Source organism: Nonomuraea sp. NPDC050227 (assembly GCF_044459705.1).
Classification (GTDB): domain Bacteria; phylum Actinomycetota; class Actinomycetes; order Streptosporangiales; family Streptosporangiaceae; genus Nonomuraea.
The window spans coordinates 225038-281876 of the sequence record NZ_JBITJF010000006.1; the positions used below are offsets into that span (position 1 = coordinate 225038).

Here is a 56839-nt window from a genome sequence, read left to right on the forward strand (position 1 = left end):
GATGGACGAGTGGGTGGAGTTCTACCGCAAGGTGATGGGCTTCACGAACATGGCCGAGTTCGTCGGCGACGACATCGCGACCGAGTACTCGGCGCTGATGTCCAAGGTCGTGGCCGACGGCACCCGGAAGGTCAAGTTCCCGCTGAACGAGCCGGCGATCAGCCGCAAGAAGTCGCAGATCGACGAGTACCTGGAGTTCTACGGCGGGCCGGGCGTGCAGCACATCGCCCTGGCCACCAACGACATCCTCACCACCGTCGACCACATGCGCGCGGCGGGCGTGCAGTTCCTCGACACGCCGGACTCCTACTACGACGACCCCGAGCTGCGCGAGCGCATCGGGCAGGTCAGGGCGCCGATCGAGGAGCTGAAGAAGCGCAAGATCCTGGTCGACCGCGACGAGGACGGCTACCTGCTGCAGATCTTCACGCAGCCGGTCCAGGACCGTCCCACGGTCTTCTTCGAGCTGATCGAGCGGCACGGGTCGCTCGGCTTCGGCAAGGGCAACTTCAAGGCCCTGTTCGAGGCGATCGAGCGCGAGCAGGAACGCAGGGGCAACCTTTAGTTTGTCCCGACTTAGTGGGGGTGATCTGGATTTTATGGGACCACCACCACATTCTGGGCTGATGAGGCGCCGGCGGCGGGGAGCCGCCGGCGCCTCCGGCTCTTCCCCCTCCACGGTGACGAGTCGTCGGGACCGCGTGACCCTGCGTAAGATTCAGGTCACGGGCTGAAGGGGGCTGGTTCACCTATGCGGATCAGAAGACGCGGCGCGGCCGTGCTGGTGGCGCTGATCAGCGTGCTCGCGTGCGCGCCCACCGACGAGCCGCCGCCCCGCTCGGCCGCCGGCCGCCACACGGGCGCGCCGGGCATCGGCGACCCCGACTTCCCGCAGGACGGCAACGGCGGCTACGACGTCGCCCACTACTCGCTGACCGTCGACTACACCCCGGCGACCAAGCGGCTCACCGGCCTGACCAAGATCCGCGCCAAGGCCACCCAGGACCTGTCGAGCTTCAACCTCGACCTCACCGGCCTCGACGTCGCCAAGGTCAGCGTCGACGGCTCGCCCGCGCGTTTCTCCCGCAAGAACGGCGAGCTGACCGTGACCCCGGCCGCGCGGCTCGACGCCGGCTCGCCGTTCACCGCCGAGATCTCCTACTCCGGCAGCCCCACGCCCGCCAAGGACACCGCCAACCTGGGCACGTACGGGTTCATCCCCACCGCCGACGGCGCGTTCGTGGCCTCCGAGCCCAACGGCTCCAAGACCTGGTTCCCCAGCAACGACCACCCGGCCGACAAGGCCACATTCGACTTCACGGTCACCGTGCCCGCCGGCCTGACCGTCGTGGCCAACGGCGAGCAGAGCGCGTCCCCGTCCACCGCGGGCGGCCGCACCACCTACCGGTGGAGCGAGCGGCACCCGATGGCCACCTACCTCGCCACGGCCACGATCGGCAAGTTCGAGGTGCGTCAGGGCCGTTCGCCGGGCGGCATCCCGACGTACGCGGCCGTCGATCCGAAGTTCAAGACCGGCCTCGACCGCGTCTACAACGTCTCGGGCGAGATCACCGACTACTGGAGCACGGTCTTCGGCGCCTACCCGTTCTCCTCGACCGGCGCCATCGTCGACGACTACTCGGCCGGCTACGCCCTGGAGAACCAGACCAAGCCCCTCTACGGCGGCTTCGACCCCGACGAGGGCATCATCGCCCACGAGCTGGCCCACCAGTGGTTCGGCGACAGCCTGACCATCAAGCGGTGGAAGGACCTGTGGCTCAACGAGGGCTTCGCGACGTACGCCGAGTGGCTGTGGTCGGAGCACCGGGGCAAGAAGACCGCCGACACCATCTTCAAGGACTTCTACAACCGCGGCGTCAAAGACCCGATGTGGTCCTACCCGCCGGGCCGGGCCAAGCCCGGTGACCTGTTCAACGAGTCGGTCTACACCCGCGGCGGCATGGCGCTGCACGCCCTGCGCAAAGCGGTCGGCGACCCGACGTTCTTCAAGCTGCTCAAGACCTGGACCGCCGAACACCGCTACGGCAACGTCACCACGCGGCAGTTCGTCGACCTGTCCGAGCGGCTGTCCGGCAAGGACCTCGACCCGCTCTTCGACGCGTGGCTCTTCCAGCCGCGCCGCCCCACCCTCGCCTGACCTGCGCCGAAACGCTTTCCTTCGCCCGGTCCAAGTACAGGTGTAAGGGCGAACGACGAAGGGAGCGAGGCCAGTGCGCCTCAACGAGGACCCGGCGGCCTTCGAGGCCTTCTACCGCCGCCATGTCGACGTCGTCATGCGGTTCGTGGTCCGGCGGGTGAGCGATCCCCACCTGGCCGCCGACCTGACGGCCGACGTCTTCCTGGCGGCCCTCGACTCGGCCCACACCTACGTGCCGGGCCGGGGCAGCCAGACCGCGTGGTTGTACGGCGTGGCCCGCAACGTGGTGTCGGCCCAGCTGCGCAGGTCGGCCCGGGAAGCGCGGGCGGCCGGCCGGATCGCGGGGCGGCGGCTGATGGACGACGACGACCTCGTCCGGATGGAGGAGCGGATCGACGCCGAGCGCGGGATGCGCGGCGCCCTGGAGGCCATGGCGGGCCTGCCGGAGGGCGAACGCGCGGTGCTGGAGCTCGTGGCGATCGACCAGCTCACCGTCTCCGAGGCGGCCGCCGCCCTCGGCATCAGGCAGGTGACCGCGCGGGTCCGCCTGCACCGGGCCAGACGCGCCCTGGAGAACGTCGCTTCGCCGTCGGCCGTGTACGTGGAGGGACAGGCATGAACACTTTCGAGGAGCGGTTGCTCGGCGCGCTCAAGGCGGAGATGGCGGCCGGGACGCGGCCCGTCACGGCTCCGGTCGTCCGGCGGCCCCGGCGCAGGGCCATGGGGCTCGCCGCCGCGGCTGCGGGGGTCGCCGTGGTCGCCGCGGTGACGGCCACCGGCCTGTTCGGCGCGGGGCCCGCGTACGCGGTGACCGGGACGGCCGACGGCGGGGTCGCGGTGGAGATCAACGCCTTCCGGGACCCCGGCGGGCTGGCGGCCGAGCTGGCGGCGGCGGGGGTCAAGGCGGTGGTGGACTACCTGCCGTACGGCCAGACCTGCAAGGAGCCGCGGGGGCGTCAGGGGGGCGGCGAGGGGCGCTTCGAGGCGAGCATCGGCAGGAGCGGGGACGGGATCTCCTTCCGGATCGCGAAGGGCCAGGTCCCGGCGGGGCGGACCCTGGTGCTGGCGGTCACCCTGGACAGGAGCGGGCCCGAGGCTCCTCCGGTGTCCACCTCGCTGCAGGTCGTCCAGGGGGCGGTGGCCCGGTGCGAACCGGTCGCGATGCCCGTCCCGCCGCCGGGTGACCAGAACGACGACCGTTCCGGCACCCGTACGGAAACGGGCGACGACGAGGGCTCCGGCGTGCACACCCAGCAGGGCTGATCTCCGACTCGGGCCGACCTCCGACAAGGGCGGCCCGGACAGGAACCCGGGCGGGTCGCGGCCTGCGCACCCTCGGCTCGCACCCGCCCGGCGCCCATCCCGCGAGTCGCGGGGGTCAGTCGCGGGTGGAGGGCCAGTAGGCGTCGCCGGCCAGGAGGAGGGCGGCGGCGCCTACCAGGCCGGCCTCCTGTCCGAGGGCGGCGGGCACGACCTTGAGGCGGCGGGCGAAACCCATGCGGGCGTGGTTCCGCAGCGCCTCCTCCAGGGGGCCGAACAGCGGTTCGCCGGCCTGCGACAGTCCGCCGCCGATCGTGACCAGGTCCAGGTCGCACAGGTGGGTGGCGGAGGCGATCGCGATCCCGAGCGCCCGTCCGGCCCGCCGCATCGCCAGCACCGCCACGGGGTCCCCGGCGAGCGCGTCGGCCGCCAGCGCCCGCCCGGTGACCGCCCGATCCTCCAGGTACGCCTCCCCACCGTCGGACGCCTTCACGGGCTCGGAGACGGCGGCAGGGGTCCAACCCTGGGTGAGAGCCCAGGTGGTGAGGGCGGGGCCGCGGGCGATCGCTTCCAGGCAGCCGTGGCCGCCGCAGCCGCAGCGGGGGCCGCCGTCCGGTTCGACCACGACGTGACCGATGTGGCCGGCGTTGCCCGTGCCGCCGTTGACCAGGCGTCCGCCCAGGATCAGGCCGCCGCCGACGCCGGTGGAGACCACCATGCCCAGCATGTCGGCGCTGCCCTGGCCGGCGCCCTGCCAGTGTTCGGCGATGGCCAGGCAGATGGCGTCGTTGTGGAGGCGTACCGGTAATCCGGGGAACCGGCCGGCCAGCCGGGCGCGCAGCGGGAAGCCGCGCCAGCCGGGGATGTTGAGCGGCGAGACCTCGCCGTCGGGCCAGGTCATCGGCCCGCCGCAGCCCACGCCCACCCCTTCGGCACGCGCCGACAGGGGGTCGATGAGGGTGGTGAGGGTGTGCCAGAGCGTCTCGGCGTCGGCGTTCTGGGGGGTGGCGGCGCGCCGGGAGGTGATCACGGCGCCGTCCGGGGCCACCAGCCCGGCGGCCATCTTGGTGCCGCCGACGTCGATCGCCAGGATCACGACAGCATCACGACAGCTCCGGCTCCGCGGCGCTGGAGAAGACCAGCACGGACGCCGTGAGCCCGTGCACGTGGTTGTGCCCGCCGACCGGCCCGACCTCGCCCGCGGCGAAGAAGCCCGCGACGCCGATCGGTCCCAGCGTGTCGCGCAGGGCGACCGGGTCGTGGTCGGCGGTGCCGAACATCGCCGAGCCCCGGCCGTTGCACGAGAACAGCAACGCGCCGTCGACCTTGCCGAGCTCCTCGCGGTGGGCGTCGAGCAGGTCGTACAGGTCCTCGTCGGCGGTGGCCGCGTCCCTGACCTGGAAGCGCACGGTACGGCCGATCTCCACGATGTCCCCGATGGCCACGGCCTCGCGTTCGGGGTCGATGCCGATGACGCCCCGGATGAGGAAGTCGCCGCGTTCGTGACGTTCGGCGTACTCGTCCATGGCCACGCCGATCTGCAGGCCGGCGGCGACCAGTTCGCGGTCGTCCTCGTCCAGCTCGCTGACGATGTCCTCCAGCCGGGCCAGCGCGGGCTGACCGGCCAGTTCGAGCAGCAGGTTCTCCTCCGAGGCCGTGACCACCATGCTGGGGCCGATCGGGCGGCAGCCCTGGCTGACCACCGTACTGATCTTGATGGGCCCGCTGAGCAGGACGCCGATCGCGCCCTCGGTGTAGATCTTGCCGTCCGCGAACAGCCGTACGGACCCCCTGCCCTGCAGCCCGTTGGCCAGGCCGCCGATCAGCGGCAGGTCGCCGAGCACGTCGACCGAACGCTCCACGAACGCGTCGGTCGGGAAGGTGTACGGGTCGGCCAGCAGGATCGCCACGTGGTCGTCGCCTGTGCGCTCGGGCAGCCCGACGACCACGAACCGGTCCTCGGCCGCCAGCGTCTCCAGGGCGAACGTGGTCAGCCTGGCCCCCTCCAGGGTGGCCGCCCACGCGCTCACCGCGGGCGTCAGCTCGACCCCCTGCCCGTCGCCGATCACACCGGTGGCGCTGCATCCGATCACGTGCGCCTCGGGCGCCAGCTTCATCGCGGCCTGGCCTGCTCTGGCGACGTCCTCGGGGTCCTCGCCGCAGATGAAGAAGCAGACCAGGTCGGCTTGGCCGCTGAGCCTCGACAGTGCCTGACCGACGGCGCTCTCCGCGGCCTCCACCAGGTCGGAACCCACGGCGAGGCCGTCGGCGAAGCGGCTTGTCATCAAGGCCACGCGTCTCGCCTCCCTCGACATGTGCATGTTCCCTAGGGCCGATTCTCCCCACTAAAGGGGGAAGCACGCGTACGAACCGTCACGCAATAGGTCAAGATCCGAAATCTCCGCCAGATGCGAAACTCTCTGCCGCATTTCTCGCGGGGGACGTAGTCTCGATCCCGTGCATCAGCCACGTATTCTCCGCGAGTTGCGGGAGAGCGGCCACGTTCATCGCAGCGTCAAGGCCGAGGTCCGGGAAAACCTGCTGGCCAGGCTGCGGGCCGGCGAGCCCCGGTTCCCCGGCATAGTGGGCTTCGACGACTCCGTCCTGCCACACCTGGAGCGGGCGCTGCTCGCCGGGCACGACCTGGTCCTGCTCGGTGAGCGAGGGCAGGGCAAGACGCGGCTCATCCGCACGATCACCGGCCTGCTCGACGAGTGGACCCCGGTGGTCGAGGGCTGCGAGATCAACGACCATCCGTACGCACCCGCCTGCACGCGCTGCAAGACCCTGGCGCGCGAGCTGGGCGACGAGCTGCCGGTGGCGTGGAAGCACCGCGACGAGCGTTACGGCGAGAAGCTCGCCACTCCCGACACCTCCGTCGGCGACCTCATCGGCGACGTCGACCCCATCAAGATCGCAGAGGGGCGCACCCTCGGCGACCCCGAGACCGTCCACTACGGCCTGGTCCCACGCACCAACCGCGGCGTGTTCTCCGTCAACGAGCTGCCCGACCTGGCCGAGCGCATCCAGGTCTCGCTGCTCAACGTGCTGGAGGAACGTGACATCCAGGTGCGCGGCTACAACCTGCGCCTGCCCCTCGACATCCTGCTCATCGCCAGCGCCAACCCCGAGGACTACACCAACAGGGGCCGCATCATCACGCCGCTGAAGGACCGCTTCGGCGCCGAGATCCGCACCCACTACCCGCTCACGGTCGAGGACGAGCTCACCCTCATCCGCCAGGAGTCGGTGCCCGACATCGGGGCCGACGTGCCGGAGCACCTGATCGAGGTGATCGCCAGGTTCACCCGGCTGGTCCGCGAGTCCACGGCCGTCGACGCCCGTTCCGGCGTGTCGGCGCGCTTCTCGATCGCCGCCGCCGAGACCGCCGCGGCCTCCGCCGTGCGCAGGTCCGCGATCAAGGGCGAGGATCAGGCCGTCACGCGCGTCTGCGACCTGGCCTGCGTCGTCCACAGCCTGCGCGGCAAGGTGGAGTTCGAGGTCAGCGAGGAGGGCAGGGAGACCGAGATCCTGGCCCACCTGCTGCGCCGGGCCACGGCCGAGACGTTCAGGAACAGGCTGGGCGGCATGGACCTGGCCCCGGTGACCGACAAGTTCGCCGAGGGCAACCAGGTGGAGTCCGGCGACATGGTGGCCGCGGCCGAGCTGCTGCACCGGATCGGTCCGGTCAGCGGCCTGGCCAAGATCATGTCGAGGCTCGGCATGGGCGCCGGCGAGGAGTCCCCCGGGCACGCCGCGGCGGCCCTGGAGTTCGCGCTGGAAGGTCTCTACCTGATGCGGCGGCTGTCAAAGGAAGACCTCGACGGGGTCACGATCTACAGGACGTGAACAATCGGGCGGTTTCCCGCGTCGTAGTGTTTGGTTGATCACGACTCCGGGGGGAACCGCCCATGCGCCTGCTCATCCATGCCACCGCCGTCGGCCTCGTCCTGGGCGGCCTCGCGCTTCCCGCGCAGGCGGCCCCCGCCGGGGCAGCCGCCAAGACCGCCTACGGCTACGCCTGGGCCGACGGCAAGGGCAGCCTGCGGATCGTGCCCATGAAGCCCGCCAAGGTGCGGCGCGGCGGCAACGTGCTCTACAAGCTGACCGCGATCCCGGGGGCAGAAGAGCTCAAGCTCGACTACACCCGCGCCGCCTACAGCCGGGTGACGACGGCCTGCGACCTGAAGGAGACCGAGGGCCGGGTCGCGCTGGACCGCGACGGCCTGGGCCGGACGTCGTGCAAGCCCGCCCAGCTCACCGTCGGGCTCCGGGAGGGCGCGGTCCCGCTGCGCGTCGAGTACGAGGGCGGCAAGGCCGTGAAGGCCCAGGAGTTCCTGCTGAACGCCTGGCCGGAGCCGGTCACCGCGCGCGGCTCGGTCAAGCGCGTCGACGACGCGACGGTCCTGTTCAGCACCGGCGGCAAGCAGCTCAAGCTGGGCTACACGTACCTGACGTCCTTCTACCGGGCCACCGCCCGCTGCGGCGACCGCTGGGTGTCCGGGAAGCCGGCCGGCGTCGACAAGCGCGGGCTCGGCACGCTGCCCTGCGAGTCGGCCGATCTGACCAAGGCGCTCAAGGGGGCCGGGCGCGCGGTGCAGGTGCAGGTGAGTTATACGCCCGACGCGAACAGCGCGGTCGAGGTGTGGGAAGTGGCCAGGCGTCCGTAGACGGGCGGGGGCGGGTTGGGGTTAGCGTGGAAGCGTGATGGCCTTCCGCTACGGCGAATACCACGACGGCCCCGACCCCCTGGCCCCTCCTTACGACGTACGCGCGGCCCTCGACGAGATGGGCGACGCGATCCTGTCCGGCTCGACGCCGGTCCACGCGCTGCGCGACCTGCTCAAGCGCGGGCTGCCCGGCAGCCAGGACCGGCGGGGCCTCGACGACATGCTCAAGGAGGTCCGCAGGCGGCGCAGGGACCTGCGCGAGCGCGGGCGGCTCGACGGCACCCTCGAACGCGCGCGGGCGCTGCTGGACAAGGCGATCGGGCAGGAGCGGGCCGAGCTGTTCCCCGACCCGTCCGACGACGCGCGGCTGCGCGAGGCCGGGCTCGACGGGCTGCCGGAGGACACCGCGAGCGCCATCCAGGAGCTGAGCACGTACGAGTGGCGTTCGGCGGCGGCCCGCCAGACGTTCGAGGAGCTGCGCGACCTGCTGCGGCGCGAGGTGCTCGACAGCCAGTTCAGAGGGCTCCGCGACGCGCTGGCCAACCCCGACCCCGAGGCCATGGCCCGCGTCCGGCAGATGATGTCCGATCTGAACGACATGCTGGACAGGGACACCCGGGGCGAGCACACCCAAGAAGACTTTGACGCCTTTATGGCGAAATATGGCGATTTGTTCCCAGAAACGCCCCGGAACCTTGAGGAGCTCGTCGACATCCTGGCCCGGCGGGCCGCCGCCACCCAGCGCATGCTGGCCTCGATGACCCCGCGCCAGCGCGAGGAGCTGTCCAGCCTCATCAACCAGACCCTCGACCAGGCCGGCCTGTCCGACCAGATGCGCCGCCTCGGCGAGGCCCTGCACGCCCGCCGTCCCGACCTGGCCTGGAACGCCCCCGAGCGCCTGACCGGCGAGGAGCCCCTGGCCATGGGCGACGCCGTCACCGCCCTGGAGGAGCTGGCCGACCTCACCCAGCTGGAGACCGCCCTGCGCCAGGACTACCCGGGCGCGCGGCTCGACGACATCGACGAGGCCGCCGTACGCCGCGCGCTGGGCCGGGCGGCGGTCGACGACCTGGAGGCGCTCAAGCGCATCGAACGCGAGCTGGAGGAGCAGGGCTACCTGCTGCGCCGCCGCGGCAAGCTGGAGCTGACCCCAAAGGCGGTCCGGCGGCTCGGCGAGACCGCGCTGCGGCGCGTGTTCTCCTCCCTCGACGCGGGCCGGCGCGGCGACCACGACCAGCACGACGCGGGCTCGGCCGGCGAGCTCACCGGCTCCACCCGTCCGTGGCGCTTCGGCGACGAGCAGCCGATCGACGTCGTCCGTACGCTGGTCAACGGTGTGCGCAGCGGCGGCGTGGCGACCACCCCGCAGGACGGGCGGGCCCGGGTGCGGCTGTCCGTCGACGACTTCGAGGTCTCCGAGACCGAACGCCGCAGCGCGGCGGCGGTGTGCCTGCTGGTCGACCTGTCGTACTCGATGGCCCTGCGCGGCACGTGGGCCGCGGCCAAGCAGACGGCGCTGGCCCTCCAGGCGCTGGTGGCCTCCAAGTTCCCGCAGGACGCCGTGCAGATCATCGGCTTCTCCAACTACGCCAGGGTCCTGCAGCCCGACGAGCTGGCCGGCCTCGACTGGGACATGGTCCAGGGCACCAACCTCCACCACGCCCTCCTGATCGCCGGCCGCCACCTCGACCGCCACCCCGACTTCGAGCCGGTGGTGCTGGTGGTCACCGACGGCGAGCCGACCGCCCACCTCATGCGCAACGGCAGGTCGGCCTTCGAGTGGCCGCCGTCGCACGAGACGCTGGAGCTGACGCTGGCCGAGGTGGACAAGATGACGCGACGGCGGGCGACGATCAACGTCTTCATGCTGGCGGCCGACGACCGGCTGAAGGAGTTCGTGGACGAGGTGGCCCGCAGGAACGGCGGCCGGGTGTTCTCACCGAGCGCCGACCGGCTCGGCGAATACGTCGTCAGCGACTTCCTCCGCCTCCGCCGCTCCCGCTGATTCGTGCAAAATGCGGCTGAACAACGTCAAACAGAAGGGGCTCCGGCCGACGACATCGACCGCAGATGTTCGCGCGCGGTACGCACCTCCGGAATACGGTCCCACTTGGCGGTCGCGGCGATGATTTGTTCCACCCGATTATTCACGCGCGCGCTGCCGACGAACGGCAGCGCGCGGGTGAGAATCTGCATGTGATGCACGGCGAGCGCCGGTTTGCCCGCGCGTACCGCTGTCTGCGTCTGCCTTCCGAGATATTGGGCGCGGAAAAGAGGAGACCATTGCGCCATGGCCTCCGCCGCCTCCCGCAGGAGCCGATCCGCCTGGTTGTAGTGGCCCAGCCTGCTCAGACCGATCGCCACGTCCCCGCCGAGAGCAGCCTCGGCGAACGGGCTCAGACCGGACGTGCCCAAGGCGCGATCGAGGGCTTCGCGGGCCTCCCGCTGGTTGCCGTTGATACAGGCCAGGGCACGGCCGAGCCGCATGTGCAGACTCGACAGGCGGCTCGGCGGGAGGTCTGGAATGCGCAGGCCCCGCTGGGCATGCCGGGCCGCGCGCAGCGGATCGCTGCGATAGAGGCTGACCCGGCTCAGGGCGTCGTACGCCCGAGCCCGCGCTGACGGATCCTCGGCCTGGTGGGCGAGGTCGAGGGCGATCGTGCTCGCACGTTCTGACTGGGCGAGCCGGCCGGCGTCGTACAGCGCGATGCCTGCCTGGTACATCAGGTCGGACGCCACACCTTGGAGCTCGTGGCCCGCGGAGCCGATCTGCAGGTGGGCGACGCGCTTCACGTGCCCGAGGGCGCGGGCCGCGAGAGGCAGCCCGCCGAGTTCGTAGCGCCCGCGCGCCAGGCTGTCTGACAGGGCACGCACGTAGTCGGGGTCGAGGTAGGGATCGGAGTCGGCGGCGGACGCGACGAACACGACCGATGCGGCTGCCGACAAGAACTCCCGGCGTTCCACAGGCTCCTCCACGGAGGGTGTAAACCGTACCTCCCACCCCACACGCGCGAGCAGTTCCTTCGCCCGCGCCAGACCTGTGTCGGCGACACCGTTGCAGACGCGCGAGATCCACGCCTGCGACACTCCCAGCTCGCGGCCGAGCTGCTGCTGGGTCCAGCCGCGCTGTTTCATGATCGCCGTAAGGGCTTCGGGCAGTGACCGAACGTCCACCAGCCGAGCGTATAGCGGAGAGGTATTGGCCCGTAGGGCCTTATTCCTCTGAGGAATACCCCGCCTGGTCTGCCGAAAAACGACGGGGAAACATGGTCGTGCACCCCAGGGAGACACAGCTGAACGGCGACGACCAATGATACGCAAGCTCTTGGAACGGATGCCCGAAAAGCCGGGCGACGGAGACGTCCCCATCAATGACAGGACAGCAGGCAGGTACATCATCGCCTTGCACGAACTCCGTCGATTGCTGACTAAACGGGGAGTTCGCACTCTGGCCATCGACGAGCGATACAGGCTCACTCTCAAGGCTGCGGGCCGAGGTTGCGGCAGCCGGTTGGAACGGCACCCGCCCGAACTCGTGGTCTACGCCGACAAAGGCGGGCGCGTCGCGACCGTCCGCATGGCCCCTCGGACAGGGAAGTACGTGCTGGAGCTGGACGTGGGCGGCCTTCCGCTCCCCAACGGACCTCTCCCGCGCCTGGCCGCACTGCCGGAGGAGGCCGCCGAGCTGATCCTCGGACACATCGCGGGCCCGTCATGAACCTTGCGGACCTCCACCGCCGATACGGGCACGATTGGCACATCGTGCCCCTGCCCTACGGCGCCGCCGCCTGGAGACGGCAACCGCCCACCCTTGAGCAGTTCAGGCAAGGGCTGCTGCACTCGCTCGTCGGCGTGGACCATGACCACTTGGGCGGCCAACTCGCCCGTCAGGCGGAGCTCCAGACGCAACGCCCGGGGCCTCTTCCGTCGAGCACGCTCCCTCGTCCAGCGGGAGTCGCCGACGACCGGCTGTGAGTCGTCAGATGGCCGCGAGGAGGGTCGACAGCCTTCCCGCGGATGGGCGGAGGGAGGTGCCGCAGGCGTCTCGGGCGACGGCAAGAGAAGCCGGTCTAGGAGGCGGCAGGAACACCTTCTCCAACGCATGACCGGGAAGGAGGCAGGTGACCTCCGGGGGGCCGGGGCGGGAGCCCCCGGCCAGGGGGTTCGGGGGAGCTTGGCTCCCCCGAGGAAGCAGGACCTGGAGCCCTCCGGCGCGCAGCGCCCCCAGGGCGGAGGCCCTTGCCTTTGGGGTTTGTCAGGCTTCGATCAGGCGGGCGTAGAAGTCGAGGGCCACGTCGAACCCGTCGCGGCAGTTGCGGTGCGACCGGTAACAGGGCCGCCAGGCCGAGCTGGCCCCCACCCCCGCCCGCGCGTCCACCAGAGCCGACGGCACGCGTTCCGGCCGGGGCAGCAGCCCGTGGCCCAGGTAGCGGACGCCGGTCAGCTCGGTGTGCGCGCCCGCCCCGCCGGAGACGAAGCGGCCGAGCCGCCACCCGCTCTCCTCGTCCCACACCAGCGCGTGGCCGTCGGTCAGCTTGACCGTGGCGTGCCGCGGATCGCAGGGCCCCTCCCACCAGTCGGCCACCTCGGCTCCGAGCAGGTCGACGACGCGCTCCACATAGCCCGCCGGCTGCTGCAGCCACTCGTCGGTGTACGGCTCGACATGCCTGATGGCCACGGACGGCACCCCCTTGTGCCCTGAAGGTAAGAAAAAAGCGACGGTGACCAACCATACCCGTGGCGAACTTATTCCGTTGCACGTCCGTCTAGTCATTACGGACGATATTTACGTCGGACACGGGGAAGGAGGAGAGCCCATGATTGCCACGATCCTGCTGATCACCCTGATGGCCGTAGCGGTGGCCGCCACGGAGCTCATCATGCGTTGCTCCTCGCAGGTTAAAGAGAGTGTCGAGCCGCCGACCGAGATCGTCGGGGACTAGTCTCAGGCGCATGTCCCTGCTTCTCTGGCTGCACATCGGCTTCGCCATCTTCACGATCGGCCCGCTGACCGCCGCGACGATGGCGGCTCCGCGGGCCATCCGCACCAACAACGTGCCCGTCCTGCGGAACATCCAGCGCACCACGAGGATCTACAGCCTGGCCAGCCTGGGTGTGCTGGTGTTCGGCGTGGCCCTGGGCGTCGTCGTCGGGAACGGCGTGCTCGGTCTGTGGTACATGACGGCGTCGATGACGCTGTTCATCGTGGCGATCGTGTTGCTGGTCATCATCGACCGCGACCTGCGCACCGCCCTCCGCGCGCTCGAAAGCGAGAACGCGGAGGACGACGCGAAGGTGCAGACCGGACGGGTCGCGGCGATCAGCGGCCTGCTGGCCGTGATCTGGCTGGTGATCCTCTTCCTGATGGTCGTCCCGACGCCTTGATGGTCGTCCCGACGCCTTAGCCGAGGGCCTGGGTGAGGTCGGCGAGCAGGTCGTCGACCGTCTCGATGCCGACCGACAGGCGCACCAGGTCGCTCGGCACCTCCAGGGGCGAGCCCGCCGCGGAGGCGTGCGTCATGCGGCCCGGGTGCTCGATGAGCGACTCGACGCCGCCCAGCGACTCGCCGAGCGTGAACAGCTTGGCCCGGTTGCACACCTCCACGGCCTCGGCCTCGCCGCCCGCCACGCGGAAGGACACCATGCCGCCGAAGCGCCGCATCTGCTTGGCGGCGACCTCGTGGCCGGCGTGCTCGGCCAGGCCCGGGTAGAGCACCTGGGTCACGCGCGGGTGCGCGAGCAGCAGGTCGACGACGCGTTCGGCGTTGTCGCAGTGGCGGTCCATGCGCACGCCGAGGGTCTTGAGCCCGCGCAGCGTCAGCCAGGCGTCGAACGGGCCGGCCACCGCGCCCATCGCGTTCTGGTGGTAGGTCAGCTCGTCGCCGAGGCCCTTGTCCCGCGCGATCAGCGCGCCGCCGACCACGTCGGAGTGGCCGCCGACGTACTTGGTGGTGGAGTGGACGACCACGTCGGCCCCGAGCGCCAGGGGCTGCTGCAGGTACGGCGAGGCGAAGGTGTTGTCCACGACCAGCAGCGCGCCGTTCTCGTGGGCCAGCTGCGCCAGGGCGGCGATGTCGGCGATGCCGAGCAGCGGGTTGGTGGGCGTCTCGACCCACACGATCTTCGTCTTCTGCGTCATGGCCGACGCCACCGCGTCGAGGTCGTGCAGCGGGACCGGGTCGTAGTGCAGGCCCCAGCGCTCGTGCACCTTGGAGAACAGCCGGTACGTGCCCCCGTACGCGTCGTTGGGGATGATCACGTGATCCTGCGGCCGGCACACCGTGCGCAGCAGGGTGTCCTCGGCGGCCAGGCCCGAGGCGAACGCCAGCCCGCGCGCGCCGCCCTCCACGGCGGCCAGCGCCTCTTCCAGCGCCGTCCTCGTGGGGTTGGCGGAGCGGCTGTACTCATATCCCGAACGCAGGCCGCCCACGCCGTCCTGCTTGTAAGTGGACGTGGCGTAGATCGGCGGCACGACCGCGCCGGTCAGCGGGTCGGGCTCCTGACCTGCGTGGATCGCCAGGGTCTCAAAACCGTTGGTCATAGGCCCCACGTTAACGGAAAGCGGCCCGCGATCCGTTCCCCAGCGGATCGCGGGCCGGTGGCGGGGCCCGTCCCCCGACGGCGCCCGCCCGGACCCGCGCGGCCATGCCCGCGCGGGCCACGTTCTCGAGGGCTCAGGCCGCCCGGGCCTCGCGGGCCGTCGCGGCCGTCACGGCCGGGGCGCTGAGCCGGACGACCTCCACGTCGATGTGGCGGCCGCTGGCGCCCTCCGCCTCCTCACCGTTGATGCGCGAGAGCAGCACGGGGTCGGCCAGCGCGAGCAGCGCCGTGACGACCAGTCCCAACCCCAGCAGAACGAACCCGATGACAACCATGTCCTGTCCCCCTTCCGACGTGTTCCAGCATCGCCGAGGGACCGTCGCCGCCGCCTCCGCTGAAGGGCTGGTCCGGCGGCGACCGGGTCGGCCGATCGGTTGATACGAGTTGTCCGACTTCCGGCCTACTCTCGTGACGTGGGGGATTCGAAAGGCATCGTGTACTGGGTCCGGCGGCTGAGCGAGATCGCGATGCTCGGCTGGCTCGGCCTGATGCTGATGCTCGACCTGGCCATCGCCGTCAGCACCGGGGGGCTGCAATGGTTCGTGCCGTTCTGCGGCGCGGCCGGGATCGCGGCGGTCGTCCTGCGCCGCCGCCACCGGCTTGAGGGCTTCTGCGCGCTGCTGGGGCTGTCCTTCGCCGCGTCGGTGGTCATCGGGTCGGTCGGCGCGCTGGGCGCGCCCGGCATGGCCGAGACGGGGTCGCTGCTGATCCTCCTCATCGGCGTGCTGCGGCACGTGGAGCCGGTACGGCGGGCGGCGGTGCTGTCGCTCGTGGGACTGGGCGTGCTGATGGCCGAGTCGGCCAGGCGCGACTACCCCACGGCGGGGCTGGCGTTCGCGTTCCTGCTGTTCGCGGGGTGGTCGATGGCCGCGGGCATCGGCGGCTACCTGCGGTTCCAGCAGGAGCGCCGGACCGAGGCGGTGCACTCCGTACGCCGGGCCGAACGTCTCGAACTGGCCAGGGAGCTGCACGACCTGGTCGCCCACCACATCACCGGCATCGTCGTCCAGGCCCAGGCCGCGCGTACGGTCGCCGAGCACAAGCCCGAGGCCGTGCTGCCCGCGCTCGACGCGATCGCCTCGGCCGGGTCGGAGGCGCTGACCTCGATGCGGCGCATGGTCACCGTCCTGCGCACCGAGGACGAGGCCGACCGCAGGCCCGGCACGACGCTGGCCGACCTGCGGCTGCTGACCGAGCGGTTCTCGGTCGAGGGGCCGAAGGTGGCGTTCGAGATCGGGTCGGGCATCGACGACCGGACGCTGCCGCCCGAGGTGATGACGACGCTGCACCGGGTCCTGCTGGAGTCGCTCACCAACGTGCGCAAGCACGCCACCCGGGCCGCGTGGGTGGAGGCCGACCTGCGGCGGTACGAGCGGGTGGTCGTGCTGCGGGTGCGGAACTTCGGCTCGGTCGCGTCAGACCCGCGGGTGTCCCGGCTGGGCGGCGGGTTCGGGCTGGTCGGCATGGCCGAGCGGGTGGAGGCTCTGGGCGGCAGGCTCTACGCGGGCCCGTCCCCCGAGGGCCCCTGGGAAGTGATCGCCGAGTTCCCGCTCCCCTGACCCGCCCGACCGTCCGACCGCGACCTCTCTGGATGCCCACTGCCCTGACCCGGACGACCGGCCGACCGCGACCTCGCCGGGTTCCCACTGGCCCGAGACCTCAGGATCCCGCTCCCCCGCCGCGAAGGACCCGGCGAACTCCGGCTGGCCCAGGGCGGCGCGCAGGCGGGCGGTGATCCGGTCCACGTCATGGCGTTCGCCGGCGGGAAGGGGCGCGCCGACGGCCCGCCGGAGCGCCGCGGCCCGTCCCAGCTTCCGCGCCGCCTCCGCCAGGTGCTCGCGGCCCGCGATCGACAACGCGCCCGCCAGCCCCTCCAGGGCCAGCGCGACGGCCCGCGGGTCGCCCGTCGCGCGGGCGTGCGCGTACCCCTCGCGCTGGCGCGCCAGCGCCGTCTCGGCGTCGCCGCGCTGCTCGGCCACGAACCCCCACTCGGCCATGACGAACGCCGTCCCGGGCGTCCCCCGCACCTGCCGCAGCCAGTCGAGCGCGGACAGCAGGTACGACTCCGCCTCCTCGTACCGCCCCTGCCTGCGGGCGCTCATGGCCAGTCCGAGCAGCGCGTTCTCCTCCGCCGACCGGTACGACTGCGCCACCGCCAGCCGCCTGGCCCGCCCGTGGTAGTCGTCGGACCGCTCGTAGTCGCCCGTGAGCAGCGCGAGCCGGCCGAGCGCGGCCAGCTTGAACGACACGTCGAACCCCAGCCCCTCGGCCAGCCGCAGCGCCTCGTGCCGCAGCCGGGCCGCCCCCTCGTAGTCGCCGCGGATCTCGGCCAGCCGGTCGAGGACGTCCATGGCCTCGACCTGCCCCCATTCGTCCCCCAGCTCGCGGAAGAGGGCCAGGCCGCGCTCGCCGTCGCGTTCCATCGCCGCGAGGTCGCCGCGGCCCACCGCGAGCTTGGCCCGCAGGCACAGCGCCGCCGCCACCCCCCACCGGTCCCCCAGCTCCTCGTACGCCGCCAGCGCCCGTCCCACCGCGTCCCGGTGCGCCGCGTGGTCGCCGTACGCCCAGCGGACGAAGCTGAGGAACCAGTCGGCCAGCGCGGCCCCCGCCCGGTCGAGCGCGGCGCGGCGTACCGGCGGGGTGGGCTCGCCGAGCAGCAGCCCGATGCCGGCCAGCCACACCGAGGCCAGGGCGGCGGCGCTGTCCTCGCCACCCGCCGCCAGCGCCGCCTCGATCGACCTGCGGGCCTCGCGCAGCCTGCCGCGCAGGATCCAGTACCAGGCGAGCGCGTTGGCCAGGCGCAGGGGCTCCGGCCCTGACAGGGCCTGCCGCAGGTTGGCGCTCTCGGCGTCCAGCCGGTCCAGCCATTCGTGCTGGCGCGGGCCGCGCAGCTCGGCGCGGGCGGCCAGGTCGGTGTAGTAACGGGCGTGCCGCTCCCGCAGCAGGTCGTGCTCACCGGCCTCGCGCAGCCGTTCGAGGCAGTAGGCGGTCACCGACTCCAGCAGCCGGTAGCGGGGTCCCAGGGGACCGGGCGCCACGGCGACCAGCGACCGGTCCACGAGCCTGGCCAGCACGTCGAGCACGTCCACGCCGGGCTCGGCGCAGACCGCCTCGGCGGCCTCCAGGGTGCAGCCGTCGGCGTGCGCGGCCAGCCGCCGCAGCACCGCGCGTTCCTCGTCCGAAAGCAGCTCCCAGCTCCAGTCGATGGTGGCCCGCAGCGTGCGCTGCCGGGCCGGGGCGTCCCGCATCCCGGCGCTGAGCAGCCTGAACCGGTCGTCCAGGCGGGCGGCCAGCTCCTGTACGCCGAGCGCCCGCACCCGCGTCGCCGCCAGCTCCAGGGCCAGCGGGATGCCGTCGAGCCGCCGGCAGATGACGGCCACGGTGGGGCCGGGCTCGACGTCCGCGCGGGCCGCGAAGAGCCGTACGGCGTCGGCCTCGGCCAGCGGGTGGACGACCCGGACCCGTTCGCCGGACACGCCCAGCGGCTCCTGGCTGGTGGCCAGCACGCGCAGACCGGGCGCGGCCCGCAGCAGCGCCGAGACGAGCCCGGCGACCTGCTCGACCAGGTGCTCGCAGTTGTCCAGGACCAGCAGCGCGCTCCGGCCCGCCAGCACCCCGGCCAGCCTGGACGCCAGCGGCACGGAGTCGTCGTCGCGCACGCCCAGCACGGCCGCCACCGCCTCGGCCACGTCGGCGCCTCCGGCCCCGGCCAGCTCCACCAGCCACACCCCGTCGGCGAACCCGCCCCGCCGCGGCTCGGCGGCCCCCTCGGGGAAGGCCAGGCGGCGGGCGGCGGCGAGGGCGAGACGGGTCTTGCCCACGCCGCCCGGCCCGGTCAGGGTCACCAGCCGCGAGTCCGCCAGCAGGGCGACGACCTCGGCGAGGTCGGCGTCCCGGCCGACCAGCGGGGTGAGCGGCGCGGGCAGGTTGGTGAGCGGCCCGGGGTCGGCGGCGGGCGGCGGGGCGGCCAGCGAGGGGTCGTGGCGCAGGATGGCCCGGTGCAGCGCGGCCAGCTCCGGCGAGGGGTCGAGCCCCAGCTCCTCGGCCAGCCTGACGCGCAGCTCCTCGTAGCTCGCCAGCGCCTCGCTCTGCCGGCCGCCCCGGTACAGGGCCTTCATGTGCGAGGCGCGCAGCCGTTCGCGCAAGGGGTGCCGGGCGACCAGGTCGGCCAGGTCGACGTCGTGGCCGAGCGCGAGGCGCACCTCGGCCTGCTCCTCCAGGGCCGACAGGCGCAGCTCGGTCAGCAGGGTGATCTCGGGACGGGCGAACCCCTCGTCGGCGAAGTCGGCGTAGGCCGCGCCCCGCCACAGGGCGAGCGCCTGGTCGAGCTCGCGGGCGCGCTCACGCGGGGCGGCGCCGCGGCGGCCCACGAGCGCGCGGAACCGGACGGCGTCGCAGTCGTGGGCGGCCAGCCGGTAGCCGACCGGGCCGTGGACGACCATGGCCGGGTCGCCGAGCGCGCGGCGGAGCTGGGAGACGCGGGCCTGGAGGGTGCCGAGCGGGTTGCGGCCGGGCCGGTCGCCCCACAGCTCGTCGATCAGCCGGTCGGCGGAGACCGGGCCGCCGCCGGCCGCCAGCAGGGCGGCGAGGAGCGCGCGGACCTTGGGCTCGGCGACGTGGATCTCCTCGCCGCCGTCCGTCCGGACGGTCAGCGGGCCGAGCACCCCGAATCGCACCATGCAGAGACTAACCCGTAGCCGGTCACAAGGATTTCCGTAGGGCGGTGCCGCAGGCTCCCTGTCATGACTCAGGTGACAGTTGCAGGACTCGGCCCGATGGGGTCGAAGATGGCCGAGACGTTCCTCGGCGCGGGTTTCGACGTGGCCGTGTGGAACCGTACGGCCGCCAAGACCGAACCGCTGGTCGAGCGGGGAGCCCGGCGCGCGGCCTCGGCCGCGGACGGCGATCTGCTGGTGTTCAGCCAGATCGGCTACCAGGCGATGTACGACAGCCTCGGCGAGGCCAGGCTCGACGGGAAGGTGCTGGTCAACCTCAGCTCGGGCACCCCGGAGGAGCTGCGCGCGGCGGCCCGCTGGGTGGCCGGACGCGGCGGCACGCTCGTCACCGCCGGGATCATGGTCCCGCCCCCGGGCATCGGCCAGCCGGGCGCGTACTCCTTCTACAGCGGCCCCAAGGACGTGCTCGACCGGCACACGGCCACGCTCAGGGCCCTCGGCGACGTCATCCACGTCGGCGCGGACGAGGGCCTGGCGATGATGTACTACCAGTCGCTGCTGCTGATCTTCTGGTCGAGCCTGACCAGCCAGATGCACGCGATGGCGATGCTGAGCACGGCGGGGGTCTCCCCGCTGGAGTTCCTGCCGTACGTGCGGGAGACCTTCACCCAGCTCGGCGGCGACGGCGTGATGGGGTTCGCGAAGATCCTGGCCGAGGAGTTCGCCGCCGGGACCTATCCCGGCGAGCTGAACTCGCTGCACATGCAGGCCGTGGGCCTCGGCCACGTCGTGCACGCGCTGGCCGAGGCCGGTGTGGAGACCACGGTGCCGAGCGCGCTGAAGGAGCTGTTCGAGCGCGCCGACGCCGAGGGGCGCGGGCACGAGGGCCTCGGCACCGTGATCGAGTCGATCAGGAAACCCTGATCAGTGGTTGGCGAGGAAGGCGAGCAGGTCCTGCCGGGTGAGCAGCCCGGCGGGCTTGCCGTCCTCCAGGACGACGGCCGCGTCGGCCTTCTCCAGCGCCTCGACCGCGCGCGCGACGGGTTCACCGCTGCCGATCGTGGGTAGCGGCGCCGACATGTGGTCGGAGATCGGGTCGTCGGAGGCGAGCCTGCCGTGGTAGAGGGCCTCCAGGAGGTCGCGCTCGACGATGGAGCCGACCACTTCGGCCGCCATGACCGGCGGCTCCTCCTTCATGACCGGAAGCTGGGACACCGAGTACTCGCGCATGATCGAGATGGCCGTGCCGACCGACTCGTGCGGGTGGGCGTGCACGAACTCCGGCAGGCCCGGCCCCTTGCGCGCCAGCACGTCGCCGACCAGGCCCTCGTCCGAGCTGGTGGTCAGGAAGCCGTAGTCGGCCATCCAGTCGTCGTTGAAGATCTTCGACAGGTAGCCGCGGCCGCCGTCGGGCAGCAGCACGACCACCACGTCGTCGGGGCCCGCCTTGGCCGCCACCTGCAGCGCCGCCACCACGGCCATGCCGCACGAGCCGCCGACCAGCAGCCCCTCCTCGCGGGCCAGGCGGCGGGTCATGTTGAAGGAGTCCTTGTCGGACACCGCGATGATCTCGTCGCAGATCCCGGTGTCGTACGTGGCCGGCCAGATGTCCTCGCCCACGCCCTCCACCAGGTAGGGACGGCCCGAGCCGCCGGAGTACACCGAGCCCTCGGGGTCGGCTCCGATGATCTTCACCCGGCCGTCGGAGACCTCCCTGAGGTAGCGGCCGGTGCCGCTGATCGTGCCGCCGGTGCCGATGCCCGCCACGAAGTGCGTGATGCGGCCGTCGGTCTGCTCCCACAGCTCGGGACCGGTCGAGTGGTAATGGGAGTCGGGGTTGTTGACGTTGGAGTACTGGTCGGGCTTCCAGGCGTTGGGGATCTCGCGGGCCAGCCGGTCGGAGACCGAGTAGTAGGACTCCGGGTGGTCGGGCGAGACGGCGGTGGGGCAGACCACGACCTCGGCCCCGTACGCGCGCAGCACCGCGATCTTGTCCTGGGCCACCTTGTCGGGCACCACGAACAGGCACCGGTAGCCCTTCTGCTGGGCCACGATGGCCAGGCCCACTCCGGTGTTGCCGGACGTCGGCTCGACGATGACGCCGCCCGGCCGCAGCGCGCCGGAGGCCTCGGCGGCCTCGATCATGCGCAGCGCGATGCGGTCCTTGACCGAGCCGCCCGGATTGAAATATTCGACCTTGGCCAGCACCTGGGCGGAGATCCCCGCCGTGACCTTGTGCAGGCGGACGAGCGGAGTGTTCCCCATGAGATCGACCAGGGAATCGTAAACGCGCACCGAGGTGTTCACCTTCTTTGCCGAAGCTTGATCAGCTTGCCCGAGGCCGAGATCCAGTGGGGGTGGCAGGCCCTCGGCTAGTTTTCAAGCAAACGCTACCGCCGAGTTCGACCGGGAGGACACTACGTGGTCTGGGCAGCAGGCATGGCACGCGCGGCCAGGCGGATCGCGATGGCGGCGGCGCTCGGAGGTGGCGGGCTCACGGCTCTGGGAGCCACGGCGTACGGCCTGCTGATCGCCGAGGGACTGCTCGCGCGCAAGGCCATCGGCCGCCCCCACGGTCTGGACGGACCGCCCTCCGACGGCGTCTACGGCGATTTCCGCGGCAAACCCCTCAAGATGGCCATGCTCGGCGATTCCACCTCGGTGGGCCTGGGCATGACCGACCCCAGCCACACCCCGGCCGTCCTGCTGGCCAACGGCGTGGCGGCGGTGGCCGAGCGGCCGGTGCACCTGCTCGTGGCGGGCAAGTCGGGCGCCCCCTCCGCCGAGCTGCCCGAGCAGGTGGACGCCGCCCTCGCCATGCGCCCGGACGTGGCGGTCATCTTCGTGGGGGCCAACGACATCATCACCCAGACGCCGCCGGCCGTGGCGGTGCGCCATCTGGCCAAGGCGGTGCGGCGGCTGCGCGAGGCGGGCGTCGAGGTGGTCGTCGGCACCTGCCCCGACCTCGGCACGGTGCGGCCCATCGCCCAGCCGCTGCGCTGGGTGACCCGGCGGTGGAGCCGTCAGCTCGCGGCGGCCCAGACCGTCGCCGTGGTCGACGCGGGCGGCCGTACGGTGGCGTTCGCCGACGTCCTGGGGCCGGAATTCGATACAAATCCGACAGAAATGTTCGGACCGGATCGTTTCCATCCATCTGACCGAGGTTACGCGCAGGCCGCTTACGCGGTGCTACCGTCGGTGTGCGCTGCGTTGGGGCTGTGGCCTGAGCCGCGGCCCGCGCGGGGCGAAGGACTGCAACCGATCTACCTTGCGGCGGCAACGGCCGCGGAGGAGCCCGGCACCGAGGTCACCGCGACCCGGGTCGACGGGCGGGCCACGGGGCTCCACGGCAAGTGGGCCACGCTGTTCCGCCGGCGGCTCGGCGAGACGCCTACCGACGCGTGAGCGCGCCCGGCGGGCGGCTCGACGATCCCACCGACGCGTGATCGTGCGCGCCGGGGGGTTCGGCGACGCCTGATCCGGTCACCCTCCGAGCCTGAGCCGTCACTCCTCGTCCTCTTTTGGAGTGAATTGCCTGTGCTCCGGCCCCTCATGAAACCTTCCCTGGCCCTCGCGGGGACCCTCGCCCTGACCGCCTGCTCCGGCAGCGACGCCGCCACGGCGAACTTCCCCTCCTGGCAGAACACCCAGGTCAACGCGGTCAGCCGGATCGTGTCCGCGGCCGGTGTGGTCACCACCACCTCCATGAAGCCCGACGGCACGCTGGAGACCGTGGCGCTCGGCCTCGAAGACGGCCGGCGCCTGTGGGCGTACCCGGCCACCATGGCGGGCCGCCTGCCCGGCATGGGCGTCTCCGCCCCCGCGATCGTGGAGACGGCCAAGGGCCAGGGGGTGGTCGTGGCCCTCGATCCGGCGAAGAAGGGCCGCTGGAACGCCACCCTCATCGCCCGCGACGCCCGTTCCGGGACGCAGAAGTGGGCCAGGCCCATGCACTCCACGTTCGGGCCGCAGCGCTGCGGCCCCTACGTGTGCGTGTCGGAGCACACCGCCCTGACCCACGCCCGGATGGTCGTGCTCGACCCGGCGACCGGCCGGGTGATGTGGCGGCTGCCCGGCATCTCCGAGGTCGAGTGGTCCGACCCGGCCCGGGTCCTGCTGCTGCGGATGGCCGCCAACCCCATGATCGAGTCCTACGACGTCAAGACCGGCAAGCTGCAGTGGCAGCAGCCGATCGAGCAGGCGCTCGGGCCCGGCATCGACCTGTCGGGCGGGTGGGCGTTCGGCTCGACCGGCGACAACCTGGTCGGCTACGTCGCCCCCTACACCAACCCCCAGACGAAGAAGGTCTCCACCTTCGGGCTGTTCTCCATCAGGATCAGCGACGGCACGGTCAACTGGATGCGCCCCTCGGTCGTGCGCGTCTATCCCAGCGGCAGCCCCGGCTACGCGCCCGTCGTCCGCCCGGTCGACCGCCAGGGCGCCTACGGCGGTTTCGCCAGGCTCGACTCCGAGACCGGCCGGGTGGTCGGCCAGATCACCGCCTCCGACGTCCCCGGCTCGGGCTGGTGGCTGGCCTTCCCCGACCGCATGGACAAACTGGGCTTCCTCAAGCACGACGCCAAGGGCAGCGCCTTCGACCTGGTCTCGGGCAAGCCCACGCAGGTGGGCGAGGAGCGGGGCTGGTCCTTCTGCGTCACCGACCCCAAGCCGCTGCCGCTGCGCGGCCAGGCCCCCGGCTTCTACTCCACGGCCGCCGTCTGCGAGTACGACCTGGGCACCGGCACCCGCGTCTCCCCCATGAACGCCCCGCCGCCCTGGTTCACCGGCAGCCAGGACGGCTGGCGCCTGTGGCGCGACGAGAAGGGCGCCGTGCACGCCGTCAACGACCACACCGCCACCGCCCCCGGCATGTACGGCTGACGCGGGGCCCCGGGGCGCTTGCGAGGAGGACTGGAATATAGTTCTAATATCAGCGCCGGACACAAGGAGGGGCCATGCCCGAGGCAGTCATCGTCGCAACCGCGCGTTCCCCGATCGGACGAGCCTTCAAGGGGTCGCTCAAGGACATCCGTCCCGACGATCTGACCGTACAGATGATCCAGGCGGCGCTGGCCAAGGTGCCCCAGCTCGACCCGAACACGATCGACGACATCATGCTCGGCTGTGGCCTGCCGGGCGGTGAGCAGGGCTTCAACATGGCCCGGGTGGTGGCGGTGCTGCTCGGGCTCGACACCGTGCCGGGCACGACCGTCACGCGCTACTGCTCCTCCTCGCTGCAGACCACGCGGATGGCCTTCCACGCGATCAAGGCGGGCGAGGGCGACGTGTTCGTCTCGGCCGGCGTCGAGACCGTCTCGCGCTTCGTCAAGGGCAACTCCGACTCGCTGCCCGACACCCACAACCCGCTCTTCCTCGACGCGACGGCCCGCACCAAGCAGTCGGCCGAGGGCGGCCGCACCTGGCACGACCCCCGCCAGGACGGCGCCGTCCCCGACATCTACATCGCCATGGGTCAGACCGCCGAGAACCTGGCCCAGCTCAAGGGCGTCAGCCGCCGCGAGCAGGACGAGTTCGGCGTGCGCTCCCAGAACCTGGCCGAGAAGGCGCTGGCCGACGGGTTCTGGCAGAAGGACATCACCCCCGTCACGCTCCCCGACGGCACCGTGGTCAGCAAGGACGACGGCCCCCGGGCCGGCACCACGTACGAGGGGGTGGCCGGGCTCAAGCCGGTCTTCCGCCCCGACGGCACGGTCACCGCGGGCAACTGCTGCCCGCTCAACGACGGCGCGGCGGCCCTGGTCATCATGAGCGACGTCAAGGCGGCCGAGCTGGGCATCACGCCGCTGGCCCGGATCGTCAGCACCGGCGTCAGCGGGCTGTCGCCCGAGATCATGGGCCTCGGGCCGGTGGAGGCGTCCAGGCAGGCGCTGTCCCGGGCCGGGATGGCGATCGAGGACATCGACCTCGTTGAGATCAACGAGGCGTTCGCGGCGCAGGTGATCCCGTCGTACCAGGACCTCGGGATCGAGCTCGACCGGCTCAACGTCAACGGTGGCGCCATCGCCGTCGGGCACCCGTTCGGCATGACCGGGGCGCGCATCACCTCGACGCTGATCAACAGCCTGCGCCACCACGACAAGAGCCTCGGCCTTGAGACGATGTGCGTGGGCGGCGGCCAGGGCATGGCGATGGTGCTGGAGCGCCTGTCCTAGATCGTGCTCGGCGGCCCCGTGCCCGGCCTTCCCGGCCGCGCGGGGCCGTTCGCGTCCCGGGGGTCAGCCCTGGCGGTCGGGGCCGGCCTGGAGCGGGGTGACGCGGACGATGACGCGCCGCTCGCTGACCATGGCCTCGCGGTAGGCGTCCCAGTCGGGGTGTTCGCCGGAGATGTCCCGGTAGTAGGCGATGAGCTGATCCATCGCCTCCGGCAGGGAGACGATCTCGGCCGTGCCGTCGACCTGGAGCCACTCGCCGAAGAAGCCGTCGGCGAGCACGCAGAGCGAGACGCGGGGATCCCGGCGGATGTTGTGCACCTTCATCGCCGTCTCGCGGGTGCTGATGACGATGTGCCCGCCGGCCACGCCCGCCAGCACCGGCGACATCTGCGGGTGCCCTCCGCGACGGCTGGTGAGCAGGACTGCGTGGTGGTGGGTCTCGATGAAGCCGAGCGCCTTGTCCAGATCCATGTGTTCATGATGCCGCGCCCGTACTCGGAGCACGGGCGCGGGGATGGGGAAGGGCTCTACATCAAGCCCATTCGGGTACGGCGGTGCCGCTCGTGCTCCAGCACGATCGCGGCGGCGTAGCCGTGGGTCAGCCCGTGCTCGTCGGCGAGCCAGTTGGCCCGCTCGTCGCACCTCAGGAAGGATGGGCCGTTGTCGATGGCTTGGAACCACTCGGGGAGTTCGCGTCCCGTTATCGTGGGGACCCTTGCGATGAGCTTCGTCTGCGTCTCCGGTGAGTGGTTCAAGGACATGGGCACCTCCGCGGATTAAGGTCCTTTGCTCGACACTGCAACACCGCGCTGCGAATGGCAACCCCCCGGCCAGGCATCATTCTGTGACGGCAGGTAGATTTCCGGTCGCACAAAGAGAGGGCCCCGCCGGTTACGGCGAGGCCCCCAGGAGATGAACGATCAGTCGTCGCCGGTGAAATAGCTGATGAGGCGGAGCACCTCAAGGTAGATCCAGACCAGGCTCAGCATGAGGCCGAACGCGCACTGCCAGGCGAACTTGTCCGGAACGCCCTGACGCACGCCCTGCTCGATCGAGTCGAAGTCGAGGAGCAGGAAGAAGCAGCCGATCAGGATCATGACGATGCTGAAGACGTAGCCGAGCGGGCTGTCGGTGCGCAGGCCGAGCCCGACGCCGTTGAAGATGCCGACCAGCAGGTTGACCAGCACCAGCCCGACCACCGCGATGGCGGCCGCCATGCCGTACTTGACCAGCTTGGGGGTGACGCGGACGACCCGCAGCGAGTAGACGGTCAGCACCGCGCCGAAGGCGAAGGCCGTGCCGAGCACCGCCTGGAAGACGATGCCGCTGATGGCGCCCTCGAACAGCTGGCTGATCTTGCCGAGGAAGACGCCCTCGAACACCGCGTAGCCCAGGATGAGCGCCGGGTTGGTGCTCTGGGTGAACGAGGCGATCAGGCCGAGGATGAGGGCCACGACGGCGGCGCCGACGGCCACCATCGGGGGGACGTTGAGCACCCACGTCGCGGCGGCGGCCACGACGAGCGCGCCGAGGGTGAGGAAGCCCCGGACGACGACGTCGTCGAGGGTCATCGCCCGGTAGGCGGGCGGGGCCGGGGGTGCGTACGACGGGGCGTCGTACATGTTCCGCAGGGTGTCGGGTGACGGGGCCGGGCCGGCCCAACCCGCGCGCTGCTGGCGCGCCCTGCCGAATACGGGGTTCTTGCTCTCCATCGCTGCCTCCTGTGGCGCCGAGCCTACGGGGCCTGGCGGCACCTAGGTCAACTCACGCTCAGATCGAAGTTCGTCGGGGGGACTTCGGCAGCGAGGACAACGAACGTGACCTCGCACGAGTTCCCGAGGCCGGGACGGCCGTCCGGGGCCGGCGGCCGGGCGGCGAGTAACTGCGTCGCAACCAATGGAAACCGGCTTCTGTTGGGTTTCGTGATGAAAACGGAATCTTCCGGATGCCTCACCAGACCGGGTCTTCCCGGCAAACGACTGGAAGCATTGTGTGACGGGTTGACAGCAGTAGTGAACCACCGGATGCGACAAGACGCTTCACTCGGAGAAAACCCCAGGTCGGGGACACTTAAGAATGGTGCCCCCGGCGGGATTCGAACCCGCACTACAACCCTTTTAAGGGGTTTGCCTCTGCCATTGGGCTACGGGGGCGCCGCAATCATACGAAACGGACCATGCTTCCGAGGAGCACAACTTCGCATCAGGCGTCACAACTGTGAAGTCTGCGGTGAAGTGATAGCGCCCCTGGCACTCTGTCCAAGAAGAGTAGACCGTCCAGATGGTCCAGTTGGTGCTGAATGCAGCGGGCCTCGAAGGCGTCCGCCTCGATGACGACCGGCTCCCCTGTGCCTGGCAAATGCCCATGTACGGTGATACGCGTCGCCCGGCGCACGTCGGCCATGAGCCCCGCGATGGACGCGCACCCCTCGCGCCCGCCGTCCCAGTGGGAGGCGCTCGTGAGGCGAGGGTTGACCAGGACGAGCTCCCCGGCCCATGACCGGGCCCGGGGGTGGGCCCAGGCGTTGAAGGCGATCAGCCGCCACCTCAGGCCGATCTGCGGGGCGGCCAGCCCCGTCATGGCCGTCTCGCCGCGCAGGGTGGCGAGCAGGTCGGCCGCGGCCCGCACGGTCTCGGGGGCCGCCGGGTCGACCGGCTCGGCCCTGGCCGACAGCGCCGGGTGCGGCGCGCCGAGCACCTGGCGCGGGGTGCCTCTGGCGCCCGTCACAGCAGGTCCGGCTCGACGGGACGGAAGGTGATCTCCGAGTCGAGCCCGGCGCCGACCGCCGCCAGCCGGCGCATGAGGGCGGCGACGTCGACGTCCTTGGGCAGCTCGACGTCGGCGATGAGCACGTAGAGGCGGCCGGTGAGCCGGGTGCTCATGCCGGTGATGTTGCCGCCGTCGGCGGCCAGCACGGCGCTGACGGCCGAGATGATGCCCGGCCGGTCGGGGCCGTGCACGGTCAGGACGTAGCCGAGGCCGCCGCCGTCGTCGCAGAAGTGCCGCCGCGCCTCGATCGCCGAGGCGGAGACCACCAGCTCGGGCGCGCCGAGCCGCTTGGTCAGCTCGGCGGGGTCGAGGTCGCCGGAGACCAGCAGCATCATCGCCACGTACCCGCCGAGCAGCGTCATGGTCGAGTCCTGGATGTTCGCGCCGCAGTCGGCCAGCGAACCGGTGACGGCGGCGATCACGCCGGGCCGGTCCACGCCGAGCACGGTCACCGCTGAGAGCCCCACCCGTGGTACCCCTTCCGCATTGCGTCCACGGGTGCCGAAAACGCCCCGGCGATGCTCGCCGGGGCGCTGCCGTACCTGGGCTAGCGGCGGGTCGTCGCCACCGCGGCCCTGAACCCGTCGCGCGGATGCTCCATCTCACCCAGCGAGATGGTCTCTCGCTTGAAGAACAGGGCCAGGGTCCAGTCGACGACGACACGGACCTTGCGGTTCAGCGTCGGCACCCGCGACAGATGGTAGGTGCGGTGCATGAACCACGCAGGGAAACCGCGCAGCTTGACGCCATAGACATTGGCGACGCCCTGATGCAGGCCCAGCCCGGCGACCGATCCGACATACTTGTGGCGGTAATCGACCAGTTGCTCGCCCCGCAGGTGCCGGACGATGTTGTCGGCCAGCACCTTGGCCTGGCGCACGGCGTGCTGGGCGTTGGGGGCGCAGTACTGGCCCGGGTTCGTCACGTCGGGCACCCCGGCCGCGTCGCCGGCGGCGAAGGCGTCACGGGTGCCGGCGACGGTCAGGGCGGCGGTGGTCTTGATCCGGCCCCGCTCGTCCAGGGGCAGGTCGCTGTCGTTGACGACCGGGCTCGGCTTGACGCCAGCCGTCCACACCAGGGTCTCGGCGTCGAACTCGGTGCCGTCGCTGAGCACGACGTGGCCGCCCTCGCACGACTCCAGCCTGGTGTCCAGCTTGACCTCGATGCCGCGTTCGCGCAGCTGCTCCAGCGTCCACTTGCCCATCTCGGGGCCGACCTCGGGCAGCACCCGGTTCGTGGCCTCGACGAGGACCCAGCGCAGGTCGGCCGGGGTGATGTTGCGGTAGTAGCGGGTGGAGTCCTTGGCCATGTCCTCCAGCTCGGCCAGCGCCTCCACGCCCGCGAAGCCGGCTCCGACCACCACGAACGTGAGCGCCCTGCGCCGCACCTCGGGATCGACGGTCGACTCTGCCACGTCGAGCAGGTGCAGCACGCGGTTGCGCAGCGCGATGGCCTCGCCGACGGTCTTGAACCCGATGCCGATGTCGGTCAGCCCGGGGATCGGCAACGTACGCGAGATCGACCCGGCGGCCATCACGATCACGTCGTAGGCCACCTGGCGCGGCTCGCCCTCGGCGGGCTGGAAGGTGACGACGCGCTCGGCGTGGTCGACCTTGGTGACCGTGCCGTTGAGTATGCGCACCTTGGGGAGGATCCGGCGCAGCGGGGCCACCATGTGCCTGGGCGAGAGGTTGCCCGCCGCCGCCTCCGGGAGGAACGGCTGGTAGGTCATGTAGGACTGGGGGTCGATGATCGTGATGCGCGCCTCGCCGCCGCGCAGCTCGCGGTGGAGCTTGCGCTGCAGTCTGAGCGCGGTGTACAGGCCGACGTAACCGCCGCCGACGATCAAGATGTGCTTGTTCATCCTGAGGCCCCATCCCTCGTGGAATGCTTGTGAAAGCATTCACAAGCTTACGTCGGGCCCTTCCGGAGAGTCCAACCCGGGGATGGTGGGACGCGTCACACCGCCAGTGACCTGGCCCGGAGGAAGACGTCGTCCAGCATCTGGGCGGTGACGCGGCCGGTGAAGGTGTTCTGCTGGCTGGGGTGGTAGCAGCCGATCAGGGTGACGGGGGCGGCGTCGTGCCGGACCTCGACCTCGACGCCGTGGCCGAAGCGGGGGCGGGTGCGCGGCAGCTCGTAGCCGGCGTCCTTGAGCGCGGGCCACATGGCCTGCCAGGCGAACCCGCCGAGCGCCACCACCGCCCGTACGCTCTCCGCCACCATCGCCACCTCCCGCGCCATCCACGGGAAGCAGGCGGCCTTCTCCTCCGGCGTGGGCTTGTTGGCCGGAGGCGCGCAGCGCACCGACGCCAGCACCCTGGTGTCGATGAGCTCCTGGCCGTCGCCGGCGTACGTGCTGGTCTCCTTGGCCGCCAGGCCGCAGCGGTGGAGCGAGGCGAACAGCCAGTCGCCGCTGCGGTCGCCGGTGAAGATGCGGCCCGTCCTGTTGCCCCCGTGGGCCGCCGGCGCCAGGCCGACCAGCAGCACCTTCGGCCGCTCGGCCCCCCACCCGGGGACGGGACGGCCCCAGTACGTCTCGTCCGCGAACGCGCGCCGCCGCACGCGCGCCACTTCCTCGCGCCACTCCACCAGACGCGGGCAGGCGCGGCAGACGGACTGCGCGGCCGTGAGCTCCGCGAGGGTGCCGGCGGTGGAGGCGAGGCGGCGCACGTCCGCGGGGTCATGGGCCACCGGGGTGTCAGGGGTGGCGGGATCGCCGGGCCAGCCGGTGCCGGGTGGTACGAAGCTCATGACACCGATGGTGCCCGATCACCTCGTCTTCTCGGGCACGGGTGTGGTGGCGGTGGCGGTGGCGGTCGGCGCGGGCGTCGCCGACGGGGCCAGGGGCGCCGTGGAGGCCGTCGGGCACGCGGGGGGCGCGGCCGTGGGCATGCCGTTGTCGGCCATCATGTCCTGCTGCTGGACCAGCGGCAGCGGGTAGCGGTTGAGCACCGGCTCGCCGCAGGACCGGTCGACCATGTACCCGTGGTCCTCGGGGCTGACCGTGATCGGTTTGCCGTCCTGGTCGTAGAGGTAGACGTCGGTCAGCGGGCTGCCGTCCTTGGCGTACGGCTTGATGTTGTAGACGTCGAGGCCGCCGCCGACCAGCATCACGTCGGCCGGCGCCGCCATCGCGACCGGCTGGTCGTCCCGGTCGGAGACCGTCGCCATGCCGGCGAGCAGCGCCAGCCCCGCCAGCACGTTGACGCCCGTGGCCAGCAGCGCGGCGAAGCGCCCGCCGCGGGCCCGGCCGAACCACACCGAGACCCACACGGCCACCGCCACGAGCGCCCACTCCGCCGGGTTCGCCGGGACGACGCCGCCGCGCGCCGTGATCGCCAGCAGCAGCATGGCCAGCAGGTAGCCGCGCAGCACCCACCAGCCGGGCCGCAGCTCGGGCAGGAAGCCCACGAAGCTCCGGTACGGCTTGTGCCGCAGCAGCCCGGCATGCGCCCGCGCCGCCCACGCGCGGGGCCGCGGACGGCGACTCCGCCCGCTCTGGGGACGCCCTCCGTAGGCGGCCACCAGCTCCTCCGCGTACGCGGCGGGCGGCCCGAGCCGATCCTCCAGCGGCAGGTCGGACTCGGCCGCGATCTCGGCGAGATGGTCGTCGAGGTCCTCGATCAGCTCCTCGCGGTCGGGGTGACCGGCCAGGGCGTCGCGGACGGCCTGCGCGTACTGTTCCGGCGTGGTCATGCGTGGCCCTCCTTGAGCAGGGAATCCATGGTGGCCGCGAACGACGCCCACCGCTTGGCTGAGGTGGCGTACAGGGTGCGGCCGACCTCGTTGAGCCCGTAGTACTTGCGGTGGGGGCCCTCGTCGGAGGCCACGACGTAGGAGTTGAGCGCGCCGGCCTTGAACAGGCGGCGCAGCGTGCCGTAGACGGAGGCGTCGCCCACCTCTTCCAGGCCCGCCTCCCTGAGCCGGCGCACGACGTCGTAGCCGTAGCCGTCGCGCTCGGCGAGCACGGCCAGCACGGCCAGGTCGAGCACGCCCTTGAGCAATTGGCTGCTATCCACGCGTAGCAGAGTACTGTGCAATGCACAGTAGTGGCAACAAGAGAACCGGGCGGCTCCCGGAAGGGTGCCGCCCGGTCACATGGTCAGCTTAGGCGTCGGTCTTGGGGCAGGTCGCCGAGTAGTTGGCGACGCCCGAGGAGGCGGCGTTGGGGCTGACGACGACGAGCTCGATGGTGCCCTTCGTCTCCTTGCTGTTGTGCGTGCCACCGACGCCCCAGGTCACGGCGAGGTCGCCGTTGACCTGACGCTCAAGGACGTTGACGTCCTTGACGCCGTCGACCACCCAGTAGTACTTGACGGTGGTCGGGCCGGTGCTGTGCAGGGTGGCCGAGAAGTCCACGCCGGGACCACGGTTGTCCTTGCACATGTCGTTGCGGGTGCCCGAGACCGACACGGCCGACACGGACGCGGTGGGCTTGGGAGCCTCGCACGCCGCGTACGACTGCGTGATCGAGTCGTTGTTGTTCGGGCCGGTGACCGTCAGGGTGATCTTGCCACCCTTGGCGGCCTCGCCGGTCAGCGCCTGCTCGGAGAGCTCGACGGTCTTGGAGCCGCTGCCCGAGAAGAAGATCTCGCTCGGGGACAGGGACTGGCCGTTGACCGCCCAGGTGTACCGGACGCGCGCGGCGCCGGTCGCGCTGACCGTGGCGTGCGCGCCGACCTTGCAGCCGTTGTGGTTGGTGGCCGTCACCAGGTTGGTGGCCGACACCTTGACAGCGGGAGCGGGGGTCGAGTCCTTGCACCACACCTTGTAGTAGGCGCGGTTGGACAGGGCGTCGTCGGGGCCGACGATCTCCAGCTGCGCCCAGCCACGCTGGCTGTGACGCGGGGAGATGCCGAAGCCGACCTTACGCTTGTTCCAGACCTTGACCTTGCCGTGGTCGGCGACCTCACCGTTCAGGATCCAGCGGTAGCGGACCCAGGTCGGGTGGTTGACGCTGATCAGACCGGTGAAGTCGATCTTGTCACCCGGGGTGCAGGCGCCCTCGTAGGACGACGGGCTGGCCCAGGCGCGAGCCGAGACCGACACGTCCTTGTCCGTACGGACACCCGAAAGGTCGTCCCCGTCATTCTTGCCACCCTGGTCGGCACAGCTGACCGAGAAGTAGCCCTTCTTGGACGTGGCCTTCTTCGGACCGAGGACCTGGACGGCCTCCCAGCCCTTGACGTCACCCTTGAAGGTCACCGACTCCTTGACGGTGACCGACTTGGTGCCGTGGCCCTTGAGCTTGACAACCTGGACCTTGCCCTTGGACCCGTCACCGTGGAGCCAACGGTAGGCGAGCTCGGTCTTGCCCTTGACCGGGACCGAGATCCTGGACGAGAAGCGGAGGTTGACCGGACAGGAACCCTGGTAGTCCTTCGACGAGACCTTCGGCGTGGTGACCGAGACCTTGCCAGACTTGGAGGACTTGGCCGCGGTGGCCGTGCCGGCCGCGGCCGAGGTCGCCGCCTGAGCGGGGCTGGCTACCAGGCCCGCTGCCATGGCGGCCAGCACGGCGGCGGAGGCGCCGAACGCCGCCGCCTTACGTGCCAACCCAACAGACATCATGTGAGAGTGCTCCATTCCGTGAGGGAAAAGACGCGCTCGGGAACGGTCGCCACGCCGTCACCTTCCGTGCACAGCAATATGGCAAAGCCCCCGTTTTGCGCCTTTACCTAATCACAATAGTGATTGCACGCTCAACACGGGTCATAGATCGGAAATGTCCGGATTTGGCTAACTCAGCCGGCGAGAGACCAGGCGATTCCATCCAAGATGTCGTGTTCGCTGACGACGACCTGCGAAAACGCAAAACGACGCACGATCCGGTCAAGAATTAGCGCACCAGCGCCAATCACGTCAACCCGCCCAGGATGCATCACCGGAACCCGCGCGCGATCACCATGGGTCATCGCCAGCAGCCGCCGCGTCACCTCGTGAACCTCTTCGGCGGTGATCCTGGAGTGGTGGATGCGCTCGGAGTCGTAGGCCGGCAGGTCGAGGGCGATGCCCGCGATCGTGGTCACCGAGCCTGCCAGGCCGACCAGCGTGTGCGCCCGCTCGACGGGCACCGCCTCCTCGACCCGGTCGAGGGCCGCCTCGATGTCGGCGACGACGGCCTCCAGCGCCGGGGCCGGCGGCGGGTCGCCGGCGTCCCTCAGGTGGCGTTCGGTCAGCCGGACGCAGCCGATGTTCACCGACAGCGCGGCCTCGGCGTGCTCGGAGCCGACCACGAACTCCGTGGAACCGCCGCCGATGTCCACCACCAGGTAGGGGGGCAGCGGGCCCTGCGGCACCTCGGTCTCCGGCGAGATGCGCAGCAGACCCCTGGTCGCCCCCCTGAACGACAGCTCGGCCTCCTCCGCCCCCGTCACGACCTCGGGCGTCACGCCGAAGATCTCGCGGACGCCGTCGGCGAACTCCTGCCGGTTGCCCGCGTCGCGGGTCGCGCTCGTGGCCACCACCCTGGTCGCGACCGCGCCGTGCCGGTCGATCAGCTCCCGGTAGGAACGCATCGCCTTGAACGTGCGCTCCAGCGCGTCGGGCGCCAGCATGCCGGTGCGGTCGACCCCCTGCCCCAGACGGACGATCTCCATCCGCCGCTCGACGTCGTGCAGCGTGTCGTCGCGGACGTCGGCGATGAGCAGGCGCACCGAGTTGGTGCCGCAGTCGATGGCGGCTACACGCATGGTCCGTCACTCCACCAGTCGGGGAGCGCGTCGAGCGCCTCCCTGCCGAACGGGTTGCTCCCCGGCACCGCCAGCTCGTGCGCCACCAGGGCGTGCAGGCACTTCACCCGCAGCGGCATGCCGCCGGTGCTCTGCATGTCGCGGGGCAGCGGCTCCATGCCCTCGTCGTGGGCCGCCTTGTCGCGCCTGGCGACGTAGTCGTCGTGCGCGGCCTGGTAGGCGGCCGCCAGGTCGGGGTCGCTCGCCAGCCTGGCCTGCATCTCGCGCATCAGGCCGGAGCCTTCGAGCGTGCCGATGGCCGAGGCGGCCTTGGGGCAGGTCAGGTAGTACAGGGTCGGGAACGGCGACCCGTCGGGCAGCCGCGGCGCGGTCTCCACCACGTCGGGATTGCCGCACGGGCAGCGGTGTGCCACCCCGCGCAGCCCTCTGGGCGGCCGGCCGAGCTGCCGCTGGACCGCCTCGACGTCGTCACTTTCCACTGCTGCTCTCCACCGCTCTGCGGCCCGTGCCCTTGTCGGCGGCCTCCACCGACTCCCACAGCGTCTGGTACCACGGCGGCACCTCGACGGGCTGCTTCACGGCCGTCTGCTCCTTGCCCTGCTCGGGCTCCATCACCACATAGCACTTCTCGCCGGGGCCGCAGAAGTGCAGCCGCTCCTTGGCGGTGCGCTTGATCCAGTTGGGATCGTCGCTCTGCCGGTCGCGGGCCAGCAGCGTCTGCCGCTCGGCCTCGACCCTGGCCTTCTCCGCCTGCAGCTCGGCGATGCTGCGGCGCAGGCTGATGTACTCGCGCACAGGGTAGGCCAGGCTCATCGCGATCGCGCACACCACGACCGCGAGGATGGCGGCCCGCCCGGTCAGCTGCGGCCTCTTCGCCAATGCTGCACACCCCCTTCGACGTACGGCCCGCGGCCGTCAGACCTTCCCAGGCCGCGGACCGTCAGTCGAAACTAGCGCCGGAACCGCGGAAAAGCCGCGCGACCCGCGTAGCGGGCGGCGTCGTCGAGAAGCTCCTCGATGCGCAGCAACTGGTTGTACTTGGCCACGCGGTCGGACCGCGCCGGGGCGCCGGTCTTGATCTGGCCGCAGTTGACCGCCACCGCCAGGTCGGCGATCGTGGTGTCCTCGGTCTCGCCGGAACGGTGGCTCATCATGCACCGGTAGCCGTTGCGGTGGGCCAGGTCGACGGCGTCGAGGGTCTCCGACAGCGTGCCGATCTGGTTGACCTTGACCAGCAGGGCGTTGGCGGTGCCCTCGTCGATGCCGCGCGCCAGCCGCTCGGGGTTGGTGACGAACAGGTCGTCGCCGACCAGCTGCACCTTGTCGCCGAGGGCCTCCGTGATGGCCTTCCAGCCCTCCCAGTCCTCCTCGTCGAGGGGGTCCTCGATGGAGACGAGCGGGTAGTTGGCGACCAGGTCCGCGTAGAAGGCGATGAGCTCCTGCGCCGAGACGCCCTTGCCGTCGATCGTGTAGACGCCGTCCTTGTGGAACTCGGAGGCGGCCACGTCGAGGGCCAGCGCCACGTCCTCGCCCGGCACGTAGCCGGCCCGCTCGATCGCGACCAGGATCAGGTCGAGGGCGTCGCGGTTGGAGGGCAGGTTGGGGGCGAAGCCGCCCTCGTCGCCCAGGCCCGTCGCGTAGCCCTTCTCCTTCAGCACGCCCTTGAGCGCGTGGTAGACCTCGGTGCCCATGCGCACGGCCTCGCGGAACGTCTCCGCCCCGATCGGCGCGATCATGAACTCCTGGATGTCGACGTTGGTGTCGGCGTGCGCGCCGCCGTTGAGGATGTTCATCATCGGCACCGGCAGCACGTGGGCGTTGGGGCCGCCGACGTAGCGGAACAGGGGCAGGTCGGCGCTGTCGGCCGCGGCCTTGGCGACGGCGAGCGAGACGCCCAGGATGGCGTTGGCGCCCAGCTTGGCCTTGTTGGGCGTGCGGTCGAGGTCGATCATGATCTGGTCGATGATGCGCTGGTCCTCGGCCTCGACCCCGTTGATCTCCTCGAAGATCTCGTCGGTCACGGCGAGCACGGCCTTCTCCACGCCCTTGCCGCCATAGCGCTTGCCGCCGTCACGCAGCTCGACCGCCTCGAACTGGCCGGTGGACGCCCCGCTCGGCACGGCGGCGCGGCCGCTGCTGCCGTCGTCGAGCACGACCTCGACCTCGACCGTGGGGTTGCCCCGGGAGTCGAGGATCTCGCGAGCGTAAACGACCTCGATGGTAGCCACGGGTTGCGCTCCTAAATCGAAAGGCAATATGCCATCAGAGCCTATCGGTACCCCGGCCCACCGGTACGGCACGGTCCGGCCACCGAGCCTCGGGCCCGTCGTGGGTCAGCTGGCCGGGGACAGGCTCCAGGCCTGGAGGCGGCCGCCGGTCGCGGCGACCAGCAGCCCGTCGCCCACCGCCAGGGCGGTGATCTTCCTGCCCGGCGCGAGGCCGCCCAGCCGCTCGCCGCGGTCGGCGTTCCAGACGGTGACCCCGTCGCCGCCCCCGGCGATCATCCGGCGGCCGCCCGCGGCCGTGACGCCGGCGCCCGCCGCGCCCGTGCTGAAGCCGCGTACGAAGGCGCCGCTGGCCAGGTCGTACACGGCGGTCGAGCGGCCCGTGGTGACGGCGGCGTGGCCGTCGCCGAACGCGGCGACCGAGCGCACCTCGCCCTTGCCCTCGCCGAGCAGCCCGCCGGCCGCGCCCACCAGGCCCCGGCCGGTGCCGACGAGGGCCTTGCCGCCGGCCTCGTCCCAGGCCAGGGCGGTGACCGGGCCGGCGGCGGCCCTGGTGCTGGCGACGACGCGGTTGGAGGCCAGGTCGAGCGTCACGACCCGGCCGTCGCGGCAGCCGATCACGACCGCGGGCTGCTTGCGCCACTGGCCGGGCGCCAGGCGGGCCTCCGACGGGCACACCGCGTGCCACGTGCCGGGGCGGGCGTCGCCGATGCGCCAGCGCCGCACGGCCCCGTCCGTGCCCGTCCAGACCGCCGTCTGCCGGCCGCCCACCGGGACCAGCAGCAGCGAGCGCACCGGCGTGGGGCCGGCGTCCGCGAGCCGGTCGAGCGGCTCGCCGGCACGCGGGTCCCACACCTCGATCGAGTTGCCCGCCCGCTCGGCGTAGACGACGACGGGCGCGCCCTTGTGGTGACCGATGGCCATCGCCGCCACCTGGGCCCCCGGCTCGGGCCCGAACTCGGGGCCGAGCTCGACGCCGAACGCCCCCGCCTGCCCGCCGTCCCCGCCGCCGGAGGGCAGACCGGCGTTCCGCCACAACGCCCCGGCCACCACCCCCACGACGACGAGCACGCCGACCCCGGCGGCGGCCCACCTCCGCCGCGTCACCGGCCGCCCGCCGGACGGCGCCTCCCGCACCTCACCCGCCCCGGGCCGCGCCCGCCCACGGACGTGCCCACTGACGTGCCCGCCGACGTCCCCACGGACATGCCCACGGACGTGCCCGCGCGGCGCCGTACGGCCCAGCAGCCGCGCCAGCACGTCGTCGGCCGACGGCCGCGCCCGCGGCTCCTTGGCCAGGCACGCCGCCAGCACCGCGCGCAGCGGCTCGGGCACCTCGCGCAGGTCCGGCTCGGCGTGCAGGATCCGGTTCAGCACGGCCGGGATCGAGTCCCGGCCGAACAGCGGCTCCCCCGTGGCGGCGAACCCGATGGTGGCCGCCCAGCTGAAGACGTCGGAGGCGGCCGTCGCGCTCTCCCCCGCGATCTGCTCCGGCGACATGTACCCCGGCGTGCCGACGACGCTGCTCGCCGTGGTGGAGACGTCCAGGTCCTTGGCGATGCCGAAGTCGATCACGCGGGGGCCGTCCTGGCCCATCAGCACGTTGCTCGGCTTGAAGTCGCGGTGCACGATGCCCGCGCCGTGGATGGCGGTCAGTGCCGTGATCGTGCCGGCCGCCAGCCGGTCCAGCTCGCCGCCGGTCAGCGGGCCGCCGTCGAGGACCAGGTCGTGCAGGGACGGCCCGTCGATGAACTCGCTGACGATGTACGGCCGCCCCTCGGCCAGCCCGCTGCCGTAGATCCGCGCCGTGCGCGCGCCCGCCACCTTGGCGGCGGTCGTGCTCTCCCGCAGGAACCGGCGGGTGGCCCGCTCGTCGCCCAGCAGGCGCGGATGCAGCACCTTGACGGCCGCGTGGCCGCCGCCCGCGTCGCGGCCGAGGAACACCGATCCCTGGCCGCCGTCGCCCAGCCGGCCGAGCAGGCGGTAGCCCGCCACCTCCCGCGGCTCCCCCGAGCGCAGCGGTCTCAGCTCCACCACCAGTCCCCCTCGGCTCGCCGGTTCAAGCCCCCGAGGATCCTGGCATTGGGTGACTTCTTCCGACAAGCAGGGCGGTCAGGCGTTGGACTCCCACGCGCGTACGCGGTCGCGGTAGGCACGGGCCGCGGCGCGCAGCTCGGCCTCGGGGTCCAGTCCGGCCTCCTGCGCCCGGCGTACGAGGTCGAACAGCTCGCGCGCCACCCCCTGGCCGATCGCGGCCGCCAGCGCCTCGGGCGCACCGGCCCGCTCGGCCCTGCGCAGCAGCTGGGCGGCCAGCGCGAGCGCGGGCTGGCCCATGGGGACGCCGTCGAGCACCGACGACTCGCCGCCCTTGGCCGCCCGCTCGGCCGCCTTGATCGCCTCCCAGTTGTCGTTGACCTCGTCCGCGCTCTCGGCCCGCACCGATCCGAACACGTGCGGGTGCCGCCGGACGAGCTTCTCGACGATCCCGGCGGCGACGTCGTCCATGTCGAACGTCTCGGCCACGCGGGCGTGGAAGACCACCTGGAGCAGCAGGTCGCCGAGCTCCTCGCGGAGCGCCGGGTAGTCGCCCTGCTCGATCGTCTCCAGGACCTCGTACGACTCCTCCAGCAGGTACGGCACCAGCGACTCGTGCGTCTGCTTGCGGTCCCACGGGCATTCGGTGCGCAGCCGGTCCATCACCGCGACCAGGTCGAGCACCCGCGACCCCGGCAGGTCGTACGAACCGGGCACGACCTCGATGAGCGGCGGCTCGTCGAGCGCGATGGCCGCGCGCCCGATCGCGCGCATGAAGTCCTCGTCGTCACCGGCGAGCCAGACCACCCGCTCGCGCACCGCCCGCCTGGACAGCGCGACCGCGTCGGGCACGACGACCTCCGCCTCGATCCCGGCGGCGGCCAGATAGGGGAGCTGCGGATGACCGGCGGAGCCGGTCAGCACGGGCCCCGAGCGCAGCGCCTGCCAGGCCTGGTCGCTCAGCAGGCCCGGCGCGACCCTGGGCGAGGTGGTGACGACGATCAGCGGCATCGGGCTAGCCCTGCTGCTGTTGCTGCGCCTGCTGGGAGGACTTGCCGAACCGGCCCGGATCGACGAAGCCCTGCTGGCTGAACTCGCCGTAACGCGGGCTGTAGACCGGCTTGATGCTCGTCAGCTCCTTGACGAACTTCTCCTGCGCGGCCTGGTCCTGGGCGCCGCCGAGCTGGTTGCGCACCTTGACCGCGCCCAGCTCCGCGCGCAGGTAGCCACGCGCGTCGGCCGGGCTGACGCCCCTGGCGATCAGGTTGATCTCGGGCGACTGGTACTGGCCCGGGTCCTTGAGCGCGTTGTCGACCTCGCTCTCGCTGACCTGCACGTTGTGCTTGGCCGCGAGCTGCCTGAACGCGCTCTCGTTCGCCATCCGGTAGAGCACGAACTGGGTGACGGGCACCCCGAGCTGCTCGGCCGAGACGTTGGCGCGCTTGAGTGCGGCCTCGTACTCCTGAACGTTCTTGGTCAGGTCGCGGGCCGAGATGCGCTCGCTCCCGACCACGGCCGCGGCTCCGGCCTCCATGGGCGAAGAGCAGGCGGTCAGCGCGGCGAGTCCTACCGCACCGGCGGCCACAGCCACTCGAATCGACTTCACATGCGTCCCTTTCCGAACAAAAACCGCGCTTAGCTTACCCGCGCGGGCTCAAGAAACATCGCCTCGACCAGGTCGCCGCACCATTTGAGCAGATCCAGGTCGCGCAACGGCTGCCCGCCCAGCGGCTTGGTCTTGGGCACCGGCACGAGCAGCGTCTCGGCCGCCTGCTTGTAGACCGCCTTCTTGTACAGCCGGTCGAGCCTGACCTGCTGCGACTCCCGCAGCCGCGCCGGGCCGAACTTGATGTTCTGCCCCTGCAGCGTGACGTCGGTGAGCCCGGCCGAGCGCGCCTTGATCCGGAAGCGGGCCACCTCCAGCAGGTTCTCCACCTCCACCGGCGGCTTGCCGTAGCGGTCGGTGAGCTCGTCGCGGACCTCGTCGATGTGGATCGGCGCGGCGATGGCCGCGATGCGCTTGTACGCCTCCAGCCGCAGCCGCTCGGAGGTGACGTAGTCGTGCGGGATGTGGGCGTTGATGGGCAGCTCGACCTTGACGTCCTGCTGCTCCTCCTGGACCTCGGCCCCGGACAGCTTCGCCTTCTGCTCCTGCACGGCCTCGGCCATCAGGCGCACGTAGAGGTCGAAGCCGACGCCCGCGATGAAGCCCGACTGCTCGGCGCCGAGCACGTTGCCCGCGCCGCGGATCTCCAGGTCCTTCATCGCGACGTACATGCCCGCGCCCATCTCGGTGTGCTGGGAGATGGTGGCCAGGCGCTCGTGCGCGGTCTCCGTCAGCGGCTTCTCCGGCGGGTAGAGGAAGTACGCGTAACCGCGTTCCCTGCCTCGCCCGACCCGGCCCCTGAGCTGGTGCAGCTGGGACAGGCCGTAGTTGTCGGCCCGGTCGACGATGAGCGTGTTGGCGTTGGGCACGTCGAGGCCGGACTCGACGATCGTGGTGGAGACGAGCAGGTCGTACTCGCGTTCCCAGAAGCCGACCATGATCTTTTCGAGCTGGTGCTCGTTCATCTGGCCGTGGGCGACCGCGATGCGCGCCTCGGGGACCAGCTCGCGCAGCCGCGCCGCCACCCGGTTGATCGAGGCCACTCGGTTGTGCACGAAGAAGATCTGGCCGTCGCGCATCAGCTCGCGCCGGATCGCCGCCGCGATCTGCTTCTCCTCGTACGGCCCCACAAAGGTGAGGATCGGGTGCCGCTCCTCCGGCGGCGTGAGGATCGTGGACATCTCGCGGATGCCGGTCAGGCCCATCTCCAGCGTGCGCGGGATCGGCGTGGCCGACATGGCCAGCACGTCGACCTGCGTGCGCAGGTGCTTCATGGCCTCCTTGTGCTCGACGCCGAAGCGCTGCTCCTCGTCGATGATGATCAGCCCGAGGTCCTTGAAGCGCACCTCGGGGCTGAACAGCCGGTGGGTGCCGATGACGACGTCGACCGCGCCCGACCGCAGCCCCTCCAGCGTGCCCTTGACCTCGCCGTCGGTCTGGAAGCGCGAGATCGGCCTGATCGCGACGGGGAAGCTGGAGAACCGCTCGGTGAAGGTGGACATGTGCTGCTGCACCAGCAGCGTGGTCGGCACCAGCACGGCCACCTGCTTGCCGTCCTGGACCGCCTTGAACGCCGCCCGCACCGCGATCTCGGTCTTGCCGTAGCCGACGTCGCCGCAGATCAGCCGGTCCATCGGGACGCCGCGCTCCATGTCGCGCTTGACCTCGTCGATGGCCTCCAGCTGGTCGCCGGTCTCGGCGTAGGGGAAGGCGTCCTCCATCTCCCGCTGCCACGGCGTGTCGGCGCCGAAGGCGTGGCCCGGCGAGGCCATGCGGGCCGAGTAGAGCCTGATCAGCTCGCCGGCGATCTCCTTGACCGCCTTCTTGGCCTTGGACTTGGCCTTGGCCCAGTCGGCGCCGCCCATGCGGTTGAGCGTGGGCGCCTCGCCGCCGACGTAGCGGGTGACCTCGTCGAGCTGGTCGGTGGGCACGTAGAGGCGGTCGCCCTTGGCGTACTCGATGACCAGGTACTCGCGGGTCGCGCCCTGGACCGTGCGCTGAACCATCTCGACGTAGCGGCCGACGCCGTGCTGCTCGTGCACGACGTGGTCGCCGACCTTGAGCTGGAGCGGGTCGACCATGTTGCGGCGGCGCGAGGGCAGCCGGCGCATGTCCTTGGTGGACGCCTTCTGGCCCACCAGGTCGAGGTGGGTGAGCACGGCCAGGCGCGGCGTGATGAACCCGTGCTCGATCAGGCCGGTCGAGACGTGCACGACCTTGGGCTCGGGCGCCTTGTCCAGGAAACGCTGCAACCGCGCGGGCACGTCGACGCCCTTGAGCAGCTCGACCATGCGCTCGGCCGGCCCGTGGCCCTCGCTGAGCAGCACGACCGCCTTGTCCTCGGCCAGCCAGCCCTTGATGTCGGCCAGCGCCTTGGCGGTGTCGCCCCGGTAGGCCTCGGAGTCATGGGCGTCGAGCTCGACGCCGTTGCCGAACGGCGCCATCGTCCACCACGGCTGGCCCAGCGCGTCGGCGTGGCCGCGGATCTCCTCCAGCGTGCGGAAGGCCGCCGCGCCCAGGTCGATCGGCGCCTCGCCGCCGGCCGCCGCGTTGATCCAGGACGCCTCCAGGAACTCCTGCGAGGTGCGTACGAGCTCCTCTGCCCGGCCCCTGATGCGCTCGGGGTCGCACACGAACACCGCCGACCTGACCGGCAGGTGGTCGAGCAGCAGGTCCATCTCCCCCGCCAGCACCGGCGCGAACGCCTCCATGCCCTCGACCGGAATGCCGTCGGCGAGCTGGTCGAGCACCTCGGCGAGGGCCGGGTGCTGCTGCGCCAGCTCCCGCGCCCGCGCCCTGACCTCGCCGGTCAGCAGCAGCTCGCGGCACGGCGGCGCGAACAGGCCGTCCTCGGCCGCCTCCAGCGAGCGCTGGTCGGCCACCTTGAACCAGCGGATCTCCTCGACCGTGTCGCCCCAGAACTCCAGCCGCAGCGGATGCTCCTCGGTGGGCGGGAACACGTCGAGCAGCCCGCCGCGCACGGCCACCTCGCCGCGCTTCTCCACCATGTCGACCCGGTGGTAGCCGTTGGTGACCAGGCGCTCGACCACCTCGTCGAGATCGGCGTCGTCGCCGGCCCGCAGCCTGATCGGCTCCAGGTCGCCGAGCCCCTTGACGATCGGCTGGAGCAGCGCCCTGACCGGGGCGACCACCACGCCGAGCGGCCCGGCGGCGGTGTCGCCCTTGACCGGGTGCGCCAGCCTGCGCAGCACGGCCAGGCGCTGGCCCACGGTGTCGCTGCGCGGCGAGAGCCGCTCGTGCGGCAGCGTCTCCCAGGCCGGGAACACCGCGACCGAGCTCGGTTCGAGCAGGCTCGTCAGCGCCGCCGCCAGGTCCTCGGCCTCCCGGCCGGTGGCGGTGACGGCCAGCACGGTGCGCTGATCGTGCGCGGCCAGCGCGGCCACGCCGAACGGCCGCAACGCCGAGGGCGCGATCAGTGAGACGTCGCCGCCCTCTTCGAGCGCGGCGGTCAGCTTCGGGTCGGCCCCGGCCCCCAGGGCCACAAGGTCAAGCAGTCCGGAAAGACTCATCAGATACGCCCACAGCCCCACGACGGCAACACAACTACCCCCGGCCGGGTCAGGTCGCGGGGGTCTCCACCCAGCCTACTCGGGGTGCGGCACCCGGTAACCGGGGACCGACGGCCAGCGTACGGTGAGCACCACCGACTCCTCCTCGGCGACCCACGAGTGGTCCACGCCCTTGCCCCAGACCACGTAGTCGCCCGGCTCGGTCAGCAGCACGCCGCGCCCCGGCAGCTCCACCCGGAACCGGCCGCTGATCAGGACGAGCAGGGCGGTGCGCTCCTCGCCCCTGACCCACTGGGCGCGCTCGTCGCCCGCCGGGTGCACGCCCCACTTGATCTCGACTTCTTCACTGTGTCTTGGGTCGCCGAAGGGTTTGAAGTGACCGAGCAGCCAGCCCCGGTCGCCGGCCGCGTCGATATTGGCGTTCCCCACGTAAACCTGCCCGTCCACGGGGCAGGACGCTAGCAGGGAAGTGCCTAACCGAGACGGCTCGATTGATTACTGTAGGTGACATGTCTGAGGTGCGATCAGTCGCCCAGCGAGGCGACCTCTTCGGTCAACGGATCCGCGAGCACTGGGCCGGGCGGTACAGCCGGCGGCTCGACATACTCGTCGCGGGGTGCGCCCACGACGAGCCGCTCGACGTGGAGCCGCTGGAGGCCAGGGCCACGGGCGCCGACGAGGACCACCCGGTCATCAGAGACGTCGTGGAGGAGCGCGCCGACCTGGTGGCCTGGTCGCTCGGCGACCTGCGCTGCGTGCCACTCCAGCACCGCGCCTACGACGTGATCCATCTGTCGTTCCTGCTCGAACGCGTCCAGCATGCCGAGCTGGTGTTCGACCGCCTGCTCCAGTCGCTGCGACCGGGCGGCCTGGTGCTGCTGCGGATGCGCGACAGGAAGTCGGCCTACGGGCTGCTCGACCGTCTCACGCCGTCGTGGCTGCGCCGGGCGTTGTGGCGCACGCTGGTCACCCCCGGCACGCCGGGCCCGCTGCCCGTCGTCTACGAGCCGCTGGCCTCCAGCGACGGCATGCACGCGTTCTGTCTCAGCCGCGGGCTGATGATCACCGACGACGAGCGCCGGGTCAGCGGCCCGGCCCGCGCCGGCCGGCTCGGCTCCGCCGCCGTCGCGCTGGTCGACCGACTGAGCGGCGGGCGTTACCCCGCCTCCCACGACGAGATCACGATGGTGATCAGGAAGCCCCAGCATCACTTCGCCCGGCTGCTCTAGCGACAGGACGGTCCGAGCGACTAGACTCCTTTCCTACCAATTCAATCGGAATAGTTGGGATGTCGGAACCGTGGAGTGGACCCCGGACGCGCACGAGCTGGCCGACCTTGAGCTGCTGCTGTCCGGGGCGTTCGAGCCGCTGACCGGCTTCCTGGGCCACGACGACGTGCACGCCGTGCACGAGCGCGGCACGCTCGCCGACGGCACCCCCTGGCCCGCGCCGGTCACCCTCCACCTGCTCGCCGAGGTCTCGCCCGGCGACGAGGTGCGGCTGCTCGACCCCGAGGGCCTGCCGCTGGCCGTGCTCACCGTGACCGCGCGCGAGGCCGACGGCCTGACCTCGGGTCCGCTCAAGGCGCTCGGCGCGCCCGAGCACGGCCCGTTCGCCCGGCTGCGCCGCACGCCCGCCGAGGTCAGGGCCGAGCTCGGCGGCCGGCCCGCGCTGGCCGTCACGATGCGCGGGCCGCTCGACGACCTCACCGAGATCGTCGCCACCGCGAAGGAGCTCGACGCGGTGATCGTGCTGCTCCCCCTGTCGTACGGCGAGGCGGGCCCCGGCGTCGTCCGCGCCGCGCTGCGCGCCAAGACGCAGCTGCCGGAGGGCACCCTCGTGGTCCCGGTCCCCCTGGCGCCGCGCGCGGAGCCGGAGATCGACCTCGAACTGCGCGAGCACGTCGCCACCGCCTACGGCGCCACCGAGCACTACGCGGGCCCCGAGCCCGTCACGCTCCCCGGCCCGCCCCACCGCCGCGGCCTGGTCGTCTTCTTCACCGGCCTGTCCGGCTCGGGCAAGTCCACCATCGCCCGCGGCCTGCGCGACGCCCTGCTGGAGCTCGGCACCCGCACCGTCACCTACCTCGACGGCGACGTCGTGCGCCACCTGCTGTCCAAGGGCCTGACCTTCTCCAAGGCCGACCGCGACCTGAACATCCGGCGCATCGGCTTCGTCGCGGCCGAGGCCGCCCGCCACGGCGGCCTGGCGATCTGCGCCCCCATCGCCCCCTACGCCGCCACCCGCGAGGAGGTGCGCGAGACGGTCGAGTCCGTCGGGGCCGACTTCCTGCTCGTGCACGTCGCCACGCCGCTGGCGGAGTGCGAGCGGCGCGACCGTAAGGGCCTGTACGCCAAGGCCCGCGCCGGCCTGATCCCCGAGTTCACCGGCGTCTCCGACCCCTACGAGGAGCCGGACGACGCCGACCTGGTGATCGACACCACGCACATCTCGATCGAGGCGGCCGTCTCCCAGGTCCTGGGGGCGCTGCAGTCCGGAGGATGGGTACGTTGATCGACTTCGCACTGGTCGCCGGGTCCTTCGTCGTCGCGATCGTGGTCGGCCTGACCGGCATGGGCGGCGGGGCCCTGATGACCCCGATGATGATGTTGTTCTTCAACGTGCCGCCGCTGGCCGCGGTCTCCAGCGACCTGGTCGCCTCGGCCGTCATGAAGCCGGTCGGCAGCGTCGTCCACCTGCGGCGGGGCACGGTCAACCTGCGGCTGGTCGGCTGGTTGTGCGCCGGGTCGGTGCCGGCCGCGTTCTGCGGGGTGTTCCTGGCCCGCGCGTTCGCCGTGACGGACGCGGTCAAGTACGCGCTGGGCGTGGCGCTGCTGCTGGCCGTCGTCGGCATGGCGGTCAAGGGCTGGCTCGGCGCGCGGGGCGGCTCGTCGAACGCCCATGAGATCGTCGTGCGCCCAATTCCGACCCTACTGGTCGGTACGGTAGGCGGGCTCGTGGTCGGCGTCTCCTCCGTGGGATCGGGTTCGCTGATCATCGTGGCCCTGCTCGTGCTCTATCCGGCGCTCAAGGCCAACCAGCTCGTCGGCACCGACCTGGTGCAGGCCGTGCCCCTGGTCGCGGCGGCCGCGCTCGGCCACCTGATGTTCGGCGACTTCAAGCTGGAGCTCACGCTCTCGCTGCTGATCGGCTCGATCCCCGGCGTCTACCTCGGCGCGCGGATCTCCTCACGCGCCCCGGGCGGGCTGATCAGAGCCCTGCTGGCGATCGTCCTGCTCGCCTCGGCGCTCAAGCTCCTGGACGTCGGCAACGCCGTCACCGTCTGGCTGCTCGTCGCCGCCTGCGCGGTCGCCTTCGCCGGCTGGCGGCTGCGCGCCGGCGGCCTGGCCCGGCGCGGCGAGGGGGCCGCGGCCGTCGAGGCTCCCCAGGCAGCGCGGCGTTAGGGCCGCGGCACGCGGGTCGAGCGGAAGTAGCGGTCGCGGGCGAGCTGGGTGAAGGCGCGGGCCGCGCCCGGATCGGAGTCGAAGCTCGTGTTGCCGCGCGGCGCCTGCGGCGAGTCGAAGTACAGCAACGCCTTGATCTGCGGATACCGCTTGATCTGTCTCAGCACCGACTCGAAGAAGCGCCGTTTGAAGGCCCGGTCGGCGGGCCGCTCGAAGACCCCCCACTCGGCCACCATGACCGGCTTGCCGGGGAAGCGGGCCTGCATCCACCGGTAGAACCCCGGCCAGCTCCCGTACTCCTTGCGGGTCTTGTTCACCAGCCCGTCGAAGTCGCGCACCCGGTCGTCGGCGTACGGGTCCATGGCCACCCAGTCGACCACGTCGTCACCGGGGTAGAGATCCTCGAACCAGGGCTTGGCCGCCCAGTTGGGCGCGCCCATGTACGTCATCACCGTCACGGCGTTCTTCACCCCGCGCTCGCGCAGCCTGAGCACGACGTGCCGGAACATCGCCGCGTAGTCGCCGGCCTGCATGCCCGACCCCGAGCGGGCGTCGACGTCGTTCTCCGGCTCGTGGTGGAGGGTGAGGAAGAACCGTTCGGGGAAGGTGCGCCTGAGGTGGTCGGCCAGGCGGTCGATCCGCCGGTCGAGGGCGCCATCGGCGATGTCGGCCCAGGTGCGGTCGAGCGACGGCTTCCAGTTGATCATGAGCAGCCGGGGCCGGCCCGGGTCGCGGGCCAGGCCGATCTCCTGCGGGGTCGGGAACAGCTCGCTGCCGCGATGGTAGACGTGCAGCACGTCCGCGCCGGCGCCCATGCGCGACTCGGCCCCGCGCAGCGCCTCGGCCACCGGAGCGCCGGTGAAGACCTCGGGCGCCACGCCCCACCAGGCGCCGCAGGAGGGGATGAGCCTGGCGGTGACCGCGCAGGAGGGCGCGCCGGCCAGCTCGGCCGTGCTGGTGTCGACCCGGGCGGGCGTGCCCTCGGCCGTCGAGCAGGCGGCCAGGAGGGCGAGCACCGCGCAGGTGATTGCGGTTTTCGTCGCGAAAGACGCGAAGTGACACTTCATCGCGAAAGACGCGAAATGAGAAAAGCCCCGAAGCTGCAACGCCTTCCAACCCCCTTGTCGACGGACCCCCGCCTATCAAACCTGAACCTTGCCATGCCATTCCTCGAACTTCAGCCAGTGTGCTCGTCTGCCCAGCTCACGGCACCCGACCCCCCACCCACATTTTCTGGAAATATCCATTTAAAAAGGGGCATCTTCGCGGCCGTACCGGAAAAAATCTTCAGTATTCGACTTGGGTAATATCCGTCCGGCCTATAGTGGGCGCACACTGCGCCGAGTGACGCAGCGTTGCCCACCCGCGACAGCGCGCATCCCCTCCAGGAGACCGTCCCCATGAGCCCGTCGCCGGACTTCCAGGCGCGCCGTCCGGGCGCCGACCTGGACGAGCACCTCTCCCTGCTGCGCAGGCGGTGGCTGTTGCTCGTCGGTTGCGTCGTGGTCGGCGGCACCGCCGGGCTCGCCCTGCTGCGGGCCACCCCGCCGGCCTACACCGCGATCACCCAGGTCCTGGTCACGCCCGTCGACGGTCAAGACCAGGGCAACCAGGTGAGCAACCGGCAGCGCGAGCCGCTCAACCTCGACACCGAGGCCCAGATCGCCCAGTCGGCGGTCGTCTCGGCGCGGGTCGCCCAGGCCCTGCGGATCGCCGCGCCGCAGCCGGTCGAGGTCTCCGTCCCGCCCAACTCGGCCGTGTTGTGGGTCTCGGTGACCGACGCCGATCCCGTGGCCGCCGCCGCGCAGTCGCGGGCCTACGCCGACGCCTACCTGGCCAACAGGCGCGAGAGCGCGCAGGCCGCGACGGCCGAGCGGCAGCAGGCGGTGCTGGCCAAGCTCAAGCAGGTCAACACCGGCCTCGACGCGGCCATCAAAGAGGTCGGCCGCCTGCCCAAGGGCAGCGCCGAGCACGCTATCGCCACCCAGCGCCAGAGCGTGCTCAACCGGCAGGCCGCCAGCCTGACGCTCAAGTACGACGCGCTGCGCACGATCGCGGTGACCCCCGGCTCGGTCATCAGCGAGGCGCTGCCGCCGACCCGGCCGAGCTCCCCCAGCCTGCCGCTCTACCTCGGCACCGGCCTGATGGCCGGCCTGCTGCTCGGCGCGGCGGCGGCCTACGCCCGCGACCGGCTCGACACCCGGCTGCGCACGGCCGCCGACGTCGAGCGGCTGACCGGGCTGCCCGTGCTGACCGACCTGTCCGCCTCCCGCGAGCACGGCGTGCTGCACGAGCTGGCCTGCGCCGTGGTCGCCGCCTGCCCCGGCCAGCGGCTGCTGGTCCGGTCGCTGCCCGCCGACCTCTACGCCTCCTCGCTGGCCGAGCCGCTGGCCATCAGCGCGCCGCTGTCGGTGCTCGACGGCTCCGACGTCCGCGACCTGGCGCGGGCCGACGCGGCGCTGCTGCTGGTCGGGCTGGGCCGGGTCACCTCGCCGGAGGTGACGGCGGCCGCCCGCCATCTGGAGCGGCACGACGTGCCGGTCGTCGGCGTGGTGACGGCGACCGACGCGGTGCCGGAGTTCGTCCCGCTGCTGGAGCCGCGCACCCACACCTCGCTCGGCAAGCTCGTCGCCACCGGCGAGCTGGAGGTGAGCCTGGCTGCCGAGACCACGCCCATGCAGTCGTTCCACCACCGGCAGCGCAAGCAGCCGTGACAGGACCAGCCTGGCCGATCGCGGCGCTCCTGCTCGGCTACCCGATCTGGTGGGCGCTGGGGTTCGGCGGCCTGTCGGTGATCGTCCTGGCCGTGCCGATGGCGGTGATCCTGTGGCGGCGCCGGCCGGTCCGGGTCCCCCACGGGTTCGGCCTGTGGCTGCTGCTGCTGGCCGGCTACCTGCTGAGCGCGATGATGCTGGACGAGCTGCCGCCCGGCACGTACGGCGGGTTCAGCGCCGGCCGCCTGATCGGCTGGGCCATGCGCCTGGCCCTGTACGTGTCCGTCCTGGTCATGGTGCTCTACCTGGGCAACCTGACCGAGCGCGAGCTGCCGCAGCTGCGCCTGGTGCGCTGGCTCGGCGTGCTGTTCCTGACGACGGTCGCCGGCGGCCTGCTCGGCGTCCTGGTCCCGCACTTCGCCTTCACCTCGCCGGTCGAGCTGCTGCTGCCCGGCTGGATCAGCGAGAACTCCTTCGTCCAGAACCTCATCCATCCCACGGCCGCCCAGACCCAGAAGGTGCTCGGCTACTCCTCCCCCAGGCCGGAGGCGCCCTTCGAGTGGGCCAACGCGTGGGGCAGCAACGCGTCGGTGCTGCTGATCTGGTTCGTCGTCGGCTGGTGGACGTACGGCGGGCGGGGCCGCCGGGTGCTGGCGGTGCTGGTGATCGCCCTGGCCGCGGTCCCGGTCGTGTACTCGCTCAACCGCGGCCTGTGGATCGGGCTCGGGCTGGCCGTGGCGTACCTGATCGTGCGGGTGGCGGGCCGGACCAGGGTCGTGCTGTGCGGCGCGGTGGCCGCCGGGCTGGTGGTGTTCGCGCTCAGCCCGCTGGCCTCGGTGTTCGCCCAGCGGCTGGACAAACCGCACTCCAACGACGTCAGGGCCTTCACGATGACCGCCACGGTCGCCGCGGCCCGCCACTCGCCGGTCATCGGCTACGGCAACACCCGCAACTCGCTCGGCAACCACCGCTCGATCACCACGGGCAAGACCCAGTGGTGCGCGGCCTGCGGTCACCCGCCGCTCGGCAGCGACGGGCAGCTCTGGCTGCTGCTGATCACCCAGGGCTTCACCGGCGCCGCCCTCTACGTGGCGTTCTTCCTCGGCGCCATCCGCCGCCACTGGGCCGACCGCTCCCCGATCGGGCTGGCCGGGGTGCTGGTGATGGGTCTCGTGCTGCTCTACATGTTCGTCTACGACGGCCTGGTGACGCCGCTGAGCCTCTATCTCATCTCGTTCGCCCTGCTGTGGAGAAACGCATGAAGGACGCCTCCGCGCGGCTCGGATACCTCCGCGAGACCGTGCGCCTGCTGTTCCCCGGTACCGGGTCGCCGCGGCCGTACTCGGTGCTGCCGCACCGGGTGCTGCCCCGCCGGCTGGCCCCGCGGCGCTGGTGGCACGTGGGGGGCGCGGTCACCGTGCCGCTGGAGGAGTCCGTGGCGGCCTATCTGGGCGAGGTCTTCGACGCGCCCGTGGAGGTCGTGCTCCACGTGCGTCCGGCGTTGCGGCCCAACCGCAAGCCCGTCCTGGAGGCCCGTACCGGAGGGCGGCTGCTGGCGTACGTGAAGGTCGGCGACAGCCCGCTCGCCCGCGAGCTGGTCGGCCGCGAGGCGGCCGCGCTGCGCGGGCTGGCCGCGGCGCCGCTGAAGACCGTCGTCGTGCCCGACGTGCTGCACCACGGCGAGTGGCGCGGCCTGCCCGTGCTGGCGCTCTCGCCGCTGCCCGTACGGCGCCGCCGGGTGCCCCCGGCCCTGCTGCACGCCGCGATCATGGAGATCGCCGTCACCGGCGGTCCGGTCCCGGCCTGGCACGGCGACCTGTCCCCGTGGAACATCTGCCCCTCCGCCGACGGCCGGCTGCTCGTCTGGGACTGGGAGCGGTACGAGACCGGCGTCCCCTACGGCCTCGACGCCGCGCACCACCTCTTCCAGCGGGCGCTGCGCAGGATGGACCCGCCCACGGCGGCCCGCGCCTGCGTGGCCAGGGCGCCCCGCGAGCTGGCCCCGCTCGGCCTGTCGTCGGCCGAGGCCCGGCGGACGGCGCTGCGCTACCTCATCGTGCTGGCCGACCGGCACGCCGCCGACGGCCACTGCCCGCTCGGCCCGCCCGAGACCTGGCTCAACCCGGCCGTCGACCACGAGGAGCTGCTGCCATGAGGACGATGAAGCGGCCGGTGCTGTCCTTCTCGCGCCTGGCGGGCCGGTTCACGTCGAGTGCGCGGGTGCTGCCGTCGTTCCTGATCGTGGGGGCGCAGCGGTGCGGCACGACCTCGCTCTACCGGGCGCTGGCCCAGCACCCGCTGCTGCTCAAGCCCGTCCTGCACAAGGGGGTCCACTACTTCGACGTCGGCTACCACCGGCCGATGGCCTGGTACCAGGCGCACTTCCCGCTGCGTGCGGGCGCGGCGCTGCTGGCCCACCGGTACGGCGGCCGCACCCAGGCGTTCGAGTCGTCCCCCTACTACCTGTTCCATCCGCTGGCCGGTGAGCGGATCGCCGCCGACCTGCCCGGGGTCAAGCTGATCGTCCTGGTCCGCGACCCGGTCGAGCGGGCCTGCTCGGCGCACGCCCACGAGCTGGCCAGGGGCTTCGAGTCCGAGTCGCACCTCGAATCCGCCCTTGAGCTGGAGGCCGAGCGGCTGGCCGGGGCCGAGGAGAGCCTGCGCGTGTCGCCGTTCTCCGAGCACCACTCCCACCGCCACCACGCCTACCTGGCCCGCGGCCGGTACGCCGACCAGCTCGACCGCCTCGAACCGCTCTTCGGCCGCGACCGGATCCTGGTGCTCGACAGCCACCGGTTCTTCGCCGAGCCCGAGACCGCCTACGACCGCGTGCTGGAGTTCCTGACGGTGCCGCACCTGGGCTATCCGACGTTCGAGCGGCACAACGGCCGGCCGCTGCCCCGGCCCGTGCCCCGGGTGCTGGAACAGGCGCTCAGGGACCATTTCGAGCCCTACGACGCACGGCTGACGCGCTGGCTGGGCGGTGAGCCGTCGTGGCGCCGGTGATGGTCCGGCGCGGGATCGCCGGGCTGACCGGGGCCGGCGTGAGCGCGCTGGCGCAGTTCCTGGTGGCCGTGGTGGTGACCAGGGCGTTCAGCCCGGCGCAGGCGGGGGCGTTCTTCAGCGTGACGGCCCTGGCGCTGATGGCGGCCGGCATCGCCAAACTGGACGCCGGCAACGGCCTGGTGTACTTCATCGCGCGGGCCAGGACGTACGGCTATCGCGGTATCTCCGGATATTTCCGGGCGGCCATGGTGCCGTGCGCGCTGGCCGCCTGCGCGGCCGGGGTGCTGCTGGAGCCGCGCATCGGGCTGCTGGCCTGGGCCCTGCCGGTCATCGTGCTCGGCGACATCGCGCTGGCCGCCACCCGCGGGTTCGGCTCGATGCGGCCCACCGTGCTGCTGGACGGCGTGCTGCTGCCCGCCGCGCAGCTCGTGCTCGTCACCTGGGCCGCGCTCGCGCACGCGCCGCAGTGGCTGCCTGCGGCCTGGGCGCTGCCCTTCCTGCCGCTGCTCGTCCTGGCCCTCGCCGACCTGCGCAGACGCGCGCCGCGCACGCCGTACCTGCCGGGGACCGGGCGTGACCTGTGGCGGTACACCGCCCCCCGGTCCGCCGCGGGCGCCATCCAGGCGGTGTTCCAGCGGCTGGACATCGTGGTCGTCGCCCTGCTCGGCGGGCCGGCCCAGGCCGCGGTCTACACGGCCGCCACCCGGTTCCGGGTCGTCGGGCAGCTCGCCAACCAGGGGCTGGCGCAGGCCGTGCAGGAGCGGCTGGTCCGGGCGCTCGCCGACGGGGAGCTCGGCCGGGCGCGCGAGCTGTACCAGGCCACCACGATCTGGCTGGTGCTGCTGACCTGGCCGGTGTGGCTGGGCTACGCCGTCCTCGCGCCGTGGCTGCTGCGCGTCTTCGGCCCCGCGTACGGCGCCGCCGCCCCCATCGCCCTCGTCCTGGCCGGGACCATGCTGGTGGCCTCCGCCTGCGGCATGGTCGACGTCGTCCTGACCGCCGCCGGCCACACCCTGGCCAGCCTGCTCAACCTGCTGGCCGCGGTCGCCTGCACGGTCGCGCTCGACCTGGCCCTGATCCCCTCCCAGGGGGCGTTCGGCGCGGTCGTCGGCTGGTCGGGCGGGGTGATCGTGAAGAACCTGCTGCCGCTGTGGCAGCTCCACCACCGCTACGGCCTGCGCCCGTTCGGCCGCCACACCCTGCCCGCCCTGCGCCCGCGCACCTGGGCGGCGGCCGCGTGAGCGCGCCCGTCCTGGTCACCGGCCTGCCGAGGAGCGGCACGAGCTGGGCCGGCAAGATGCTCACCGCCGGCGGCGGCCTGGTCTACGTCAACGAGCCGCTCAACCCGCAGCACCCGCCCGGCCGCTGCCCCGGCGTGCTGCGGGCCGAGGTCCCCCACCGGTTCCAGTACATCTGCGACGACAACGCCGCCGACTTCCTGCCCGCCTTCCGCGACACGGTCGCCCTGCGCTACCACTGGCTCGCCGAGCTGCGCGCCAACCGCTCCCCCTACGACCTGGCCCGGCTGGCGCGCTACGGCACCGCGTTCGCGTTCGGCCGCCTGGCCGGGCGGCGGGCGCTGCTCGACGACCCGTTCGCGGTGTTGTCGGCGGGCTGGTTCGCCCGGCGGCTGGGGTGCGCGGTCATCGTCCTCGTCCGCGATCCGGTGTCGTTCGTGGCGAGCTGGCGTCGTCTCGGGTGGCGGTTCGATGTCGGCGACCTGCTCGGCCAGCCGCTGCTCGTCCGTGACCATCCCGGGCTGCTGGGCCTGCATCGGCTGCTCGGCTCCGCCGACGACCTGGCCACGACCGCCGCTCTGTGGCGGGCCGCGCGGTCGGTTCTGGCCGCCACGCCCGGCGTCCTGGTCGCCTCGTACGAGTCGCTGGCCGAGGATCCGGTCGCCGGTTTCCGGGATCTCTACGCCCACGCGGGGCTGCAGTGGTCACCGTCCGCCGAACGCCGGATCGTCCGGGCCTGCACCACGCCGTCCCGCCGGTCGGCGGCGTTCGCGTGGTCGGGGTTGTCCCGTACGGCCTTCCGTCCGATGGACTCCCGTCACGCCCTCGCCACGGCGGCCCGGGGGCTCACCCCGGCGGAGGCGGCCCGGGTCCGGGCCCTCACCGCCTGAGCCTGGTCAGCAGGCAGCCGGCGAGCAGGCGTACCGCGAAGGGGAGATCGTCCACGAGGTAGCGCCGCGCCAGTCGGCCGGGCTCGCTCATCAGCCGGAACGCCCACTCCAGCCCGGCCCGCCGCATCCAGCGCGGCGCCCGCTGGACCGTGCCGGCGGCGAAGGCGATGGCCGCCCCGCAGCCCACGAACCACGCCTGCGGCAGCTCCTCGCGCAGCTCGGCGATGAGCAGATCCTGCCGGGGGAAGCCCAGCCCGACGAACACCAGGCGGGGCCGCGCCGCGACCACCCGGCGCCGCACCCGCTGCCTCCCCTCCGCCGTGTCGTCGAAGTGGTACGGCGGCGCGTGCACCCCCGCCACCTTCAGCCCGGGACGGCAGCTCCTGAGCTCGTCGGCGGCCAGCTCGGCCACCCCCGGCGGCCCGCCGAGCAGGTAGACCGGCCAGTTGCGGGCCGCGGCCACCTCGCTGAGCGACCAGATCAGGTCGGCGCCGGTGACCCGTTCGGGCAGCGGGGTGCCGAGCAGCCTGGCCGCCCACACCAGCGGCATGCCGTCGGCCACCACGATCTCGGCCGAGCCCACGAGCTCCTGGAGGGCGGGGTCGCGGGCGACGGCCCGGCAGATGTCGACGTTGGGCGTCACGATGCGGCCGCCCCGTCCGGCCGCGGCCTCGGCCGCCACCCAGCGCACCACGTCGGCCTCGGTGACGACGTCCAGCCCGACGCCGCCGACCCGCACGCGCTCCCCGGCACGTCCTCGACGCCCGGCCTCGGCGGGCCCGCGACCCGCCGGGCGCTCGGACGGGAGGGAGCGCGCAGCCCCCGGCTCGGCGCCACGGCCCCGGCCGACCACGGGCGATCCGGCCGCACGGACCCGCGCGGCCTCGGCGGCATGCCCGGCCCCCGACGCGTAGGTCCGGGCGGACGCGGCCTCGGCGGCATGGCCGCGGGCGGGCGGGGAGTCGGAAGCGGGGTTCGGGGTGGACGGGCGCTGGACGGGGACGGCGGGGATGCGGGTCCTGGGCGGGGTCATATGCCGTGCCCCCGTCCGTGCAGCAGCCCGAGCACGGTCGCGGCCGGGACGATCCCCGCCGCGACGGCCAGCGCGATCGGCGCCCGCGGCTCACCCGGCCGCGCCCCGAACGCGCGCACCGCCCACCGCACCGCCGCGCGCCGCCGCCCGAGCGCCGC

Annotated in this window: 52 protein-coding genes, 1 tRNA gene and 2 pseudogenes (2 of these 55 cut by a window edge); 24 read left to right on the plus strand and 31 right to left on the minus strand. The window is 72.0% G+C overall.

From position 1 onward, the window contains the following. The 4 genes from hppD to ACIBK9_RS24570 all read left to right on the plus strand — a co-directional run. Positions 1-565, plus strand: partial view of a 4-hydroxyphenylpyruvate dioxygenase gene (hppD, locus tag ACIBK9_RS24555; protein ID WP_352323249.1) — the 3' portion only. Its footprint begins 545 nt before the window's first position; only the last 565 of its 1110 coding nucleotides appear in the window; the start codon falls outside the window, past its left edge; its stop codon occupies positions 563-565. A gap of 186 nt (positions 566-751) precedes the next feature. Next, positions 752-2158, plus strand: coding sequence for a M1 family metallopeptidase (locus ACIBK9_RS24560; protein ID WP_397161339.1), 1407 nt, complete (start codon positions 752-754; stop codon positions 2156-2158). A 73-nt stretch (positions 2159-2231) separates the two neighbouring features. Next, complete coding sequence (locus ACIBK9_RS24565; RefSeq protein ID WP_352352982.1) at positions 2232-2777, plus strand: RNA polymerase sigma factor; 546 nt, start codon at positions 2232-2234, stop codon at positions 2775-2777. Next, entirely contained in the window at positions 2774-3421 is a 648-nt protein-coding gene (locus ACIBK9_RS24570; protein WP_397161341.1) for a hypothetical protein, read from the plus strand. Before ACIBK9_RS24565 ends, ACIBK9_RS24570 begins: the two co-directional genes overlap by 4 nt. A gap of 115 nt (positions 3422-3536) precedes the next feature. Here the strand turns inward: ACIBK9_RS24570 and ACIBK9_RS24575 are convergent, their stop codons facing one another. Together ACIBK9_RS24575 and ACIBK9_RS24580 are read right to left on the minus strand one after the other, a co-directional pair. Continuing rightward, positions 3537-4514: an ROK family protein gene (locus tag ACIBK9_RS24575; protein ID WP_397161343.1), complete on the minus strand. Its 978-nt coding sequence runs from the start codon at positions 4512-4514 to the stop codon at positions 3537-3539. Positions 4515-4521: 7 nt separating this feature from the next. Then, positions 4522-5703: an FIST N-terminal domain-containing protein gene (locus ACIBK9_RS24580; protein WP_352353142.1), complete on the minus strand. Its 1182-nt coding sequence runs from the start codon at positions 5701-5703 to the stop codon at positions 4522-4524. Between the two features lie 172 nt (positions 5704-5875). Between ACIBK9_RS24580 and ACIBK9_RS24585 the strand changes: the two genes are divergently transcribed. From ACIBK9_RS24585 to ACIBK9_RS24595, 3 genes are all read left to right on the plus strand, one after another. Further along, positions 5876-7267, plus strand: coding sequence for a sigma 54-interacting transcriptional regulator (locus ACIBK9_RS24585; protein ID WP_352326127.1), 1392 nt, complete (start codon positions 5876-5878; stop codon positions 7265-7267). A gap of 62 nt (positions 7268-7329) precedes the next feature. Continuing rightward, positions 7330-8088, plus strand: coding sequence for a hypothetical protein (locus tag ACIBK9_RS24590; protein ID WP_397161346.1), 759 nt, complete (start codon positions 7330-7332; stop codon positions 8086-8088). Positions 8089-8125: 37 nt separating this feature from the next. Beyond that, a complete protein-coding gene (locus ACIBK9_RS24595) occupies positions 8126-10093 on the plus strand; it encodes a VWA domain-containing protein (protein ID WP_397161705.1) in 1968 nt (655 codons plus the stop codon). A gap of 26 nt (positions 10094-10119) precedes the next feature. Here the strand turns inward: ACIBK9_RS24595 and ACIBK9_RS24600 are convergent, their stop codons facing one another. Continuing rightward, positions 10120-11262 carry a helix-turn-helix domain-containing protein gene (locus ACIBK9_RS24600; protein ID WP_397161348.1) on the minus strand — a complete coding sequence of 381 codons (1143 nt, stop codon included), beginning with the start codon at positions 11260-11262 and terminating at the stop codon, positions 10120-10122. Between the two features lie 337 nt (positions 11263-11599). Between ACIBK9_RS24600 and ACIBK9_RS24605 the strand changes: the two genes are divergently transcribed. Next, a complete protein-coding gene (locus ACIBK9_RS24605; RefSeq protein ID WP_397161350.1) occupies positions 11600-11806 on the plus strand; it encodes a hypothetical protein in 207 nt (68 codons plus the stop codon). Between the two features lie 537 nt (positions 11807-12343). Here the strand turns inward: ACIBK9_RS24605 and ACIBK9_RS24610 are convergent. Then, positions 12344-12766: a DUF6292 family protein gene (locus tag ACIBK9_RS24610; protein WP_364337729.1), complete on the minus strand. Its 423-nt coding sequence runs from the start codon at positions 12764-12766 to the stop codon at positions 12344-12346. A gap of 139 nt (positions 12767-12905) precedes the next feature. On the opposite strand from ACIBK9_RS24610, the gene ACIBK9_RS24615 reads away from it, so the two are divergent. After that, the gene (locus tag ACIBK9_RS24615; protein ID WP_352326121.1) at positions 12906-13031 is read left to right on the plus strand and encodes a hypothetical protein; all 126 of its coding nucleotides are present in this window, start codon (positions 12906-12908) and stop codon (positions 13029-13031) included. 10 nt (positions 13032-13041) lie between these two features. Further along, the gene (locus tag ACIBK9_RS24620; protein ID WP_364392534.1) at positions 13042-13473 is read left to right on the plus strand and encodes a DUF2269 family protein; all 432 of its coding nucleotides are present in this window, start codon (positions 13042-13044) and stop codon (positions 13471-13473) included. Positions 13474-13489: 16 nt separating this feature from the next. On the opposite strand, the gene ACIBK9_RS24625 is transcribed toward ACIBK9_RS24620, so the two are convergent. Both ACIBK9_RS24625 and ACIBK9_RS24630 read right to left on the minus strand, forming a co-directional pair. Beyond that, complete coding sequence (locus ACIBK9_RS24625) at positions 13490-14629, minus strand: cystathionine gamma-synthase (protein ID WP_397161353.1); 1140 nt, start codon at positions 14627-14629, stop codon at positions 13490-13492. Positions 14630-14762: 133 nt separating this feature from the next. Continuing rightward, positions 14763-14963, minus strand: a complete 201-nt coding sequence (locus ACIBK9_RS24630; RefSeq protein ID WP_397161355.1) for a hypothetical protein — start codon at positions 14961-14963, stop codon at positions 14763-14765. A gap of 588 nt (positions 14964-15551) precedes the next feature. Here ACIBK9_RS24630 and ACIBK9_RS24635 point away from each other — a divergent pair. After that, a pseudogene (locus ACIBK9_RS24635) lies at positions 15552-15818 on the plus strand (histidine kinase); the annotation flags it as partial. A 285-nt stretch (positions 15819-16103) separates the two neighbouring features. On the opposite strand, the gene ACIBK9_RS24640 reads toward ACIBK9_RS24635, so the two are convergent. Continuing rightward, positions 16104-19367 (minus strand): BTAD domain-containing putative transcriptional regulator, encoded by a 3264-nt coding sequence (locus ACIBK9_RS24640; RefSeq protein WP_397161357.1) that lies wholly within the window; start codon positions 19365-19367, stop codon positions 16104-16106. Between the two features lie 72 nt (positions 19368-19439). Here ACIBK9_RS24640 and ACIBK9_RS24645 point away from each other — a divergent pair, with 72 nt between their 5' ends. Continuing rightward, a complete protein-coding gene (locus ACIBK9_RS24645; RefSeq protein ID WP_397161359.1) occupies positions 19440-20288 on the plus strand; it encodes an NAD(P)-dependent oxidoreductase in 849 nt (282 codons plus the stop codon). Here the strand turns inward: ACIBK9_RS24645 and ACIBK9_RS24650 are convergent, their stop codons facing one another. Beyond that, the gene (locus ACIBK9_RS24650) at positions 20289-21659 is read right to left on the minus strand and encodes a cystathionine beta-synthase (RefSeq protein ID WP_352323551.1); all 1371 of its coding nucleotides are present in this window, start codon (positions 21657-21659) and stop codon (positions 20289-20291) included. A gap of 126 nt (positions 21660-21785) precedes the next feature. Between ACIBK9_RS24650 and ACIBK9_RS24655 the strand changes: the two genes are divergently transcribed. The 3 genes from ACIBK9_RS24655 (at position 21786) to ACIBK9_RS24665 (ending at position 25537) form a co-directional block, all read left to right on the plus strand. Beyond that, positions 21786-22769 carry an SGNH/GDSL hydrolase family protein gene (locus ACIBK9_RS24655; RefSeq protein ID WP_352323552.1) on the plus strand — a complete coding sequence of 328 codons (984 nt, stop codon included), beginning with the start codon at positions 21786-21788 and terminating at the stop codon, positions 22767-22769. A 147-nt stretch (positions 22770-22916) separates the two neighbouring features. Further along, entirely contained in the window at positions 22917-24245 is a 1329-nt protein-coding gene (locus tag ACIBK9_RS24660; RefSeq protein ID WP_397161361.1) for a PQQ-binding-like beta-propeller repeat protein, read from the plus strand. A gap of 74 nt (positions 24246-24319) precedes the next feature. After that, the gene (locus ACIBK9_RS24665; RefSeq protein WP_397161363.1) at positions 24320-25537 is read left to right on the plus strand and encodes an acetyl-CoA C-acetyltransferase; all 1218 of its coding nucleotides are present in this window, start codon (positions 24320-24322) and stop codon (positions 25535-25537) included. A 63-nt stretch (positions 25538-25600) separates the two neighbouring features. On the opposite strand, the gene ACIBK9_RS24670 is transcribed toward ACIBK9_RS24665, so the two are convergent. From ACIBK9_RS24670 to ACIBK9_RS24765, 20 genes and pseudogenes are all read right to left on the minus strand, one after another. Next, positions 25601-26008 carry a PPOX class F420-dependent oxidoreductase gene (locus ACIBK9_RS24670; protein ID WP_397161365.1) on the minus strand — a complete coding sequence of 136 codons (408 nt, stop codon included), beginning with the start codon at positions 26006-26008 and terminating at the stop codon, positions 25601-25603. Between the two features lie 56 nt (positions 26009-26064). Further along, positions 26065-26298, minus strand: a complete 234-nt coding sequence (locus ACIBK9_RS24675; RefSeq protein WP_352323556.1) for a DUF4287 domain-containing protein — start codon at positions 26296-26298, stop codon at positions 26065-26067. Positions 26299-26457: 159 nt separating this feature from the next. Further along, complete coding sequence (locus ACIBK9_RS24680) at positions 26458-27249, minus strand: Bax inhibitor-1/YccA family protein (RefSeq protein ID WP_352353001.1); 792 nt, start codon at positions 27247-27249, stop codon at positions 26458-26460. A 365-nt stretch (positions 27250-27614) separates the two neighbouring features. Further along, positions 27615-27690, minus strand: a tRNA-Leu gene (locus tag ACIBK9_RS24685). A gap of 49 nt (positions 27691-27739) precedes the next feature. Beyond that, on the minus strand, positions 27740-28264 hold the full coding sequence (locus tag ACIBK9_RS24690) for a peptide deformylase (protein ID WP_358294502.1): 525 nt from the start codon (positions 28262-28264) through the stop codon (positions 27740-27742). Beyond that, a complete protein-coding gene (locus tag ACIBK9_RS24695; protein WP_352353003.1) occupies positions 28261-28773 on the minus strand; it encodes an ACT domain-containing protein in 513 nt (170 codons plus the stop codon). Before ACIBK9_RS24695 ends, ACIBK9_RS24690 begins: the two co-directional genes overlap by 4 nt. An 80-nt stretch (positions 28774-28853) precedes the next feature. Continuing rightward, positions 28854-30170, minus strand: a complete 1317-nt coding sequence (locus ACIBK9_RS24700) for an NAD(P)/FAD-dependent oxidoreductase (protein ID WP_364337717.1) — start codon at positions 30168-30170, stop codon at positions 28854-28856. Positions 30171-30265: 95 nt separating this feature from the next. Next, on the minus strand, positions 30266-31060 hold the full coding sequence (locus ACIBK9_RS24705) for a uracil-DNA glycosylase (RefSeq protein ID WP_397161369.1): 795 nt from the start codon (positions 31058-31060) through the stop codon (positions 30266-30268). Between the two features lie 18 nt (positions 31061-31078). Further along, positions 31079-32005, minus strand: a complete 927-nt coding sequence (locus tag ACIBK9_RS24710; protein ID WP_397161371.1) for a hypothetical protein — start codon at positions 32003-32005, stop codon at positions 31079-31081. Beyond that, the gene (locus tag ACIBK9_RS24715; protein ID WP_352323564.1) at positions 32002-32328 is read right to left on the minus strand and encodes a PadR family transcriptional regulator; all 327 of its coding nucleotides are present in this window, start codon (positions 32326-32328) and stop codon (positions 32002-32004) included. Before ACIBK9_RS24715 ends, ACIBK9_RS24710 begins: the two co-directional genes overlap by 4 nt. Before the next feature lie 88 nt (positions 32329-32416). Continuing rightward, the gene (locus ACIBK9_RS24720) at positions 32417-33865 is read right to left on the minus strand and encodes a hypothetical protein (protein ID WP_397161373.1); all 1449 of its coding nucleotides are present in this window, start codon (positions 33863-33865) and stop codon (positions 32417-32419) included. 188 nt (positions 33866-34053) lie between these two features. Then, positions 34054-35001, minus strand: a complete 948-nt coding sequence (locus ACIBK9_RS24725; RefSeq protein ID WP_397161375.1) for an exopolyphosphatase — start codon at positions 34999-35001, stop codon at positions 34054-34056. Next, positions 34992-35480 (minus strand): DUF501 domain-containing protein, encoded by a 489-nt coding sequence (locus tag ACIBK9_RS24730; protein ID WP_352323567.1) that lies wholly within the window; start codon positions 35478-35480, stop codon positions 34992-34994. The genes ACIBK9_RS24725 and ACIBK9_RS24730 overlap by 10 nt, the downstream gene beginning before the upstream one ends. Beyond that, entirely contained in the window at positions 35470-35880 is a 411-nt protein-coding gene (locus tag ACIBK9_RS24735; RefSeq protein WP_352323568.1) for a septum formation initiator family protein, read from the minus strand. Before ACIBK9_RS24735 ends, ACIBK9_RS24730 begins: the two co-directional genes overlap by 11 nt. A gap of 71 nt (positions 35881-35951) precedes the next feature. Then, positions 35952-37229: a phosphopyruvate hydratase gene (gene eno / locus ACIBK9_RS24740; RefSeq protein WP_358294516.1), complete on the minus strand. Its 1278-nt coding sequence runs from the start codon at positions 37227-37229 to the stop codon at positions 35952-35954. 105 nt (positions 37230-37334) lie between these two features. Then, complete coding sequence (locus ACIBK9_RS24745) at positions 37335-39263, minus strand: protein kinase (RefSeq protein ID WP_397161378.1); 1929 nt, start codon at positions 39261-39263, stop codon at positions 37335-37337. 75 nt (positions 39264-39338) lie between these two features. Continuing rightward, entirely contained in the window at positions 39339-40271 is a 933-nt protein-coding gene (locus ACIBK9_RS24750; protein WP_352353011.1) for a MazG family protein, read from the minus strand. 4 nt (positions 40272-40275) lie between these two features. After that, positions 40276-40872: pseudogene (locus ACIBK9_RS24755) on the minus strand (SurA N-terminal domain-containing protein); the annotation flags it as partial. Between the two features lie 23 nt (positions 40873-40895). After that, positions 40896-44396 (minus strand): transcription-repair coupling factor, encoded by a 3501-nt coding sequence (gene mfd, locus ACIBK9_RS24760; RefSeq protein WP_397161380.1) that lies wholly within the window; start codon positions 44394-44396, stop codon positions 40896-40898. Between the two features lie 75 nt (positions 44397-44471). After that, on the minus strand, positions 44472-44843 hold the full coding sequence (locus ACIBK9_RS24765) for a signal peptidase I (RefSeq protein ID WP_358294522.1): 372 nt from the start codon (positions 44841-44843) through the stop codon (positions 44472-44474). 62 nt (positions 44844-44905) lie between these two features. Here ACIBK9_RS24765 and ACIBK9_RS24770 point away from each other — a divergent pair, with 62 nt between their 5' ends. The 3 genes from ACIBK9_RS24770 to ACIBK9_RS24780 all read left to right on the plus strand — a co-directional run bounded on the left by ACIBK9_RS24770 (position 44906) and on the right by ACIBK9_RS24780 (position 47800). Beyond that, entirely contained in the window at positions 44906-45625 is a 720-nt protein-coding gene (locus tag ACIBK9_RS24770; protein ID WP_358294524.1) for a methyltransferase domain-containing protein, read from the plus strand. Positions 45626-45695: 70 nt separating this feature from the next. Beyond that, positions 45696-46910, plus strand: coding sequence for an adenylyl-sulfate kinase (gene cysC / locus ACIBK9_RS24775; protein ID WP_397161383.1), 1215 nt, complete (start codon positions 45696-45698; stop codon positions 46908-46910). Beyond that, on the plus strand, positions 46907-47800 hold the full coding sequence (locus ACIBK9_RS24780; RefSeq protein WP_397161385.1) for a sulfite exporter TauE/SafE family protein: 894 nt from the start codon (positions 46907-46909) through the stop codon (positions 47798-47800). Before cysC ends, ACIBK9_RS24780 begins: the two co-directional genes overlap by 4 nt. Here ACIBK9_RS24780 and ACIBK9_RS24785 read toward each other — a convergent pair. Then, positions 47797-48816: a glycoside hydrolase family 26 protein gene (locus tag ACIBK9_RS24785; protein ID WP_397161387.1), complete on the minus strand. Its 1020-nt coding sequence runs from the start codon at positions 48814-48816 to the stop codon at positions 47797-47799. The two genes, ACIBK9_RS24780 and ACIBK9_RS24785, sit on opposite strands and share 4 nt — an antisense overlap. A 384-nt stretch (positions 48817-49200) precedes the next feature. Between ACIBK9_RS24785 and ACIBK9_RS24790 the strand changes: the two genes are divergently transcribed. From ACIBK9_RS24790 to ACIBK9_RS24815, 6 genes are read left to right on the plus strand one after another with little or no spacing between them, the layout of a single operon-like run. Then, complete coding sequence (locus tag ACIBK9_RS24790; protein ID WP_397161389.1) at positions 49201-50514, plus strand: Wzz/FepE/Etk N-terminal domain-containing protein; 1314 nt, start codon at positions 49201-49203, stop codon at positions 50512-50514. After that, on the plus strand, positions 50511-51776 hold the full coding sequence (locus ACIBK9_RS24795) for a hypothetical protein (RefSeq protein WP_397161391.1): 1266 nt from the start codon (positions 50511-50513) through the stop codon (positions 51774-51776). The genes ACIBK9_RS24790 and ACIBK9_RS24795 overlap by 4 nt, the downstream gene beginning before the upstream one ends. Then, the gene (locus ACIBK9_RS24800) at positions 51773-52669 is read left to right on the plus strand and encodes a hypothetical protein (RefSeq protein ID WP_397161393.1); all 897 of its coding nucleotides are present in this window, start codon (positions 51773-51775) and stop codon (positions 52667-52669) included. The genes ACIBK9_RS24795 and ACIBK9_RS24800 overlap by 4 nt, the downstream gene beginning before the upstream one ends. Then, a complete protein-coding gene (locus ACIBK9_RS24805) occupies positions 52666-53520 on the plus strand; it encodes a sulfotransferase (protein WP_364337702.1) in 855 nt (284 codons plus the stop codon). Before ACIBK9_RS24800 ends, ACIBK9_RS24805 begins: the two co-directional genes overlap by 4 nt. Then, on the plus strand, positions 53508-54761 hold the full coding sequence (locus ACIBK9_RS24810; protein WP_397161396.1) for a lipopolysaccharide biosynthesis protein: 1254 nt from the start codon (positions 53508-53510) through the stop codon (positions 54759-54761). The genes ACIBK9_RS24805 and ACIBK9_RS24810 overlap by 13 nt, the downstream gene beginning before the upstream one ends. After that, positions 54758-55648 carry a sulfotransferase gene (locus ACIBK9_RS24815; protein WP_397161398.1) on the plus strand — a complete coding sequence of 297 codons (891 nt, stop codon included), beginning with the start codon at positions 54758-54760 and terminating at the stop codon, positions 55646-55648. Before ACIBK9_RS24810 ends, ACIBK9_RS24815 begins: the two co-directional genes overlap by 4 nt. Here the strand turns inward: ACIBK9_RS24815 and ACIBK9_RS24820 are convergent. Both ACIBK9_RS24820 and ACIBK9_RS24825 read right to left on the minus strand, forming a co-directional pair. Further along, positions 55638-56681, minus strand: a complete 1044-nt coding sequence (locus ACIBK9_RS24820; RefSeq protein ID WP_397161400.1) for a WecB/TagA/CpsF family glycosyltransferase — start codon at positions 56679-56681, stop codon at positions 55638-55640. The genes ACIBK9_RS24815 and ACIBK9_RS24820 overlap by 11 nt on opposite strands. Continuing rightward, a protein-coding gene (locus ACIBK9_RS24825; protein WP_397161402.1) for a glycosyltransferase family 2 protein crosses the window boundary here: on the minus strand, positions 56678-56839 show its end. It continues 726 nt past the right edge of the window; the window shows 162 of its 888 coding nt (coding positions 727-888); its start codon lies off the right edge, out of view; its stop codon occupies positions 56678-56680. The genes ACIBK9_RS24820 and ACIBK9_RS24825 overlap by 4 nt, the downstream gene beginning before the upstream one ends.

Excerpts from the sequence above, each read along its gene's own strand:
- ACIBK9_RS24560 (WP_397161339.1), top strand. The coding sequence starts at position 752 with ATGCGGATCAGAAGACGCGGCGCGGCCGTGCTGGTGGCGCTGATCAGC.
- ACIBK9_RS24570 (WP_397161341.1), top strand. The coding sequence starts at position 2,774 with ATGAACACTTTCGAGGAGCGGTTGCTCGGCGCGCTCAAGGCGGAGATG.
- ACIBK9_RS24580 (WP_352353142.1), bottom strand. The coding sequence starts at position 5,703 with ATGACAAGCCGCTTCGCCGACGGCCTCGCCGTGGGTTCCGACCTGGTG.
- ACIBK9_RS24590 (WP_397161346.1), top strand. The coding sequence starts at position 7,330 with ATGCGCCTGCTCATCCATGCCACCGCCGTCGGCCTCGTCCTGGGCGGC.
- ACIBK9_RS24595 (WP_397161705.1), top strand. The coding sequence starts at position 8,126 with ATGGCCTTCCGCTACGGCGAATACCACGACGGCCCCGACCCCCTGGCC.
- ACIBK9_RS24615 (WP_352326121.1), top strand. The coding sequence starts at position 12,906 with ATGATTGCCACGATCCTGCTGATCACCCTGATGGCCGTAGCGGTGGCC.
- ACIBK9_RS24620 (WP_364392534.1), top strand. The coding sequence starts at position 13,042 with ATGTCCCTGCTTCTCTGGCTGCACATCGGCTTCGCCATCTTCACGATC.
- ACIBK9_RS24625 (WP_397161353.1), bottom strand. The coding sequence starts at position 14,629 with ATGACCAACGGTTTTGAGACCCTGGCGATCCACGCAGGTCAGGAGCCC.
- ACIBK9_RS24630 (WP_397161355.1), bottom strand. The coding sequence starts at position 14,963 with ATGGTTGTCATCGGGTTCGTTCTGCTGGGGTTGGGACTGGTCGTCACG.
- ACIBK9_RS24640 (WP_397161357.1), bottom strand. The coding sequence starts at position 19,367 with ATGGTGCGATTCGGGGTGCTCGGCCCGCTGACCGTCCGGACGGACGGC.
- ACIBK9_RS24660 (WP_397161361.1), top strand. The coding sequence starts at position 22,917 with ATGAAACCTTCCCTGGCCCTCGCGGGGACCCTCGCCCTGACCGCCTGC.
- ACIBK9_RS24665 (WP_397161363.1), top strand. The coding sequence starts at position 24,320 with ATGCCCGAGGCAGTCATCGTCGCAACCGCGCGTTCCCCGATCGGACGA.
- ACIBK9_RS24670 (WP_397161365.1), bottom strand. The coding sequence starts at position 26,008 with ATGGATCTGGACAAGGCGCTCGGCTTCATCGAGACCCACCACCACGCA.
- ACIBK9_RS24675 (WP_352323556.1), bottom strand. The coding sequence starts at position 26,298 with ATGTCCTTGAACCACTCACCGGAGACGCAGACGAAGCTCATCGCAAGG.
- ACIBK9_RS24680 (WP_352353001.1), bottom strand. The coding sequence starts at position 27,249 with ATGGAGAGCAAGAACCCCGTATTCGGCAGGGCGCGCCAGCAGCGCGCG.
- ACIBK9_RS24700 (WP_364337717.1), bottom strand. The coding sequence starts at position 30,170 with ATGAACAAGCACATCTTGATCGTCGGCGGCGGTTACGTCGGCCTGTAC.
- ACIBK9_RS24705 (WP_397161369.1), bottom strand. The coding sequence starts at position 31,060 with ATGAGCTTCGTACCACCCGGCACCGGCTGGCCCGGCGATCCCGCCACC.
- ACIBK9_RS24710 (WP_397161371.1), bottom strand. The coding sequence starts at position 32,005 with ATGACCACGCCGGAACAGTACGCGCAGGCCGTCCGCGACGCCCTGGCC.
- ACIBK9_RS24725 (WP_397161375.1), bottom strand. The coding sequence starts at position 35,001 with ATGCGTGTAGCCGCCATCGACTGCGGCACCAACTCGGTGCGCCTGCTC.
- ACIBK9_RS24750 (WP_352353011.1), bottom strand. The coding sequence starts at position 40,271 with ATGCCGCTGATCGTCGTCACCACCTCGCCCAGGGTCGCGCCGGGCCTG.
- mfd (WP_397161380.1), bottom strand. The coding sequence starts at position 44,396 with ATGAGTCTTTCCGGACTGCTTGACCTTGTGGCCCTGGGGGCCGGGGCC.
- ACIBK9_RS24770 (WP_358294524.1), top strand. The coding sequence starts at position 44,906 with ATGTCTGAGGTGCGATCAGTCGCCCAGCGAGGCGACCTCTTCGGTCAA.
- ACIBK9_RS24790 (WP_397161389.1), top strand. The coding sequence starts at position 49,201 with ATGAGCCCGTCGCCGGACTTCCAGGCGCGCCGTCCGGGCGCCGACCTG.
- ACIBK9_RS24800 (WP_397161393.1), top strand. The coding sequence starts at position 51,773 with ATGAAGGACGCCTCCGCGCGGCTCGGATACCTCCGCGAGACCGTGCGC.
- ACIBK9_RS24805 (WP_364337702.1), top strand. The coding sequence starts at position 52,666 with ATGAGGACGATGAAGCGGCCGGTGCTGTCCTTCTCGCGCCTGGCGGGC.
- ACIBK9_RS24820 (WP_397161400.1), bottom strand. The coding sequence starts at position 56,681 with ATGACCCCGCCCAGGACCCGCATCCCCGCCGTCCCCGTCCAGCGCCCG.